43 protein-coding genes (1 of these 43 running past the window's edge) are annotated in these 57,671 nt (G+C 73.0%); 20 read left to right on the forward strand and 23 right to left on the reverse strand.

Going from position 1 to position 57,671, the window contains the following annotated elements; translation table 11 throughout:
- The first annotated feature begins 129 nt into the window (after positions 1–129).
- Genes recC through BUE29_RS14665 form a run of 4 tightly spaced genes read left to right on the forward strand, consistent with a single transcriptional unit; the run spans position 130 to position 9,482 of the window.
- Positions 130–3,417: an exodeoxyribonuclease V subunit gamma gene (gene recC, locus BUE29_RS14650; RefSeq protein ID WP_200800236.1), complete on the forward strand. Its 3,288-nt coding sequence runs from the start codon at positions 130–132 to the stop codon at positions 3,415–3,417.
- Entirely contained in the window at positions 3,414–6,701 is a 3,288-nt protein-coding gene (locus BUE29_RS14655) for a UvrD-helicase domain-containing protein (RefSeq protein ID WP_234971477.1), read from the forward strand. The genes recC and BUE29_RS14655 overlap by 4 nt, the downstream gene beginning before the upstream one ends.
- Before the next feature lie 13 nt (positions 6,702–6,714).
- Positions 6,715–8,634 (forward strand): exodeoxyribonuclease V subunit alpha, encoded by a 1,920-nt coding sequence (gene recD, locus BUE29_RS14660; RefSeq protein ID WP_073391207.1) that lies wholly within the window; start codon positions 6,715–6,717, stop codon positions 8,632–8,634.
- Positions 8,631–9,482: a metallophosphoesterase gene (locus BUE29_RS14665; RefSeq protein ID WP_073391208.1), complete on the forward strand. Its 852-nt coding sequence runs from the start codon at positions 8,631–8,633 to the stop codon at positions 9,480–9,482. Before recD ends, BUE29_RS14665 begins: the two co-directional genes overlap by 4 nt.
- On the opposite strand, the gene BUE29_RS14670 is transcribed toward BUE29_RS14665, so the two are convergent.
- Positions 9,479–11,059: an amino acid permease gene (locus BUE29_RS14670; protein WP_084181162.1), complete on the reverse strand. Its 1,581-nt coding sequence runs from the start codon at positions 11,057–11,059 to the stop codon at positions 9,479–9,481. The genes BUE29_RS14665 and BUE29_RS14670 overlap by 4 nt on opposite strands.
- 131 nt (positions 11,060–11,190) lie before the next feature.
- On the opposite strand from BUE29_RS14670, the gene BUE29_RS14675 reads away from it, so the two are divergent.
- A complete protein-coding gene (locus BUE29_RS14675) occupies positions 11,191–13,038 on the forward strand; it encodes a putative nucleotidyltransferase substrate binding domain-containing protein (protein WP_084181274.1) in 1,848 nt (615 codons plus the stop codon).
- Here the strand turns inward: BUE29_RS14675 and BUE29_RS14680 are convergent.
- Both BUE29_RS14680 and BUE29_RS14685 read right to left on the reverse strand, forming a co-directional pair.
- Positions 13,035–16,301, reverse strand: coding sequence for a GH92 family glycosyl hydrolase (locus tag BUE29_RS14680; protein ID WP_073391209.1), 3,267 nt, complete (start codon positions 16,299–16,301; stop codon positions 13,035–13,037). The two genes, BUE29_RS14675 and BUE29_RS14680, sit on opposite strands and share 4 nt — an antisense overlap.
- Before the next feature lie 69 nt (positions 16,302–16,370).
- Complete coding sequence (locus BUE29_RS14685) at positions 16,371–17,393, reverse strand: LacI family DNA-binding transcriptional regulator (RefSeq protein WP_073391210.1); 1,023 nt, start codon at positions 17,391–17,393, stop codon at positions 16,371–16,373.
- Between the two features lie 91 nt (positions 17,394–17,484).
- Here BUE29_RS14685 and BUE29_RS14690 point away from each other — a divergent pair, with 91 nt between their 5' ends.
- Positions 17,485–23,145 (forward strand): GH92 family glycosyl hydrolase, encoded by a 5,661-nt coding sequence (locus BUE29_RS14690; protein WP_073391211.1) that lies wholly within the window; start codon positions 17,485–17,487, stop codon positions 23,143–23,145.
- 67 nt (positions 23,146–23,212) lie between these two features.
- Here BUE29_RS14690 and BUE29_RS14695 read toward each other — a convergent pair whose 3' ends face one another.
- From BUE29_RS14695 to BUE29_RS14705, 3 genes are read right to left on the reverse strand one after another with little or no spacing between them, the layout of a single operon-like run.
- The gene (locus BUE29_RS14695) at positions 23,213–23,605 is read right to left on the reverse strand and encodes a PPOX class F420-dependent oxidoreductase (protein ID WP_073391212.1); all 393 of its coding nucleotides are present in this window, start codon (positions 23,603–23,605) and stop codon (positions 23,213–23,215) included.
- Positions 23,606–23,640: 35 nt separating this feature from the next.
- Positions 23,641–24,222 (reverse strand): TerD family protein, encoded by a 582-nt coding sequence (locus BUE29_RS14700; RefSeq protein ID WP_073391213.1) that lies wholly within the window; start codon positions 24,220–24,222, stop codon positions 23,641–23,643.
- 40 nt (positions 24,223–24,262) lie between these two features.
- On the reverse strand, positions 24,263–25,135 hold the full coding sequence (locus BUE29_RS14705; RefSeq protein ID WP_073391214.1) for an oxygenase MpaB family protein: 873 nt from the start codon (positions 25,133–25,135) through the stop codon (positions 24,263–24,265).
- Positions 25,136–25,196: 61 nt separating this feature from the next.
- On the opposite strand from BUE29_RS14705, the gene BUE29_RS14710 reads away from it, so the two are divergent.
- Positions 25,197–25,727, forward strand: a complete 531-nt coding sequence (locus BUE29_RS14710; RefSeq protein WP_073391215.1) for an NUDIX hydrolase family protein — start codon at positions 25,197–25,199, stop codon at positions 25,725–25,727.
- 6 nt (positions 25,728–25,733) lie between these two features.
- On the opposite strand, the gene BUE29_RS14715 is transcribed toward BUE29_RS14710, so the two are convergent.
- Together BUE29_RS14715 and BUE29_RS14720 are read right to left on the reverse strand one after the other, a co-directional pair.
- Positions 25,734–28,292, reverse strand: a complete 2,559-nt coding sequence (locus BUE29_RS14715; RefSeq protein ID WP_073391216.1) for an IPT/TIG domain-containing protein — start codon at positions 28,290–28,292, stop codon at positions 25,734–25,736.
- A 120-nt stretch (positions 28,293–28,412) separates the two neighbouring features.
- A complete protein-coding gene (locus tag BUE29_RS14720) occupies positions 28,413–29,117 on the reverse strand; it encodes an SIR2 family NAD-dependent protein deacylase (RefSeq protein ID WP_073391217.1) in 705 nt (234 codons plus the stop codon).
- Between the two features lie 37 nt (positions 29,118–29,154).
- On the opposite strand from BUE29_RS14720, the gene BUE29_RS14725 reads away from it, so the two are divergent.
- Positions 29,155–29,448, forward strand: a complete 294-nt coding sequence (locus tag BUE29_RS14725; protein ID WP_073391218.1) for an antibiotic biosynthesis monooxygenase family protein — start codon at positions 29,155–29,157, stop codon at positions 29,446–29,448.
- Between the two features lie 28 nt (positions 29,449–29,476).
- Here the strand turns inward: BUE29_RS14725 and BUE29_RS14730 are convergent, their stop codons facing one another.
- The 4 genes from BUE29_RS14730 to BUE29_RS14745 form a co-directional block, all read right to left on the reverse strand.
- Complete coding sequence (locus BUE29_RS14730; protein ID WP_073391219.1) at positions 29,477–29,941, reverse strand: T3SS (YopN, CesT) and YbjN peptide-binding chaperone 1; 465 nt, start codon at positions 29,939–29,941, stop codon at positions 29,477–29,479.
- 95 nt (positions 29,942–30,036) lie between these two features.
- Positions 30,037–30,948 carry a TauD/TfdA dioxygenase family protein gene (locus BUE29_RS14735; protein ID WP_073391534.1) on the reverse strand — a complete coding sequence of 304 codons (912 nt, stop codon included), beginning with the start codon at positions 30,946–30,948 and terminating at the stop codon, positions 30,037–30,039.
- 445 nt (positions 30,949–31,393) lie between these two features.
- Complete coding sequence (locus BUE29_RS14740; RefSeq protein WP_073391220.1) at positions 31,394–32,332, reverse strand: S66 peptidase family protein; 939 nt, start codon at positions 32,330–32,332, stop codon at positions 31,394–31,396.
- On the reverse strand, positions 32,329–32,988 hold the full coding sequence (locus BUE29_RS14745; protein ID WP_073391221.1) for a helix-turn-helix domain-containing protein: 660 nt from the start codon (positions 32,986–32,988) through the stop codon (positions 32,329–32,331). The genes BUE29_RS14740 and BUE29_RS14745 overlap by 4 nt, the downstream gene beginning before the upstream one ends.
- 168 nt (positions 32,989–33,156) lie before the next feature.
- Here BUE29_RS14745 and BUE29_RS14750 point away from each other — a divergent pair, with 168 nt between their 5' ends.
- From BUE29_RS14750 to BUE29_RS14790, 9 genes are read left to right on the forward strand one after another with little or no spacing between them, the layout of a single operon-like run.
- Positions 33,157–34,017, forward strand: coding sequence for a MurR/RpiR family transcriptional regulator (locus BUE29_RS14750; protein WP_073391222.1), 861 nt, complete (start codon positions 33,157–33,159; stop codon positions 34,015–34,017).
- On the forward strand, positions 34,014–35,333 hold the full coding sequence (locus tag BUE29_RS14755; protein ID WP_084181168.1) for a M20/M25/M40 family metallo-hydrolase: 1,320 nt from the start codon (positions 34,014–34,016) through the stop codon (positions 35,331–35,333). The genes BUE29_RS14750 and BUE29_RS14755 overlap by 4 nt, the downstream gene beginning before the upstream one ends.
- Positions 35,330–37,144 carry an ABC transporter substrate-binding protein gene (locus BUE29_RS14760; RefSeq protein ID WP_073391223.1) on the forward strand — a complete coding sequence of 605 codons (1,815 nt, stop codon included), beginning with the start codon at positions 35,330–35,332 and terminating at the stop codon, positions 37,142–37,144. The genes BUE29_RS14755 and BUE29_RS14760 overlap by 4 nt, the downstream gene beginning before the upstream one ends.
- Before the next feature lie 2 nt (positions 37,145–37,146).
- Positions 37,147–38,208 (forward strand): ABC transporter permease, encoded by a 1,062-nt coding sequence (locus tag BUE29_RS14765; RefSeq protein ID WP_073391224.1) that lies wholly within the window; start codon positions 37,147–37,149, stop codon positions 38,206–38,208.
- Complete coding sequence (locus tag BUE29_RS14770; protein WP_200800238.1) at positions 38,205–39,095, forward strand: ABC transporter permease; 891 nt, start codon at positions 38,205–38,207, stop codon at positions 39,093–39,095. The genes BUE29_RS14765 and BUE29_RS14770 overlap by 4 nt, the downstream gene beginning before the upstream one ends.
- Positions 39,095–40,063, forward strand: coding sequence for an ABC transporter ATP-binding protein (locus tag BUE29_RS14775; RefSeq protein WP_073391225.1), 969 nt, complete (start codon positions 39,095–39,097; stop codon positions 40,061–40,063). The genes BUE29_RS14770 and BUE29_RS14775 overlap by 1 nt, the downstream gene beginning before the upstream one ends.
- Positions 40,060–41,067, forward strand: coding sequence for an ABC transporter ATP-binding protein (locus BUE29_RS14780; protein ID WP_073391226.1), 1,008 nt, complete (start codon positions 40,060–40,062; stop codon positions 41,065–41,067). The genes BUE29_RS14775 and BUE29_RS14780 overlap by 4 nt, the downstream gene beginning before the upstream one ends.
- Positions 41,045–41,872, forward strand: a complete 828-nt coding sequence (locus BUE29_RS14785) for a M55 family metallopeptidase (RefSeq protein ID WP_073391227.1) — start codon at positions 41,045–41,047, stop codon at positions 41,870–41,872. Before BUE29_RS14780 ends, BUE29_RS14785 begins: the two co-directional genes overlap by 23 nt.
- Positions 41,869–42,888: a serine hydrolase domain-containing protein gene (locus BUE29_RS14790; RefSeq protein WP_073391228.1), complete on the forward strand. Its 1,020-nt coding sequence runs from the start codon at positions 41,869–41,871 to the stop codon at positions 42,886–42,888. Before BUE29_RS14785 ends, BUE29_RS14790 begins: the two co-directional genes overlap by 4 nt.
- A 14-nt stretch (positions 42,889–42,902) precedes the next feature.
- Here the strand turns inward: BUE29_RS14790 and dacB are convergent, their stop codons facing one another.
- The 5 genes from dacB to BUE29_RS23435 all read right to left on the reverse strand — a co-directional run bounded on the left by dacB (position 42,903) and on the right by BUE29_RS23435 (position 48,295).
- On the reverse strand, positions 42,903–44,483 hold the full coding sequence (dacB, locus tag BUE29_RS14795; RefSeq protein WP_073391229.1) for a D-alanyl-D-alanine carboxypeptidase/D-alanyl-D-alanine endopeptidase: 1,581 nt from the start codon (positions 44,481–44,483) through the stop codon (positions 42,903–42,905).
- A gap of 82 nt (positions 44,484–44,565) precedes the next feature.
- Positions 44,566–45,423 (reverse strand): P1 family peptidase, encoded by an 858-nt coding sequence (locus BUE29_RS14800; RefSeq protein WP_073391230.1) that lies wholly within the window; start codon positions 45,421–45,423, stop codon positions 44,566–44,568.
- Positions 45,420–46,373, reverse strand: a complete 954-nt coding sequence (locus BUE29_RS14805; protein ID WP_073391231.1) for a Gfo/Idh/MocA family protein — start codon at positions 46,371–46,373, stop codon at positions 45,420–45,422. The genes BUE29_RS14800 and BUE29_RS14805 overlap by 4 nt, the downstream gene beginning before the upstream one ends.
- An 18-nt stretch (positions 46,374–46,391) precedes the next feature.
- Positions 46,392–47,081 carry a hypothetical protein gene (locus BUE29_RS14810; protein WP_143168200.1) on the reverse strand — a complete coding sequence of 230 codons (690 nt, stop codon included), beginning with the start codon at positions 47,079–47,081 and terminating at the stop codon, positions 46,392–46,394.
- A gap of 83 nt (positions 47,082–47,164) precedes the next feature.
- Complete coding sequence (locus BUE29_RS23435; protein ID WP_200800239.1) at positions 47,165–48,295, reverse strand: hypothetical protein; 1,131 nt, start codon at positions 48,293–48,295, stop codon at positions 47,165–47,167.
- A gap of 148 nt (positions 48,296–48,443) precedes the next feature.
- Here BUE29_RS23435 and BUE29_RS14820 point away from each other — a divergent pair, with 148 nt between their 5' ends.
- Positions 48,444–48,713, forward strand: a complete 270-nt coding sequence (locus BUE29_RS14820) for a hypothetical protein (RefSeq protein ID WP_073391234.1) — start codon at positions 48,444–48,446, stop codon at positions 48,711–48,713.
- Between the two features lie 139 nt (positions 48,714–48,852).
- Complete coding sequence (locus BUE29_RS14825; protein WP_073391235.1) at positions 48,853–49,104, forward strand: hypothetical protein; 252 nt, start codon at positions 48,853–48,855, stop codon at positions 49,102–49,104.
- 75 nt (positions 49,105–49,179) lie between these two features.
- Here BUE29_RS14825 and BUE29_RS14830 read toward each other — a convergent pair whose 3' ends face one another.
- The 5 genes from BUE29_RS14830 to BUE29_RS14850 form a co-directional block, all read right to left on the reverse strand.
- The gene (locus tag BUE29_RS14830; protein WP_073391236.1) at positions 49,180–50,211 is read right to left on the reverse strand and encodes a TIGR03842 family LLM class F420-dependent oxidoreductase; all 1,032 of its coding nucleotides are present in this window, start codon (positions 50,209–50,211) and stop codon (positions 49,180–49,182) included.
- 12 nt (positions 50,212–50,223) lie between these two features.
- Complete coding sequence (gene hydA, locus BUE29_RS14835) at positions 50,224–51,639, reverse strand: dihydropyrimidinase (RefSeq protein WP_073391536.1); 1,416 nt, start codon at positions 51,637–51,639, stop codon at positions 50,224–50,226.
- A 2-nt stretch (positions 51,640–51,641) separates the two neighbouring features.
- The gene (locus tag BUE29_RS14840) at positions 51,642–52,490 is read right to left on the reverse strand and encodes a nitrilase-related carbon-nitrogen hydrolase (RefSeq protein WP_073391237.1); all 849 of its coding nucleotides are present in this window, start codon (positions 52,488–52,490) and stop codon (positions 51,642–51,644) included.
- Between the two features lies 1 nt (position 52,491).
- Complete coding sequence (locus BUE29_RS14845; protein ID WP_073391238.1) at positions 52,492–53,856, reverse strand: aspartate aminotransferase family protein; 1,365 nt, start codon at positions 53,854–53,856, stop codon at positions 52,492–52,494.
- Between the two features lie 70 nt (positions 53,857–53,926).
- Complete coding sequence (locus BUE29_RS14850; RefSeq protein ID WP_073391239.1) at positions 53,927–55,414, reverse strand: CoA-acylating methylmalonate-semialdehyde dehydrogenase; 1,488 nt, start codon at positions 55,412–55,414, stop codon at positions 53,927–53,929.
- A gap of 90 nt (positions 55,415–55,504) precedes the next feature.
- Here BUE29_RS14850 and BUE29_RS14855 point away from each other — a divergent pair, with 90 nt between their 5' ends.
- Positions 55,505–56,746, forward strand: a complete 1,242-nt coding sequence (locus BUE29_RS14855) for a PucR family transcriptional regulator (RefSeq protein ID WP_073391240.1) — start codon at positions 55,505–55,507, stop codon at positions 56,744–56,746.
- A gap of 12 nt (positions 56,747–56,758) precedes the next feature.
- Here BUE29_RS14855 and BUE29_RS14860 read toward each other — a convergent pair whose 3' ends face one another.
- On the reverse strand, positions 56,759–57,671 hold the 3' portion of the coding sequence (locus tag BUE29_RS14860; protein WP_084181174.1) for a helix-turn-helix domain-containing protein. It continues 566 nt past the right edge of the window; 913 of the gene's 1,479 nt are visible here — the last part of the coding sequence; the start codon falls outside the window, past its right edge; the stop codon is at positions 56,759–56,761.

The following is a 57,671-nucleotide window of genomic DNA, read 5'->3' on the forward strand; positions in this document are numbered from 1 at the left end:
CATCCCCGGCACCATCACCGGACCACCCGCCCACGCCACCATCACCGTCAAACAAGCCCACACCGTCCTCGTCCCCAACCCCCACGGCGGCGACTAGAACTGTCGGCCGCACTTCCTATGATCGCGAGCGTGACGGGGTTGCTGATCCATCGATCCGAGCGGGCCGATCCGCTCGTGTCGGCGCTGGGCGACCTGTTGCGCCAACCGCTGGCCGACCCCTTCGCCGCCGAGGTGGTCGCCGTGCCGAGCCGGGGGGTGGAACGGTGGCTGGCGCAGCGTCTCAGCCACGTGCTGGGGGCGGTCGACGACGACGGCATCTGCGCCAACGTGCAGTTCCCCTCGTCCAACCGCGTGCTCGACGACGCCATCGCCGCGGCCGACGAGAGCTACGCCGAATGCGTCGAGCGGTGGTCGGCCGAACGCGCGGTGTGGCCGCTGCTGACGATCGTCGACACCGCCGTCGACCGCGAGCCCTGGGCGGCGGCGCTGGCCGGGCACCTGGCCGGCGACCCCACCCGCCGCTTCGCCGTCGCCAACAAGGTCGCGCACCACTTCGCCCGGTACGCCCGCAGCCGCCCCGCGATGCTCACGGCATGGCTGGCCGGCCGTGACGACGAGGGCGACGGCACGCCGCTGCCGGCGGACCTCCGCTGGCAACCGCAGCTCTGGCGTCGCCTGCGCGAACAGCTCGGGCCGTCCCCCGCCGAACTCCTCGACGACGCCTGCGCGCGGCTGCGGGAGCACCCCCAGCAGGTGGCGCTGCCACCGCGCTTCTCGATCTTCGGCACGACCCGCATCTCTCCGGCCCGCGTCGCCGTCCTCGACGCGCTGGCCGCCGGGCGCGAGCTCCACCTGTGGCTGCACCATCCCTCGCCCGCGCTGTGGCAGGCGGTGGCGCGGGAACAACCCGGCCCGGGCCTGCGCGCCGCCGACCGCGGCGCGGCCCTCGTCGCCAATCCGCTGCTCGCGTCGCTCTCGCGTGACGTCCGCGAACTGCAGCAGCTGCTGCCGACCGCGTCCGGCGTGCATCACCCCGTGCCGCCCCGGCCGGCCAACCTGCTCGGCCGGCTGCAGGTCGAGCTGGCCGACGACGTCGTGCCCGAGCGGCCGGCGATCCTCGGGCCGGCCGACCGCAGCCTCGCCGTGCACGCCTGCCACGGCCCTGCCCGCCAGGTCGAGGTCCTGCGCGAGATCGTGCTCGGCCTGCTCCGCGACGACCCGACCCTCGAACCCCGCGACATCCTCGTCATGTGCCCCGACGTCGAGACGTTCGCCCCGCTCGTCTCGGCCGCCTTCGGGATGACCGACGAGCCCAGCGGCCACCCCGCCGCGCACCTGCGGGTGCGGCTCGCCGACCGGGCGCTGCGCCAGGTCAACCCCATGCTCGGCCTGCTCGACCAGCTGCTCGACCTCGCGGCCGAGCGGGTCACCGCCACCCAGCTGCTGGACCTCGCCGGCACCCCGCCCGTCCGTCGCCGCTTCGGCTTCACCGACGACGACATCGAACGGCTGCGCGGCTGGACGACCGCCACCAACGCCCGGTGGGGGCTCGACGCCGACCACCGCGCGCCGTACGGCCTGGGCGGTCTCGGCCAGGGCACCTGGCGTGCGGCCGTCGACCGGCTGCTGCTGGGCGTGGCGATGGAGGAGGACGGTCGCTGGATCGGATCGGTCCTGCCGCTCGACGACGTCGACAGCGGCGACATCGACCTCGCCGGCCGCCTCGCCGAGCTCGTCACCCGGGTCGACGCCGCGGTGCGCACCTTCGCGGAGCGGCACACCGTGCCCGAGTGGGCCGCGGTGCTCGGCGCGGCCGTGCTCGACATCGGCGACCCGGTACAGGCGTGGCAGGGGGTGCAACTGCGCAGCGAGCTCGACGACGTCGCCGAGACCGCCACCGACACCGACGTGCGCCTCGGCCGCGCCGACGTCGCCGCCCTGCTGCGTTCGCGGCTCGACGGCCGACCGACCCGGGCGAGCTTTCGGACCGGCACGCTCACGGTGTGCACGCTGGTCCCGATGCGCTCGGTGCCGCACCGGGTCATCTGCCTCATCGGCATGGACGACGGCCGCTTCCCGCGCCACGGCGTCGCCGACGGCGACGACGTGCTGCGCCGCGCCCCGCGCACCGGCGAACGCGACGTCCGTAGCGAGGACCGTCAGCTCTTCCTCGACGCCCTGTGCGCCGCGCAGGAACACCTCGTCGTCACCTACACCGGCGCCGACCCGCGCAGCGGTGCCGAGGTGCCCCCGTGCGTCCCGCTCGGCGAGCTGCTGGACGCCGTCGACGCCACCGCGCAGACCGCGGACGGCCGGCGGGGCCGCGACCAGGTGGTGGTGCGGCATCCGCTGCAACCGTTCGACCCGCGCAACTTCGCCGCCGGCGACCCGTTCTCCTTCGACCCCGCCGCGCTGGACGGCGCCCGCGCCGCGGCCGGCGTGCGTCACCCGCCGCCCCCGCTCGTCACGCAACCGCTCGACCCGGCCCCGCGCGGTGACGTCGAGCTCGACGACCTGGTCCGCTTCGTCCAGCACCCCGCCCGGGCATTCCTGCGGCAACGACTCGGCATCAGCACGTGGGACGACGACGACGATCCGAGCGATGCGCTGCCGGTCGGGCTGGACGGCCTCGAGTCGTGGGCCGTCGGCGACCGCGTGCTGCGACAGTGCCTGCACGGTGCCACCGCCGCCGACTGCGTCGAGATCGAGGGACGTCGCGGCGACCTGCCTCCCGGCCAGCTCGGCCGCGCCCTGCTCCGCGACATCGGCGCCAACGTCGACTGCCTGCTCGCCGCGTGCGCACTGGAACGCGCGACCGCGCCACGGACCGTCGACGTCACGGCCAGGCTCGACGACGGCCGCGCGGTCTCCGGCACGATCGGTGGCGTCCGCGGCGGCACGGTGCTCGACGTCGTCTACTCTCGGCTCGCGCCGCGACACCGCCTCGCCGCCTGGGTGCGCCATCTCGCGCTCGTCGCCGGGACGGGTGACCCCACGTGGCAGTCGGTCACCGTCGGCCGCCGCACCGGCGGGGCCAAGCGCGCCATCCTGGGCGGCGTCGACGTCCACACCGCGCGCGACGTGCTCGCCGAGATCGTGGCGCTGCGCGATGCCGGGTTGCGTGAGCCGCTCCCGATGGCGCTGGTCTCCTCCGCCGAGTACGCCCAACGTCGGCACCGCGGCGACGACGTCGCCGACGCCCGGCAGGCCGCGCAGGACGCCTGGGACAACGCGCGTTGGGGCGATCACGAGAACGCCGAGCCCGAGCACCAGCTCGTGTTCGACGGCCGCCGGTCGTGGACCCGGCTCACCGCCGAGCACGACACCGGCTTCCCCGACGAGACGACCCGCTTCGCCGTCCTCGCCCGGCGATTGTGGACGCCGCTGCTCGCCGCCGAGGTCGAGGTGTCGCCGTGACCGCCACCTTCGACCTGCTCGGTCCGCTCCCCACGGGCACCACCGTGCTCGAGGCCAGCGCCGGAACCGGGAAGACCTACACGATCGCCGGTCTGGTCGCGCGCTACGTCGCGGCGGGCCACGTCCGCCTCGACGAACTGCTCGTGATCACCTTCGGCCGGGCCGCGACCCTGGAGCTGCGCGAGCGGGTCCGCGACCGGCTGGTGTCCGCGCGCGACGGGCTCGGCGACGCGGCCGCCGCCCGCGCATCCGCCGACGAGCTGCTCGCACTGCTCGCGACCGGGTCGGACGTCGAGGTGGCCGCCCGGCGACGCCGGCTAACCGAGGCGCTGGCCTCCTTCGACGCCGCCACCGTCGCGACGACCCACGAGTTCTGTCATCAGGTGCTGCACGGGCTCGGCACGGCCGGCGACGTCGACACCTCGGCCACGCTCGTGGAGAACCTCGACGACCTCACCGTCGAGGTCACCCAGGACCTCTACCTGCGCAAGTGGGCGCGCGACGGCGCCGAGCCGCCGGAGGTCACGTATCGCGAGGCGCTCGAACTCGCCCGCGCGGTGGTGCGCGACGCGCAGGCGCAGCTCGTACCCGTGGCGGCGTCGGCCGACTCCGACGCCGACGTCCGCCGCCGATTCGCCGATGCCGTCCGCACCGAGGTCGAACGACGCAAACGGGCGCGGCAGCTGCTCAGCTTCGACGACATCCTCACCCGGCTGCGCACCACGCTCGCGCACGGCAGCACCGGCGCCGCCGCAGCCCAGCGGCTGCGCGCGCGCTACCGGGTGGTGCTGGTCGACGAGTTCCAGGACACCGACCCCGTGCAGTGGGAGATCCTGCGCCTCGCCTTCCACGGCCACGCCACGCTGGCGCTCATCGGCGACCCGAAACAGGCCATCTACGCCTTCCGCGGCGCCGACGTGCACGCCTACCTCGGCGCGGCGGAGCTGGCCGACCACCGGGCCACCCTCGGCCGCAACTGGCGCAGCGACCCCGAGCTGCTGGCCGGCCTCGACGCGTTGTTCCGCGGCGCCTCGTTGGGCGATCCCCGCATCGTGGTCACGCCGGTGGCCGCCGGGCACCCCGGCCGCTCGCTCGCCGCCGACGGCGCGCCGGTACGGATCCGCGCGCTGCGCGAGCGGCAGAACCTGCCGGCGGCGCAGGCGCGCGACCTGGTCACCGCCGACGTCGTCGCCGAGATCGTCGACCTCCTCGACAGCGGCACGCACCTGACGCCGCGCGACGGGCCGCCCCGCCCCGTCCGGCCGGGCGACATCGCCGTCATCACCCGCACCGGCACGCAACTCGACCTCGTGCATGCCGCGCTGGTCGCCGTGGGGGTGCCGGCGGTCCAGCGCACGACGTCGAGCGTGTTCCGCACGCCGGCCGGGCGCGACTGGATCGTCCTGCTCGAAGCCCTCGAACAGCCGCACCGCGCCGTCCGGGTGCGACGGCTCGCCGTCACCGCGTTCGTCGGGTGGGACGCCGCCGATCTCGAGACCCGCGACGTCGACGCCCTCGGCCTACGCCTGCGGCACTGGTTGCGCGTGCTCACCGACCGGGGCATCGCCGCGCTGCTGGAGACCGTCAGCCGCGACGAACGCGTCCCCGCCCGACTGCTGGCGCAGCAGGACGGCGAGCGGCGGCTCACCGACCTGCGCCACGTGGGCGAGGCCCTGCACGCGGCCGCCACCACCGACGGGCTCGGCCTGACCGCGAGCCTGGAATGGCTGCGCCGCCGGGTGGACGAGTCCGACGAGGACTCGGCGAGCGAGCGCAGCCGCCGCCTCGACTCCGACGCCGCCGCGGTGCAGGTGGTCACCGTGCACGCGAGCAAGGGGCTCGAGTTCCCGATCGTCCACGTGCCCTTCGGGTGGGACCGCTTCGTCTTCGACCCACCCATCCCGCTCTACCACGACCCGGACGGTCGGCGGGTCCGCAGCGTCGGCGGGCGGCGTGGCCCCGGCTTCGGCGACGCGCAGCGGCGCGACAAGAGCGAGCAGTTCGGCGAGGACCTCCGGCTGCTCTACGTCGCTATGACCCGCGCCCAGGCCCAGGTGACCGCCTGGTGGGCGCCCGGTCGCAACGCGCAGTGCTCGCCGCTGCACCGCCTGCTGTTCGCCGACGACCCCGCCCGCGAGATCGCCGAGTTCACCGCGGTCCCCGCCGCCGACGTCGCGCTCGCGCGCCTCGCCGCCCGCGCCGTCGCCGGCTGCCTGTCGGTCACCGAGGTCGAGCCGCGCGAGCCGCGCCGCTGGCACAGCGGCGGTGCGGGGGCGGGTGCGCTCGAGGTGGCCCTGCTCGGCCGTGCCATCGACACCGACTGGCGCCGCACCTCCTACAGCGCGCTGACCCGCGGCGTGCACGAGTCGCCGCCGATCAGCACCGAGGCCGAGATCGAGGAGAAGGACGACGAGCCCGAGACGCCCACACCGGTGGGCCTCGGTGACGCGACGCTGCGCGAGATCCCCTCGCCGATGGACGCGCTGCCGGGCGGGACGGCGTTCGGCACGCTCGTCCACGCCGTGTTCGAGGGCCTCGACACGACGGCCGCCGACCTCCCCGCCGAACTGCGTGCGCAGGTCGCCGACCAGGTGCGCCGGTTCGGACCCGCCGACGTCCCGGTGGCCGAGCTCACCGACGCGCTGCTCCCGTCGCTGCGCACCCCGCTCGGCCGGCTCACCGGCGACCGGACGCTCGCCGACGTCGCCCCGGCCGACCGCCTGGTCGAGCTGGGCTTCGAGCTGCCGCTGCGCGGCGGCGACCGACCCAACGGCCTCGGCCTCCTGCGTGACGTCGCGCAATCACTGCGCAAGCACCTGTCCGACGACGACCCGCTCGCCTCCTACGCCGAGATGCTCACCGATCCGCTCGTGGGCGACGGTGTGCTGCGCGGCTACCTCAACGGCAGCATCGACGCCGTCCTGCGCGTCGACGGTCGCTACGTGATCGTCGACTACAAGACCAACCGGCTGGGCGACCTGGAACGCCCGTTGACGGCGTGGGACTACCGCGGCGACGCGATGGCCGAGGCCATGCTGCACGCGCATTACCCGCTGCAGGCGCTGCTCTACGACGTCGCGCTGCACCGCTACCTGCGCTGGCGACTCCCGGACTACGACCCCGAGCGACACCTCGGCGGCGCGCTGTACCTGTTCCTGCGCGGTATGTGCGGGCCCGGCGTGGTGGCGGCCGATGGCACCGTGCCCGGCGTGTTCGCCTGGCGCCCGCCCGCCGCGCTGGTCGTCGAGCTCTCCGACGTCCTCGCCACCGGGGTGGCGGCATGACCGGGGCGACGGCGTGACCGCGCTGATCCCGGTGCGGGCGGACGGCCTGCTCGCCAGCTTCGCCGAGGCCGGCGTGCTGGCGCCGGCCGACGTCCACGTCGCGCAGCGGCTGGGGGCGCTGGTGGGCGAGACCGACGAGCGGGTGTTGCTGGCGACGGCGCTCACCGTCCGTGGCACCCGGCAGGGGTCGGTGGTGCTCGACCTCGCCGACGCCGCCGAGGCCGTGGCACCCGACTCGGACGACGCGGCCGACCTCGACGTCGAGCTGCCGTGGCCCGCCGCTGCCGACTGGCCCGCCGCGTGCGCCGCCAGCCCGCTCGTCACCGGGTCGGCCGGTGGGCCGCCGCTGCATCTCGTCGGCAGCCGGCTGTGGCTCGACCGCTACTGGCAGCAGGAGGTCCAGGTCGCCGAGGACCTGCTGCGCCGCAGCGCCGACCGTCCCCACGACATCGACCCGTCCGCACTGCGGGGCGACCTCGACGCGCTGTTCCCCGCCTCCGGCACCGGCGACGACCAACGCCTCGCCGTCGCGGTGGCCGCGCTGTCGCGGGTCGCGGTCATCGCCGGCGGCCCGGGCACCGGCAAGACGACGACCGTCGCGCAGCTGATCGCGGTGCTGCGCCGCCGGCTCGGGCCCTCGCTGCGCATCGCGCTCGCCGCGCCCACCGGCAAGGCGGCCGCCCGGCTCGAGGAGGCCGTCCACGCCGCCGCGGCCCGGTTGCCCGCCGATGCCGACACCCTGCGCGCGCTGTCGGCGTCGACCGTCCACCGGCTGCTCGGGTGGCGGCCGGGGGCAGCGAGCCGGTTCCGTCACGATCGCGACAACCACCTGCCCTACGACGTCGTGATCGTCGACGAGAGCTCCATGGTGTCGCTGACGCTGATGGCCCGGCTGCTGGAGGCGCTCGGCCCGGCGACCCGGCTCGTGCTCGTCGGTGACCCCGACCAGCTCGCGTCGGTCGAGGCCGGCGCCGTGCTCGGCGATCTCGTCGACCCGTACGACGAGGCCGCGCTCACCGCGGGGTTCCGCGCGGCACTGGCCGCCGCGACCGACGGCCTGCCCGACGACACCCGCCCGGACGCGCCGGCGGCGCCGCTGCGCGAGTCGGTCGTGCGGCTGCGCACCGTGCACCGCTTCGACGCCGGCGGCCCGATCGCCCAGCTGGCCGCGCTGGTCCGCGCCGGTGCCGCCGACGACGCGCTCGCCCTGCTGCGCTCCGGGCCGCCGGGCGTCGTCTTCCACGAGGTCGCCGACGACGAGCCGGTGACCGGCCCGGCCCTTGCCGCCGTCCAGGTCGCGGTCACCGGACACGAGCGCGCCGCCATCGCCGCCGCCCGAGCCGGCGACGCCGAACGCGCGCTCGACGCCCTGGAACGCCATCGGGTGCTCTGCGCGCACCGGGCCGGCCCCCGCGGCGTGCGGCACTGGAGCGAGCTCGCCGACCGCTGGCTCGCACCCGACCTCGACGCCGCGGCGCGCGGCGACGGCCATTACGCCGGGCAGCCGCTGCTCGTCACCGAGAACGACTACGAGACCGGGCTGTACAACGGCGACACCGGCATCGTGATCGCCCGCGGCGGCGCCGGTGACGACCTCGCCGCCGCGTTCCGGCGGGGCGGCGCGCCGGTGGTGCTGCCGCTGGTCCGCCTCGGCGAGGTCCGCCCGCTGCACGTGATGACGGTGCACCGCGCGCAGGGCAGCCAGTTCGACGACGTCACCGTGCTGCTGCCGTTCGCGGCGTCCCCGCTCGCGACCCGGCAGACGTTCTACACCGCCGTCACCCGGGCCGCGCGCGGCGTGCTGCTCGTGGGGTCGGCCGAGTCGGTGCTCACGTGCGTGCGGCGCCCCATCGCCCGCGCGACGGGGCTGCGCGAGCGGCTCGGCACGCCGCCCGCCCCGACCACGACGGGACGTGCCACCCTCGACGGATGACACGGGGCAGGGTGGCGGTCATCGGCGACCTCGCCGGGCACCGCGGCGAGCTCGAGCGTGAGCTCGCGCGCCTCGGCGCCCGCGACGACCGGCTCCCCGACGACCTGACCGTCGTGCAGGTGGGCGACCTCGTCCACCGGGGTCCGGACAGCGAGGGCGTGGTCGCGCTCGTCGACCACTACCTGGGCACCCAGCCCGGCCGGTGGCACCAGCTCGTCGGCAACCACGAGGCCCAGTACCTGCGCGAGCCCGCGTTCGACTGGCCCGAGCACATCGACGACCAGGCGGCGGAGACGCTCGCCGGGTGGTGGGACGCCCGCGCGATGGTGCCGGCCGTGGCGATTCGTGCCGGCCACGGCGCGGACGCCGAGGACTTCCTCGTCACCCACGCCGGGTTGACCGCCGGGTTCTGGAAGCGCGCCCTCGACCGGCCCGGCGAGGCGCGGCTCGCGGCCGCGGCGCTGAACTCCTTCGCCGGGCGACACGACGACGTCCTGTTCGCCGCCGGGCAGATGCTCGGCGGCGGCAAGGCCGACCACACCGCCGGGCCGGTGTGGGCCGCGGCGGCCAGCGAGCTCGTCGCGAGCTGGCTCGGCGTCGAACTGCCCTTCGGCCAGGTGCACGGCCACTCCACCGTCATGGACTGGAAGCACGATCGGCTGCGCGGCGAGGACGAGGTCACCACGCTCGTCACCGTCGACGGCGAGGCCGCCGTCGAGATCGTCACGATGCCGGGCGGGCGCATCGTCGGTGTCGACCCGGGGCACGGCGCCAAGCCCCGCACCCCGTGGCGCGCCTTCGTGCTCGACGACGCCGAGGTGCTCGACGACGCCGGGGTCCGTAGCTAGGCCTTGGCCGCGGTGTCGTCGGCCTCCTCGGCCGATACCGCCGCCGACCCGCCGCCTTTGTTGCGGGCGGTCGGCCCGTTGGCGTCCCACGACGCCTCGAGGTGACCGTCGGTGTTGGCGAGGACGTTCTTGCGCACGACGAGCCAACCGATGGCCAGCAGGGCCGCGATGATGGGGATGCCGAGCACGACCACGAGGAAGTCGGTCTTGTCCAGGAAGTCAGGCGCCGACTGCCAGCCGGAGATGGCGAGCAGCACGATGACCAGGACGAGGAACGCCAACCCGAAGTAGCTCGTGTACGGCGACCCGGGCATCTGGAACGGGCTCTTCTCGATCACTCCTCGCTTGACGAGGAAGCGCAGCCGCAGCTGGCAGGCGAAGATCGTCGCCCACGTGAACGCGACGCAGATCGACGACGCCTCGAGCGCGGTCTCGAACGCATCCGGGTCGACGGCGTTGAGGATCGCGCCGAAGACGTAGACGACCGAGGTCATCACGATGCCGGCCCACGGCACGCCCGAGTCGCTCATCTTCAGCGTGAACTGCGGCGCCTGCTTGGAGACGCCGAGGCTGCGCAGCACGCGGCCGGTGGAGTACAGCCCCGAGTTCAGCGACGACATCGCGGCGACGATCAGCACGGCGAGGATCACGTTGCCGACCCAGCCGAGGCCCATCTCGTTAAAGACGGTGACGAACGGGCTGTTCTGCGGCTTCTCCGGATCGGCCGCGTAGGAGCTCGTGGGCAGCATGCTGACGAGCAGCAGGATCGAGCCGACGTAGAAGACGCCGATCCGGAACACCACCGCGTTGACGGCCTTCGGCACCTCGGTGCGGGAGTCCTTCATCTCGCCCGCCGCGACGCCGACCATCTCGATGGCGGCGAACGCAAAGATGACGCTGGACATGACGAGCAGCGGGCCGTACCAGTGGAAGTCGCCGTTCGTCGGCCAGAACCCGCCCTTGTTCTCCCAGAGGTTCGAGAAGCCGGCCTTATGCGCACCGAGGTGGATGCCGCCGATGACGTAGACCAGGCCCACGACCAGGAACAGCACGATGGCGGCGACCTTGATGATCGATGCCCAGAACTCGAACTCGCCGAACGCCTTCGCCGACAGCAGGTTGATCACGAGGACGACGGCGAGCGCGATCAGCACCGTCAGCCACTTCGGCATGCTCTCGGCCTTGGACTGCACGTAGAGCGCGACCGCCGACAGCTCGGTGATGCCGGTGAGTGCCCAGTTCAGCCAGTACATCCAGCCCGTGACGTAGGCGCCCCGCTCGCCGTAGAACTCGCGCATGTAGGACACGAACGCGCCCGACGTCGCCCGGTGCAGCACCAGCTCACCGAGCGCGCGCATGAGCAGGTAGGCCACGACGCCGACGATCGCGTAGCTCACCACCAACGCCGGGCCGGTGCTGTTGAGGTTCTTCGCCGACCCGAGGAACAGGCCGGTGCCGATCGCGCCGCCGATCGCGATCATCTGCACCTGCCGGCGGCCCAGCGACTGCTTGTAGCCGACCTGCTCGGCGTCGAGGCTGTTGCCTGATTCGCCGTTGCCTGCTTCGGGCTTCGTCATGGCTTCGCTCTTTCCCAATACCTATCGGTCACTCACAACAGCGTCGTAATGCCGGGTTTCGGTGCGGTGACCGCATCGTGTCAGGTGCGTGCCGTGCCGTACAGCCCCGTCACGCTGGCACCATGGACGGCATGGACGCAGCCGGGCTCGCGAGCTTCCTCGGCGGTCACGCACCCTTCGACGACCTCCCGCCGGAGACCCTCGCCGAGGTGGCCGGTGCCGCCCGCATCGCCGCGTACGGCGACGGCGCAGAGATCGTGGACGCCTTCGAGCATCCGCGCCAGGAGTTGTACGTGGTGCTCGACGGCCACGTGGACCTGTGGAACTCGCGCGACAACGCCCGTCCCGACGAGCGACTGACCGCGGGCGGCGTCTTCGGCTTCTCCGCCCTGCTCACCCGCCGCTCGGTCGGGCCGCGCGCGGTGGCGGTCGGCGCGACGACGGTCGCGGTGCTGCCCTCGTCGGCGGTCGAGCCGGCGTTCTCCTCCAGCGGCGGCGCCCGCTTCCTCGCCGAGAGCATGTCGCGCCGGGCACCGGTGGGCGACCCGTCCTACGGCGTGGTGGACGAGCTCATCACCCGCGTGCCCATCGTCGTCGGGCCCGACGCGCACGTGGACGACGTCGCCCGGGCCATGACCGAGCGAGACACCGGCTATGCGGCGGTCGACGTGGGCGACGGCACCTACGGGCTGATCACCGACACCGTGCTGCGCCGCAACCTCATCGTCCCCGGCCTGCCCGCCGACACCCGCGTCGGCGACGTCATGGCGCACCCGGCCCTGACGACGCAGAGCGGCGACTCGGCCGCGGGTGCGCTGATCATGCTGCTCGACCGGCAGGCCGACTTCGTGCTCGTCGTCGACCGGGACGGCCGGCTGCGCGGCGCCGCCGCGCCGAGCGACTTCGCGGTGTCGTCCACGACCGCCGGGGTGGCGCTGCGCCAACAGCTCACCCGCGCGGCGAACACCGACGACCTCGTCGAGCGCGCCCGCCGCGTGCCGGCGATGGTGGCCGACCTGCTCTCCCGTGGCCTGCCCACGAGCAAGGTGCTGGCGGTCTACAGCGCCACCGTCGACGCGATCGTGCGCCGCGCCCTCGTGCTGAGCTTCGCCGACCACCCGGATCTCGACCTCGACGCCTTCACCTGGCTGTCGCTGGGCAGCAGCGGCCGGCGCGAGGCCGTCCTCAGCTCCGACCTCGACTCCGCGGTCGCGTTCGCCCGCGACGTCGAGGAGGCGGAGCGGCAGCGCTACCGCAAGGTCTTCGTCGAGGTCGAGCGGGTGATCGCCGCCGCCGGGCTCGGCATCGACACCCACGGCGCCACCGCGTCCCGGCCGCCCTTCAGCCGCGACAACGGGGAGTGGCGGCAGGCCGCGCGCGACTGGCTCGCCGATCCGGTCGCCGGCCAGGGCGCGATCATGACGTCGCTGCTCGTCGACGGCCGCGCGATCCACGGCGACCCGGGACTGCCGGCGGTCACCCGCGTCTTCGCCGACCTGCGCTCGCACCCCGGCACCATGCGGCTGCTGCTGACCGAGTCGCTCGCGCAGCGCGCCAAGCTGCGCTCGGTGCGTGACGTGCTCGCGCGCCGCGGCGGCACCTTCGACGTCAAGACGCACGCGCTGGTGCCCATCGTCAACATCGCCCGATGGGCGGCGCTGAGCGTGGGGTCCTCGGAGCTGCAGACCACCGAGCGGCTCCGCGCGGCGGCGGGGTCGCCGATGCTGCCCGACGACTCCGCAGACGTGCTCGTCGAGGTGTTCGAGGTGCTGCAGCGCATCCGGCTGCGCCATCAGCTGTCCCAGCGCGAGCGCGACCACCAGCCGTCCGACATCGTGACCATGCACCGCCTCTCGCCGATCGACCGCAGCGTCATCGGCCAGGCCGTCCGCGAGATCTCGGCCGTGCAGAAGCGCATGGACAACGTCGCGCAGTACGTTCCCACCGACGAGTGGTCGGTGGTGGAGCGCCAGCGCTAGTTGCCGGCGTTGCCGGCCAGCGTGACGGCGTAGATCTCGCCGGTGCCGCCGCCGGGCAGCGTCAGCGACTGCAGCTGCTTGCCCTCGTCGAGGGGGATGCCCACCGCGAAGAGATTGACCGGCGGCCCGTCGACGCCCTGGCCGGTCTTGATGCGGTGCGCCATCGCGACGGCCACGCTGTTGCCCGTCGCCGGTGAGGACGACGCCCAGTCGCTCAACGCGAAGGGGATCTCCTCGCTCGTGCCGTCGGTGTACGTCGCGGTCACCGTCGAGCTGAGCGCGCCGCCGTGCGCCGCGCCGAGCACGCGGGCCGTCGCGTAGGCACCGGCCGGGACGGCGAGCTGCTGGCGGCGAGCCGTGACGAAGTTCTTGGCCGTGCCGGTCGGGTCGGGCAGCAGCCAGGACGTCCCCGCCGCGGTGTGTCGACCGGCCGCCGGCAGCAGCGCCGCGTCGTAACTCCACCCGCCGCCGTCGAAGTTGCCGGAGTCCGGCGCGTCGGTGGTGGCGGTGCCGTCGAGATCGGCCACGGCACCGAGGTCGAGCGCGCAGTCGGCGCCGTCGGCGCAGGTGACGTCCTGCAGTTCCACCGTGACCGTCTTGGTGACGGTGCGGACGCCGTACGCGCGCATCGTCACCGTGACCGGGTAGCTGCCCGCGGCCGTCCCCTTCGGGACGTCGAGCGTGATCGTGCGGTCGAGCGCCGTCGGCAGTCCGTCCGAGGTGAGGAACTTCGTGGAGTGGGCCGGGTTCGCGCGCCACCCTGCCGGCGGCGTGACGGCGGTCGTCACGATCTTCGCCCCGGGCCACTGGCCGACCGTCGACGCGGTGACGGCGACCGTCCGCGCACCCGTGGCCGCCGCTGCGCCCATGGCGGTCCCCGCGAACGTGACCCGCTCGTCGTCGGCCGTCGGGTCGAGTGACGGCGGGGCATCCGCGGTCCGCGTGCCCCAGCGGCCCGGCGTGGCCGAGACGCGGTAGTCGATCGTGCCGCCGTGCGCGATGCTGCCGAAGCGCAGCCACGTCTTCGACGTCGACGCACCGTCCACCGCGACCGACGAGACGTAGCGGTCGGTGTCGCTGACGCCGGGGGCGGTGACGCGCAGGGTGCCGCCCTGTCGCGAGCCGTACCTGCCGATCGTGACCGTGGTGGAGGGGAACTGCGGCGTCGACAGCACGAACGTGCCCGAGCCGCTCATCGTCGGGTAGATGCCGAGCGAGCTCATCACGTACCAGGACGACATCTCGCCGAGGTCGTCGTTGCCGGTCATGCCGTCCGGGCCGGTGGTGAAGAGCCGGTAGGCGGCTCGGACGACGGTCGCCGCCTTCGCCGGCGCGCCGGCCGAGGTGTAGAAGTACGGCGCGATCAGGTCGGGCTCGTTGTTCGGGTTGTAGGTCGACTTCGCGTAGTAGTCGTAGGGCGAGGAGATCCACTCGTCCTCGATCGTGCTGGCCGGGTCGGCGAGCAGCTTGTCGTAGGCGAAGAACCGGTCGAGCCGCCGCTCGGTCGCCTTGCGGCCGCCGAGCAGGTCGACCAGGCCGGCCGGGTCCTGCGGCACGAGCCAGGTGTACTGGTAGGCGCCGCTCTCGTGGAACTGCTCGTTGCCGCTCACCGGGTCGAAGGGCGAGAGGAACGAGCCGTCGGCGTTGCGGGGGTGGAACTGCTGGATCCGCGCATCCCACAGGTTGCGGTACCACCGGCCCCGCTGGGCGAACGTCGTCGCGTCCTTGGCGTGGCCGAGCTTCCTTGCCATGACCGACAGCGCGGCGTCCGCGGCCGAGTACTCGAGGGTGGCCGACGACGGGTTGTTGCAGTCGCTGTCGCCGCCCTGGTAGACGCAGTCGGTGCGTTGGTCGAGGCCGGACGGGATGTAGCCGAGCTTGCGGTAGTACTCGACGCCGGCGCGGCCGTTGTACTGCGAGTCCTTCGGCGGCAGCTGCGTCGCGTACTTGCGCAGCAGCGCGTAGGCCTCGGCCTCGTGTCCGGCGAGGAAGCCCTTGGACCACAGCTCGACGAGCGTCGGCGTGATCGGGTCACCGGTCATGATGTTGGTCTCGCTGTTCTCCAGTGCCCACCGCGGCAGCCAGCCGCCCTCGCGGCCGATGGCCAGCAGCGACAGCGCGTCGTCGCGGGCGACGTCGGGGCGCAGCAGCTCGAGCAGCTGGTTCTGGGTGCGATAGGTGTCCCACAGCGAGAAGTTCGCCCGCGGCGTCCACCCCTTCGCGGCGTGGATCTTGTCGTCGAAGCCGCGGTACTTCCCGTCGACGTCGCCGCTGAGGTTCGGGTGCAGCAGTGCGTGGTACAGCGAGGTGTAGTAGGCGACCTGCCGCTCGTGGGTGCCGCCGCTGATGCGGGCGAGGCCGAGCTGGCGCTCCCACTGCGCGGTGAGCGCGGTGCGGGTGGCGTCGAAGTCGAAGCCGGTGCCGGTCTCGGCCCTCAGGTTCTTGGTGGCGCCGGCGACGCCGGTGTAGGACAGCCCGACCTTGACCGTGACCTGCTTCGCGTCGCCGCCGAAGGTCACCCAGGCGCCGCGGTTGCCGTCGCCGGACGAGGTCTTCGCCCCCTTGTCGAGGGCGTCGCCGTGCCAGGTGCCGTAGGAGGCGAAGGGCGTGGAGAACGTGGCGACGAAGTGGACGGTGTGCTGGTCGTGGCCGGCGCAGAAGCCGCCGTCGGTGACGCTGCCGGTGAGCGTGTGGTCGTCCACCACCTGGATCGAGGACGTCTGCACCGCCATGTTGGCGTGCCCGGTGTTGAGCAGGACGTTGTGCTGGCCGTCGGCGGGGAAGGTGTAGCGCTGCCAGCCGGTGCGTTCGGTGGCGGTCAGCTCGGCGTCGATGTCGTACCGCGACAGCCCGACGCGGTAGTAACCGGGCGTCGCCTGCTCGTCGTCGTGCGAGAACGCCGACGAGTACTGGTCGTAGTCGCCGGTCGTGACGGCACCGGTCGTCGGCATGATCGGCAGCTCGCCGACGACGCCGCAGCCGACGCCCGACAGGTGCGTCTGGCTGAAACCGTGGATCTTGCTGCCCTTGTAGTCGTAACCGCCCTGGCCGCCGGTGTCGGGGCTGACCTGCACCATCCCGAACGGCGCGCTCGCCCCCGGGAAGGTGTTGCCGAAGTTCTCGGTGCCGATGTAGGGGTTGACCAGACCGGTGAGCGGACCGCCGGCCGGCGCGGCGATCGCGCCCGGCGCGGTGGCGGCGAGGACGCCGCCGAGCGTGACGGCGGCGACCGCGGCACCGACGACGCGGCGAACTGTGGACATGTGGCCTCCAGGCGGGACCGGTTTTGGCGGCCTGACGCAGCATGCTGCGTCAGGCCGCCAAAAGTGGGCTTAGGGGGGTGGGGGACGCTCGCCCGAACCTCGGGGGACGAGCCGGACGGGCAGTCGTTCGTCGCGCGGGGCGCCGGGCGTGCCGTGCAGGTGGTCGAGCAGGCGAGCGGCGCCGGACTCGCCCATTTGCTCGGGGGAGTGGCTGACGACGGTGACCCCGAGCAGGTCGGCGAGCTCGAAGTCGTCGAAACCGACGAGCGCGGGTTTTTGCGCGGTGTCGCGCAAAGCGCGCAGCGTGCCGACGGTGATCCGGTTGTTGGTCGTGAACAGCGCGGTCGGCGGCTCGGGCAGGGCCAGCAGGTCGGCGGCGGCACGACCGGCGGACTCGCTGTCGTGTGAGTCGGCGCGCATGTACCGCTGCCAGTCGGCGATGCCGGCCTCGTGCATCGCGGCCTCGAACCCGGCGACGCGTTCCCGGTGGGTCGGCAGCCGGCTCAGGTCGCCGACGAGCCCGATGCGACGGTGCCCCTGCGCGAGCAGGTGTCGGGTGGCCAGGGCGGCACCGCCGGCGTTGTCGAGTGCGACCGTGTCGGCGGTGATGCCGTGTGGCGGGCGGTCCAGGAACGCGACGGGGACGCCGTGGCGGCGCTCGGCCTCGAGGTGGGCGTGATCGGTGAGGCACGTGGTCAGCAGCAGGCCGCAGACGCGGCGCTCGAGCATCTCGACGGTGAGCTGACGTTCCAGGTCGGCGTCCTCGTCGGTGGAGGCGGTGACGAGCTGCAGACCCTCGCGGCGCAGCCGACGCTCCACGCCGCGCGCGACCCGGGCGTAGAAGGGGTTGGCGACGTCGGCGATGAGCAGGCCGACCGACGTCGAGCGGGCACCGCGGCGCAGCTCGCGGGCGATCACGTTGGGCCGGAAGCCCAGTTCGTCGGCCGCGGCGTGGACCTTCGCCGCGGTCCGCTCGGTCACGTGCGGCTCGCCGTTGAAGACGCGCGACGCCGTCTTCAGGCTCACCCCGGCCAGGCGCGCGACCTCGTCCATCGTGGGACGGGAGCGCGCCGAAGTGGTCACGCCGGGCATCCTGCCCAAACCTTGACAACGCTGTCAATCCGCGAAATGGTCCCGGACGTCGTGCAGCGGGGCGCGACCGGAAAATCGGCAAGGGGACGCCATGTTCGGCACCGACGCAGTGCGACGACCCACCTGCGCGAAGCGGGTACTGGCGATCGTCGGGGGCGCGGCGATCCTGCTCCCCGGGCTCGCCGCGGTCACTCCGGCGGCGGCCGCCGCCCCGGCGCCCGGCGCCTTCCGCACCTCGTTCGAGAGCGGTGAGCCCGCGGGGCTGGCCAGCACCGTCGAGGTCGGCCGCAACGGCAAGCCCGTCCGCAAGGGGATCGAGGCGTCGTCGGCCCACCTGCCCGGCAGCGTGGTCGCCGCCGACACCCCGATCACGGCGTCGGCGGAGAACCCGCCCGGCGAGGTCGCGAAGAACCTGGCCGACGCCGACCCGAAGACCAAGTGGCTGGCGTTCGCGACGTCGGCCACGCTGACCTACCACCTGCCCGCGGCGGCCACCGTCGTCACCTACGGCCTCACCTCCGCCAACGACGCGCCCGACCGTGACCCGGCGGCCTGGACGCTGCAGGGCTCGACCGACGGCACCACGTTCACGACGCTCGACACCCGGGACGCGCAGACGTTCGCCGGCCGGGGCGTGCGCAACACGTACTCCGTGACCGGCCCGAAGTCCTACGCCTGGTACCGGCTCGCGATCAGCGCACCGCACGCGGGCTCGCTGCTGCAGCTCGCCGACCTCGATCTCGCCGCCGCCCCCCAGGGCGGCACGACCGCCGAGCCGATGATCACCGCGACGGGCAACGGCCCGACGGCCGGTCTGAACATCAAGCAGAACGCCGGCTTCACCGGCCTGCACGCCTACCGCTATGCCGGCAAGCAGACCGTGGCGGGCCGGGCCTACGAGACGAACGTGGTCAGCAAGGGCCTCGACGTCCGGGTGGGGCCGCGGACGCGGTTGAGCTACGACATCTTGCCCGAGGACACCGGTTCCCACGAGGCCTACCCGTCGACCTACGCCGCCGTGGACCTGCACTTCACCGACGGCACCTACCTCTCCCAGCTGAGCCCCGTCGACCAGCACGGCGTTCCGCTGACCGCGCGCGGGCAGGGCAAGGGCAAGATCCTCTACGTCGACCAGTGGAACCGCGAGAGCAGCGACATCGGGTCGGTGGCGCGTGGGAAGACCGTCGACCGCGTCCTGCTCGCGTACGACGCGACCAACGCCAAGGCCGACACCGACTTCGCAGGCTGGGTCGACGACGTGACGATCGACCCCGAGCCCAAGCAGGTCGACACCTCGACGCTGACCAACGCCGTCGACACGCGTCGCGGCACCAACGCCTCCGGATCGTTCTCCCGCGGCAACAACCTCCCGATCTCGGCGATGCCCAACGGCTTCACGTTCCTGACCCCGGTCACCGACGCGTCGTCCAACAGCTGGGAGTACTACTACGCGCAGGCCAACGACACCGAGAACCGGCCCCGGCTCCAGGGCTTCTCGGTCTCGCACGAGCCGAGCCCGTGGATGGGCGACCGGAATCAGCTGTCGGTGATGCCGTCGGCGTCGGCCACGCCGACGGGCAGCCCCACCGGCCGCTCGCTCGCGTTCACGCACGACCGCGAGATCGCGCGCCCGGACTACTACAAGGTCGCCTTCCTGAACCGGCTGTACACGGAGATGGCGCCCACGGACCACGGCTCGGTGCTGCGGTTCACCTTCCCCGGCGACTCGGGCTCGCTCGTCTTCGACACCGTGGACAAGAACGGCTCGTTCGTGCTCGACCCCGCCACCGGGACCGTGCACGGCTGGGTCGACAACGGCAGCGGCCTCTCGGTGGGCCGTAGCCGGATGTTCTTCACCGGCACGTTCTCCAGCAAGCCGACGGCGACCGGTGCGGCCGCCGGGGGCAACGCCGACTCGCAGTTTGCGCGGTTCGGCGCAAAGACGGTCGAACTGCGGTTGGCGACGTCGTTCATCAGTCTCGCCCAGGCGCGGCGCAACGCGGACCTCGAGCTGACCGGTCGCAGCTTCGACGCGATCCACAAGTCCGCCACGGCGGCGTGGCAGCAGCGGCTCGGCGTCGTGGAGGTCGACGGTGCCAGTGACGACCAGCTGCGCACCCTCTACGGCAGCCTCTACCGGCTCAACCTGTACCCGAACTCGCAGTTCGAGAACACCGGCACGGCGGCCGCGCCGGTCTACAAGTACGCCAGCCCCACCGCGCCGCGCAGCGACGCCAAACCGAGCGACTCGGAGACCTCGGCCGCCGTGCTCGCCGGCAAGGTGTACGTCAACAACGGCTTCTGGGACACGTATCGCACCGTCTGGCCGGCGTACTCGCTGCTTTACCCGGACGTCGCCGCGGATCTCGTCGACGGGTTCGTGCAGCAGTTCCGCGACGGTGGGTGGGTCGCGCGGTGGTCCTCGCCCGGTTACGCCGACCTGATGACGGGCACGAGCAGCGACGTCGCGTTCGCGGGTGCCTACCTGCGCGGCGTGAAGCTGAAGGATCCGCTCGCCACGTACGAGGCGGCGCTGAAGAACGCGACGACCCTGCCGTCGGCCAGCGGCGTCGGGCGCAAGGGCCTCGCGACCTCGCTGTTCCGCAAGTACACCGACACCGGGACGGGCGAGTCGGTCTCCTGGCAGCTCGAGGGTGACATCAACGACGCGGGGCTGGCGCAGATGGCGGCCCAGCTCGCGAAGGACCCACGGGTGCCCGCCGCGCGGCGCGCGCAGCTGCGCGACGAGGCGGCGTACCTCGCCGACCGTGCCGGGCAGTACGTCAACCTCTTCGACAAGTCGGTCGGCTTCTTCCAGGGCCGCAAGGCCGACGGCTCGTTCAACGAGAGCAAGGACGAGTACGACCCCGAGGCGTGGGGCGGCGTCTACACCGAGACCGACGGCTGGAACTTCGCGTTCCACGCGCCGCAGGACGGTCAGGGCCTGGCCGACCTCTACGGCGGTCGCAAGGCGCTCGCGAAGAAGCTCGACGCGTTCTTCTCGACGCCGGAGCTCGCGAACAAGCCGGGCGGGTACGGCGGCGTCATCCACGAGATGGTCGAGGCGCGGGCCGTGCGCATGGGGCAGTACGGCCACAGCAACCAGGTCTCGCACCACATCCCGTACATGTACGACTACGTGCAGCAGCCGTACAAGACGCAGCGGCTCGTCCGCGAGGTCATGCAGCGGCTCTACGTCGGGTCGGAGATCGGCCAGGGCTACACCGGCGACGAGGACAACGGCGAGATGTCGGCGTGGTACGTGCTGTCGTCGCTGGGCCTCTACCCGCTGCAGTCCGGCTCGCCGAACTGGGCGGTCGGCAGCCCGCTGTTCGACCGGGTGGTCGTGCACCGCAGCACCGGCGACCTGACGATCAACGCCCGTCACAACAGCACGAGCAACGTCTACGTGCAGTCGCTGAAGATCGACGGCCGCAAGCACGCCTCGACCTCGGTGTCGACGGCCGAGCTCGCCGGCGTCACCGACGTCGACTTCACGATGGGGTCGTCGCCGTCGACGTGGGGTACGGGCAAGAACGCCGTCCCGGATTCGCCGACGAGCGGCACGAAGGCGCCGCAGCCGGACGAGGACGCGACCAGCGGTGGTGTCGGCACGCTGACCGCCGCCAACGGCCAGGACATCGATGCCCTCACCGACGACGACTCGACGACGCAGACGACCTTCCGCGACGGGATACCGACGCTGTCGTGGACGGCCAACGGGTCGTCGCAGCGGGTGTCGAGATACACGCTGACGTCCGGCTCGGCCAAGGGTGACCCGTCGTCGTGGACGCTCGAGGGCTCGACGAACGGTCGCCGGTGGACGACGGTGGACTCGCGCTCGGGGCAGACGTTCCCGTGGCGCGGCGAGACCCGACCGTTCTCGGTCGCGCACCCGCGCGCCTACACGCAGTACCGGCTGCTGTTCACCGGTGGCGGGACGACGTCGCTGGCCGAGGTCGAGCTGCTCGTGAAGCCCGGCTCGTCGGGCAGCGGCACGCTCGCGGTGACGCCGACGAAGAAGGCGTTGACCACGCGCACCGGCTCGTCGCTGACCGCGACGCTGGGCACGTTCGTCGCGGCCAAGGGCAGCACGGCCGACGACTACAGCGCGACCCTGGACTGGGGTGACGGCACGACGTCGGCGGGCACGCTCAATGCCGGCCAGCTCAACTCCTACTCGGTGCGCGGTACCCACGAGTACGCGAAGCCGGGGTTCTACCGGGTGGCGGTCACCGTCACGAACGGCGGCCGGACGGCCACCGGGTTCGCCGGGATCACGGTCGCGAAGGCGGCCACCGGTGGGATCGTGCCGGGCTTCGACGGCGTCTGCATCGCCGACGACGGTGTGAAGGTCGACTGCGACGGCGGCGGCTACTCCTACTCCCGGCAGGCGTTGGCGGCGGCCGGTGCGGCCCAGGGTGACTCGGTGGCCGTGCCCGGGACCTCGCTGCACTTCACGCTCCCGGCGGTCGCCGCCGGCACGCCGGACAACGCCAAGGGCAGCGGGCAGACCATCCCGGTCGACCTGCCGAAGGACGCCACCAAGATCGCCTTCATCGGTGCCGGCACGGAGGGCGACCAGAAGGCGACCGCGACCCTGACCTACAGCGACGGGTCGAGCGAGTCCGTCCCGATGAACTTCCCGGACTGGACGCTCGGCGGTGGCGGCGCGGTGCCGAGCGGGTACACGGCCGTCGCGGCGACGCAGTACCGGCTCGACGAGGGCGGGCGGGACGGTGCGAAGCCGTACCTGTTCGCCGCGCCGACCATCACGCTGACGGCGGGTAAGACGCTGACCGGTGTCGTCATGCCCCAGCAACCGGGCACCGAGAAGGACCAGGGTCGCGTGCACGTCTTCGCGATCGCCGACGACGGCACGCCGGCGCCGGCGCTGCGCACGACGGCGGCCGACGACGCGAACGCCACCACCGGCAGCGCCGCGTCGCTGACGCTGGGCAAGGCGACCGGTGGTTCGGGCGATCGCAGTGCCCGGGTGCAGTGGGGTGACGCGTCGCCGACCGCGGACGCCACGATCGGCGCCGACGGCACGGTGACCGGCTCGCACACGTGGACCGCGCCGGGCAGCTACACCGTCCATGTCACGGTCTCCGACGGGCAGAGCAGCGACACCACCGCGCTGACCGTCACCGTGGCCGACCGGACGACGCAGACCGTGTCGGTGCGCGACTCGGCCCGCCCGGGCACGTCGCTCGCGGTCACCGGCCGGGGCTTCCGGCCGGGGGAGACGGTGGCGGTCGCGCTGGCGACACCGCGGGCGGCGACCACGACCGTCACCGCGGACGGCTCGGGGCGTATCGCGGCCACCGTGCCGGTCGCGTCCGCCGCGGCCGCCGGCGTCTACGCGGTGACGGCCACCGGATCGTCGACCAGGACGCCGGCCACGGCGACCACCTCGGTGACCGACCCGGTGCTCACCGCCGACGCCCCGCAGGTGCGCTCGACGCTCGTGCTGTCGTCCACCACGGCCACGCCGGGGGAGCGGGTGACGGCCAGCGGCACCGGCTACCGTCCGAACCGGGTCGTCACGGTGTCGGCAACCACGGCCGACGGGGCCACGGTCACGCTGGGGCAGGCCCGGGCGAATCCGGACGGCGTCGTCACGACGTCGTTCGTGATCCCGAACCGGCGGCTGGTCAGCGTGGGCACCGACAACGCGGCGGCGCAGTCGACGCCGCGGGCCCGGACCCCGTTCGCGATCGTGGCGACGCCGCACGGCACCGACCGGTAGAGCGTTGATCAAGAGGGCGTCGTGGTGGCCAGGGCGACCACGACGCCCTCTTGATCACGGAGCAGGGTCAGGCGTTCCAGCCGTGCCAGCTGTCGATGCGCAGGTGGGTGTAGACGCGCGGGCTCTCCCGGTTGGGGTAGGGCTTGCCGTTGTAGTGCTGCGAGAGCCGGTCGATCTGGCGCAGCCCCTCGTCGTCGACGATCTCGCCGACCCGCCCCTGGACGCTGACGTGGGTGTACCAGTTCCCCTCGGCCAGGGCGGTCAGCGAGACGCGCGGGTCACGGCGCAGGTGGTTCAGCCGCGCGCGGGTCGCGTCGAGGCCGAGCAGGATGCTGCCGTCGTCCTCGAGCAGGTACCAGGTGGCGACGGTGACGGGCCGGCCGTCCTTCGCGATCGTCGCCATCACGGCGGGGTTGGGCTCGGCGAGCAGGTCGCGGACGTGGTCGGGCAGGTCGGGCATCGTGGGCTCCTCCCGGTCGGGTGGTCGAGGGACGGTCAGGCGACGTCGACGCCGAAGTCGCGCGCGATGCCGGCCAGCCCGGCGTCGTAACCCTGACCGACGGCGCGGAACTTCCACTCGCCGCGCATCCGGTACAGCTCGCCGAAGATCATCGCGGTCTCGGTGGAGGCGTCCTCGGACAGGTCGTAGCGCGTGATCTCCTGACCGTCGGCGGAGTTCACGACACGGATGAACGCTCGGCGCACCTGCCCGAAGTTCTGGCCCCGCGCGTGCGCGTCGTGGATCGAGACGGCCACCACGATGCGCTCCACGCTCTGCGGCACGGTCGCGAGGTCGACCGCGATCTGCTCGTCGTCCTCGAAGCCGGAGCCGCCGGTCAGGTTGTCGCCCTGGTGCTCGACCGAGCCGTCGGGCGAGGTCAGGTTGTTGTAGAAGACGAAGTGCTCGTCGGAGGGCACCTTGTCGTCGGCCCCGAGCAGCAGGGCCGACGCGTCGAGGTCGAAGTCGGCACCGGTCGACGAACGGGCCTGCCACCCGAGCCCGACGATGACGGCGGTGAGGCCCGGCGCCTCCTTGCTGAGCGAGACGTTCCCGCCCTTGCCCAGGGTCACGCTCATGCCGCGTCCTCGTCTCGGCAGTCAGCTCGACACGCGTCGCTCATCCGGCGGCCTCCTCGATCGTCGGGGACGGGGGCGCGGTGGTGACCCAGCGCAGCCCGCGCACCAGGGCGCCGCCGGCGGCGCGGACGACCGTCGCCTCGGCGACGGGCAGGTAGGGCAGCCGCAGCGGCCAGCGGGTCCAGGCCGGCAACGAGGCGACGGCGGCCGAGCCCAGCACGGCGTAGGGCGGCCGCGCGACCACCGGCAGCGGCGGGCGGACCAGCAGGAAGCGGGCGGCGGCGCGGGCCTCGGGCGTCCCGGCGAGCTCGGGGCGGTAGGCGGCGAGCTGTTCGGCGAGCTCGGCCACGGTCTCGGGCGGGTCGAGCACGCCCAGCTTGCGAGCGACGACCGCGGTGTCGGCGACGTAACCGTCCTGGCCGGCCGCGTCCAGGGGGTGCGAGCCGTAACGCTGGTGGGTGCGCAGGAAGCTGTCGACCTCGGCCAGGTGCACCCAGCTCAGCAGGTGCGGGTCGGCCGCGCGGTAGCGCCGACCGTCGGGCGCGACGCCCTGCACCCGTCGGTGGATGCCGCGCACGCGGGCCACCGCGTGCTCGGCGTCCTCGGCCAGCCCGAAGGTCGTCACGGCGAGGAAGTAGCTGGTGCGCTGTAGCCGACCCCACGGGTCGCCGCGGTAGTCCGAGTGCCCGGCCACGCCGGCCATGGCCAGCGGGTGCAGCGACTGCAGCAGCAGGGCGCGCAGGCCGCCGACGAACATCGAGGAGTCGGCGTGCACCTGCCGGATCGGCCGGTCGGGCGGGAACCAGCGCTCGCCGGGTGTCAGGTGGATGCGGTCGCGGTGCTGCGGGCCCTCGCTGCCGGCGACCCGCTCGAACACCACGCGGCCGAGACGCTCTCGCAGGTTCGGGGGCATCGTCCCATCATGCCTGCGGGGCTCCGTCGTTCGCGAGACGGTCGCTGGCAGGATCGTGAGCATGACGCTCGACAGCGATGTGTCCGGGGCCTGGCTGACCCGCGAGGAGATGGAGTCCGCGCGGCAGCGGCTGCCGATCCTCTACGTGGACGCCGTGCCCGTGCGGGTGGACGAGGCCGGCGAGGTCACCGAGGTCGGCCTGCTGCTGCGCGCCGACGAGGAGGGCAACATCAGCCGGGCGCTGGTCTCGGGCCGCGTGCTCTACGGCGAACGGGTGCGGCAGGCCCTGCTGCGGCACCTGGAGAAGGACCTCGGCCCGCTCGCCCTGCCCCGCGTGCCGACCTCGCCGCAGCCGTTCACGGTCGCCGAGTACTTCCCGGTGCCGGGCATCACGCCGTTCCACGACTCGCGCCAGCACGCGGTGTCGCTCGCGTTCGTCATCCCGGTGGAGGGCGACTGCCAGCCCCGCCAGGACGCCCTCGAGATCACCTGGATGGCGCCGCACGAGGCGCGTGACCACCGCGTGCTCGCCGACATGGTCGGTGGCCAGGGCACGCTGCTGCAGCACGCCCTGGCCCACGTCGGGGTCTGAGCCGCGTCAGCCCGTCGCGCGATAGGTGTAGTCGTCGCCGACGGCGACACAGCGCTGAGGGCTGCCGCACGCGAGATCGTGCAGGTTCCACGCTGTCGGCGGCACGGCCGACGGATCGAGCATCCTGGCGTCGGACCAGGTCCGGCCGTCGAAGCCGCGGACCCAGTCGTTCAGGGCGAGGGTGCACGATGTCGGGGTCGCGCACGACAAGGCGGTCGGCCCGTCGTAGTCGTGGCCGACCGGGGCCGGCGCGCTCCACCGCGTGCCCGACAGCACGAAGGCCTGGCTGCCGTCGGTGGGGTGTATGCCACTGGCCGAGACGAACACGCAATGGCGGACCTTCGGGCACGAGATCTGGGCCTCGCCGCCGTAGCCGGCACTCGGGTCGAGCAGCTGTCGTGGCGACCACGACCGGCCGTCGAAGGTCCACACACTGCCGCCGGCCGCGCCGAGGCAGAAGGTGGCCGACGCGCAGGAGAGCTGCGTCGGGTGGACCTGTGTCGCGACCTCGTGCCATGTGCCGTCCCAGGTGACGGTGCGGCTGCGACCAAGGCCGACGCACGAACCGTCCGGGGCGCAGGAGAGCGTCTGCACGGCCTCCGGCGGAGCCGGGGTCAGGCGCCAGGTGCTGCCGTCGAAGCGCGCCGCCCGACCGTCCCGGGTGACGGCGAGGCAGGAGGACGCGGACGAGCACGCGATGTCGCCGTCGACGTTGCGGACCGGGAACACCCGGGTGGGCTCGGCCCAGTCGGCGCCGGCCGCCGAGGTGCGGACGTTGCCGTCGGTGTCGAGCCGGGCGCAGAACGAGCCGGCGCACGAGACCGCCGTCGCCCAGCCGTCGCTCGGGAGCGCCGACGCGGGTGCCGACCAGGTGGCTCCGTCGTAGTCCGAGGCGAGGCCCGAGCTGTCGCCGGCGACGCAGTCGGTCACGGTGGCGCAGTCGAAGGCCTCGTCGTAGAAGACCGGGTCACTGTTCGTCGGCGCGGCGGGCGAGTCGCTCCACGTGGTCCCGTCGAACGTCACGGACCGGCCCCAGTAGTCGATCGCCACGCACCGGGTGTCGGGGCAGGCGACCCGGTGACCGTTCCGATGCGCGAAGACCATGCTCCGGGTCCACGCCGCGTCGCTGAGCATCGTGACGCCGCCCATGCGGTCGACGGCCGCGCAGTGCTCGTCGGAGCTGCAGTCGAGGTCGGCGATGTAGTCGGCGTCCGGCTCGGTGTGCGTGCTCCAGGCACCATCGGCCCAGACGGCCACCGTCTCGCGGCGGGCGGCGGCACACCAGTTCGTCCTCGGGCACGACACGTGGTCGGCGCCGCCGGCGAGCGCCAGCGACGTCCAGGAACCGTTCGCCAGCTGCCAGGCGCCGGCGTCACCGACGGCGACGCAGCTCTCCGGCTCGGCGCAGCTGACGTCGAGGACCGAAGAGCCGACGTCGGGCAGGCTCGACCAGGTCGTGCCGTCCCACTGCCATCCCAGCCCGCTGGCGGCGAGGGCCACGCACGACGTCGTGGTGGGGCAGGACAGCGCGTGCAATGTCTGGCCGGCGACGACCTGGGTGGCCGGCCCCCACGTCGTGCCGGTGCGCACCGCGAAGTCGTGCCCGTCGATGCCGAAGCAGGTACCGGCAACGGGACAGGAGATGCCTTCGAACCAGCCGCGGTTGTGGTCGGTGACCCGACCCACGTGCCAGCTCTGCCGGTTCGGCTGCCGGTAGTAGAAGTTCGAATGCGCCGAGCCGCCGGGCGTGACGACGGTGAGACGAACCGTGCCCGGCGCGTGCTTGGGAGTGGTGACGTGGACGGTCCGCTCCCCCGCGACGGAGAACCTGGCGTTCGTAGCGCCGAAGGTCACGGCGGTGACGCCGCCGCGGAACCGGCCGGAGACGGTCACGTCGGTGCCGCCTGCCGCGGGGCCGTCGCCGGCGTCCAGTCCGGTGATGCTCGGCGACGCCAGGTAACGGATGTCGTCGGCGACGGTGTTGGCGGACGTGCCGAAGTCGGTCCGGATTCGGACGCTGGCGGTGCCGGCGGCGTGCGCGGGAAGGATGGCGGCGATCCTGGTGCTCGAATAACGGTGGACGGACCTCGCCGCCCGGCCGCCGACGGTGACCGATCGGATGCGCATGAGGTGGGCGCCTCGGATGGTGACCCGAGCGCCGCGGAGGGGCGATGTCGTGCGCGAGAGGGCGGTGACGTCCGGGCCCTGGCCGAAGGTGAATCTCGCCCGGGACGTGGCCTTCGACGTGCCGGAGCGGGTCTCGACGCGAACCGCGTACGTCCCCGGCTCCAGCGGGGGGACCTGGACGCGCAGCCGGGTCGGCGACAGCACCCGGACATGCGGCGAGATGTCGTACCCGAACGTCACCCGAGGGTGGCGCCCGGCGAAGTGACGACCGCGGACGAGCAAGACCTGCCGGCCGGCACCGGTGTTGTGATGAGCCGACAGCGCGGTGACGACGGGCTTGGCCCGCGACGCGGCGGCGGCCGAGCCGGGGGCGGCGGCCAGGCCGATCACGGCGGCCAAGGCGGCGCAGACGGCGAACAGGCGCCGATGTGAGTTCATTGTTACGTACCCTCCCGGCGGGAGTGTAGAGGCGCGGGGGGCGTTTCGCGGAGGGTCTTTGGTCATGTCCGCCTATGACCGGACATGGGTCGCCAGGAGCGCCCGGAACGGACCAAGAAGTCAGAGCCGGGACAGCAGGGCCGGCACGGCCTCGCCGATCGGCTCGCGGATGACCTCGTCGGCGAGGTCGTCGTACGGCGTCGGCTCGGCGTTGACGATGACGATCCGCGCGCCGGCGCGCGCGGCGAGGTCGACCAGGCCGGCCGCCGGGTGGACCTGCAGCGACGTGCCGATCGCGACGAACACCTCGGCCGCCCGCGCCGCCGCGGACGCCTGGACCAGCACGCTCTCGTCGAGCAGCTGCCCGAACATCACGGTCGCGGTCTTGAGGATGCCGCCGCAGCCGACGCAGCGCGGGTCCGGGTCGCCGGCGGCGAGTCGGTCCAGCGCCTGCTGCGTCGTGGAGCCCGCCCCGCACTCGATGCACACGGCCTCGACCATGTTGCCGTGCAGCTCGAGCACCCGGTTCGACGGTGAGCCCGCCCGCTGATGCAGCCGGTCGACGTTCTGCGTGACGATCCACGTGTCGGGGCGGGCGGCGAGTGCCCGGTGGGCGACGTTGGGCTCGGCGTTCCAGGCCGGGTTGGCCTGCCGGGCCAGCCAGGACCGGCGCCGGATCTCGGGGTCGGCGACGTAGTAGTCGTAGGTCACGAGCAACTCGTTGTCGGGGTCTTCCCGCCACAGTCCTTGCGGCCCGCGGTAGTCGGGGATGCCGGAGTCGGTCGAGATACCGGCACCCGTGAGCACGGTCAGCGAAACGGCCACGCAGCCAGCCTACGAAGCGGTGGTGTAGGCAGGACCGATGATTCGCAACGTGGTGCTGGGCCGGGTACGCGACGACCTCGACGACGCGGGCCGACAGGCGCTGGACGAGGGGCTCGCCGGCATCGGCGGGCTCGTGCTGCCCGGCTTGATCGCCACCCGCCTCGGCTACGACCTCGCCCTGCGTGAGGGTGGCTGGAGCTTCGCCATCACCAACGACTGGGCCGACGCCGAGGCCTACCGCGCCTACGACGCCGACGCCGAGCACAACCGCTACCGGGCCGCGGTGGTTGCGGCCTGCGAGCAGGTGGCGCGCGTGCAGTTCGAGATCTGACCCGGACGCCGGCGGCGACCCCACGGGATCACGCCTCCTCGTCGACGCAGCGCGACGGCCGCGTGTCGTCGTGATCGACCGCCCGGTGCGGCGTGACGCCGTCGAACATCGCCGCGAGCAGCCCGCCGACGCCGTCGGCGATGCCGGCGACCGACACGACGGCCTGCGCCAGCACCGGGCCGGTGAGCGCGACCGGCGAGACCGTCTGCTGCACCACGACGATGTCGTCGATGAGCTGCACCGACGCGCTGAGCGCCCGGACGTTGATGTCGTTGAGCTCGGCGAGCAGGCCCGGTGACGGGGTGAGCTCGTAGGCCGCGTGCGCGAGCACCCGCACCATCGTCGGCGGCCCGTCGATCACCGACACCCAGCACGCGGCCGTGCCGTGCCGGAACGGGATGTCGCCGTCTCGGTCGACCTCGACCCGGCACACGCCCCACTCGCGCCGCAGCAGTTGCTCGACGTGCGATCGCACCCACATCAGCTCGGTCATGCCGTCTCCCCTCGACGACGACACCGTGCCAGCAGGGTCCGACAGTTTTCGATCGCAGGTGCGAGCCGGGCTCGAGGGGTGCCCGGCCCGGCGGGTCAGCCCGCCGACGAGTAGTGCGACGCGTCGCCCTTGCGCACGACCGACCGGGTGCCGTCGACCGCCACCGGCACCGGGCCGGCGAGCGTGATGCGGTGCAGCCGGCGGGGGCGGTCGTCGTAGTCGTCGACGGCGTAGTGCTGGGTGGCCATGTTGTCCCAGATGGCGACGTCGCCGTCGCTCCACGACCAGCGCACGGTGTTGTCCAGCCGCGTGACGTGCCGCTGCAGCAGGGCGAACAGGTCCTGCGAGTCCTGCGTCGACAGCCCGACGAAGCGGCGGATGAAGTGACCGAGCAGCAGCGTCCGATCGCCGGTCACGGGGTGCACGCGCACGGCGGGGTGCTCGGTCTCGAACTCGAGGTGCTCGAACTCCGCGCGGTAAGCCTGCTCCTGGACGTCGATGCCACCGATGCGCGTCTCATCGACCTCGGCGGCGTAGTCGTAGCGGTTCGAGTGGACCGCCCACAGCCGCTCGACGAGTGCCTGCAGCCCGGGGTGCAGCTGCTCGTAGGCGCGGGTGGTGTTCGCCCAGACGGTCGTGCCGCCGTACGGCGGCAGGGTGATCGCGCGGAGGATGCTCGCCGCCGGGATGCGGTCGACGAACGTGACGTCGGTGTGCCAGCTGTTGGCCTTGCTCTGGTCGGAGTCGATGGGCAGCACGGCGTCGCCGTCGCCGGCGACCGTCGGGTGCGGCTTGGTGACCTCGCCGAGCTGTACGGCGAAGGCGCGCTGGTCGGCGTCGGTGGCGTGGTGCTGGCCGGGCAGGAAGACCACCTTGTGGGCGGCGATCGCGGCCTTGATCTCGACGACCTGGCGTGGCTCGAGCGCGGCGCCCACGCGGACGCCCTCGATCGTGGCGCCCAGGTGGGCGCCCACCTTGCGCACGGTGATCGTGTCGTAGCCGGGCAGGTCGGCGGTGCGGAGGCCGTCGGTGCGGAGATCGTCGGTGGGGAGGTCGTCGGTGGGGAGGTCGTCGGTGGAGCGGTCGTCGGTGCGGTCGAGCTGTGTGGTCACGGGTCGTCCTTGTCGTCGGTGCGTCGCAGCACGTGAGGGAGCGGGGGCCGGTGTCGCGGCGAACGGCCTGCCTCGACGGGTCGCCCGGGGCGTCCGTCTCAGCGGCTGAACGCGTCCGAACATCGGTTGGCCTCGGCGTCGCCGTCGCGCACCGTGCCGATCTCGCGAGTGCGGGCGAACCGCCGGCGTCCGGTGAGCAGGGGTGCCGCGTCGCGCACGTGACCACCCCTTCCGACGCAGCCACGGGGCCGCATCCCACCTTGTCTATAGAACCGACAGTAAAAAAGTGTACGCGGCATGGGCCGATGCCGCCCCCCGCCCGCCGGCTCGGCCGTGGGAGTCAGTCGCGGGGGATCAGTGGCGGATCGAGGAAGCGCACGACACCGGCGTCGGCGTCGAGCTCGGCCGCGACGCCCAGCGGGAAGGCGCGGTTCGCGCCGCCGTGCCCGATGTCGGCGCCGGTGATCATGGGGACGCCGAGGGTGCCGAGCCGCTCGGCGAGCACGTCGGCCACGAGGTCGTCGGGGCCGCAGCCGTGGAAGCGGCCGCACACGACGCCCGCGACGTCGTCGAGATACCCCGTGCGCTGCAGGTGGGTCAGCATGCGGTCGAGGCGGTACGGGTCCTCGGACTCCTCCTCGACGAGCAGCAGCCCGCCCGCCGCGGGGCGGGACGTCGGCGTGCCCAGTGACGCCGTCAGCACGCAGACGTTGCCGCCCAGCGTGACCCCGCGTGCCCGGCCGCCGACGATCACCGTCGGGTCGGGGAAGCGGCACTCGCTCGCGCGCTCGGGCGTCAGCAGCACCTCGAGCAGCGTGCTCATGGACCACGCGGCGGTCCCGTTGTCCGAGGCGACCACCGTGGAGTGGACCGACGCCCAGCCCAGGCATCGGGCCACGGCCTCGTGCACGGCGGTGACGTCGGAGTAGCCGGCCAGCACCTTCGGGGCGAGACCGTCGAATCGCGACCACTCCAGCGCCGCGAGGGTGCGGGCCGCGCCGCTGCCGCCGCGGGCGAACACGATGCCGGCGATCGACGGGTCGAGCAGGGCATCGGTGAGGTCGGCGGCCCGCAGGGCGTCGGTGCCGGCGAGGTAGGGCCGTAGCGTGCCGGGTTCGCGCGCGGAGCGGTGGACGACCGGCTCGAGACCCGCGTCGCGCAGCAGGCGCAGCCCGAATTCCAGCGGCCCGGCCGGGACGGGGCTGCTCGCGGTGAGGACCGCGACGCGGTCGCCGGGCCGGAGGGCGGGCGGGCGCCGCAGGGACGTCGGTGCCGTCACGGCGCGGTGCTCAGGACGACGGACAGCGTGAGATCGGCCGAGACCTCGTCGAGCCGGTGGACGCGGCCGGCGGGGAAGTGGCAGGCGTCGCCGGGGCCGAGGACGAAGCTCGCATCGCCCACGTGCAGGCGGCACCGACCGTGCAGCACGAGGACGTACTCCTCGCCGGCGTGGCTCGTGGGGGCGGCGTGATCGGCCGCGTCACCGTGGACGATGCGGGTGACCAGCCGGGTGCTGCCCGCCGCCGAGGTGTCCCAGACGCCGGGCGAACCGGCGACGGAGTGCGCGAGCGCCGCCAGCGACGGGCGCGGGTCGAAGTCGGGGTTCGGCGCGTCGCGCACGCCGAGCAGAGCGGGCACGCCGACGGCGGCCGCCACCTGGCTGAGCGCGCGCACGGTCGGGTTGGCCGCGCCGGACTCGATCTGGCTGACGTACGCGGGGGAGATGCCGCTGCGCGCGGCCACCACGGCCAGCGTGAGGCCCCGTTCCCGACGGGCGGCGGCGAGGCGGCCGCCGGTGCGAGCGAGCAGCTCGTCGGCGGCGCCGACCTCGGGCTCGGCGGGCCGCGGGTGCCCGGGGGCGTCCGGCGGGGTGCCCGGGCCGGCGTTCGACGCGCCGGGAGCCGCGGGCGCGACGGGGGTTGTTGGCGACCGCATGCGGTGAGAGTATGCGCAAACGGCAATCTACGTAAACGGAACCGATACGACATCTTCACTGGTGTCGAATCAGGTCTAGACCTCGAAGGCGAGATCGGCATCGTTGCACCGGACCGCACCATCGCCACGGCCCCGGCCGGGCCGGGCACCGCAGCGCCCGCGGTGCCGGTGTACGAGCCGTCGCCCGCGCTGACCCTGCTGCGGGGTGCGGCCGCGCTGCTCGGCGACCCGGCCGACCGGCTCGTCGACGAGATCGCCCGCGACTACCCGCGGTCACTCGCCCGCCGCCCCGCCCAGCTGGTGCGGGCCGCGAAGGTCGCGCCGGACACGCTGGCCGAGCTCGTGCGGGCCGCCGGCTTCGTCGATCTCGACGCCGTCCGCGCGCACGCCGGGCGGGAACGGTCCGTCCCCCGCCCACGCCGCGCGGTGGCCGGCCCGCGCCGCGACGCCCCTGCCGACCGCACCGATCTCGGCCTCGCGATGCGCCGGGAGCAGGCCGCGGTCGCGGCCTCGTTCGACGCCGTCCGCTCGTCCGGCAGCCTCGAACTCGCGGCCGGAGCCATCCTGGGCAGCCGCCGCCGGTGGGTCTTCGGCGACCTGCGTTCGCGCGGTTTCGCGCAATTGTTCGCCGGCGAGGTGATGGCGGCGCTGGGGCAGGTGGTGCTCGTGGACCCGACCGCGGCCGGCGTGCTCGCCGCGGTCGGCGACGCCCAGCGCCGCGACTCGCTGACGGTGTTCACGTTCCGCCGGCACAGCCGGCTCTCGGTGCGGCTCGTCGCGCAGTTCGCCGCGCGCGGGACGCCGGTCGTCGCCGTCACCGACGACGAGCACGGCGCGGTGGCCGACGACGCCACGCACGTCCTGCGCGTCGCCGACCACGACGGCGGGCACTCGCCCACCGCCGCGGTCGCGGTCGCGCACGCGCTGGCCACTCTCGTCGCCGCCGGCGCGAAGGGCGCCGCGCGCCGGGCCGAGCAGGAGCGCGCCGTGGCCGCCGACCTGCGGTGGTACGAGGAGGACCCGGCGTGAGCCCGGCGACCGGCACGCTGGAACAGGACGCGGTGCGCGACTGCGCCGACCTCGTCCGCTTCGACACCTCGAACTTCGGCGGCGGCGACTCCCGCGGCGAGCGCGAGGCGGCGGAATGGGTCGCCGAGCAGCTGACCGACTGCGGGTACCGCCCCGAGGTCTACGAGTCGGCCCCGCGCCGGGCGAGCACGGTCGTGCGCATCCCCGGCCGCGACCGCAGCGCCCCCGGGCTCGTCGTGCACGGCCACCTCGACGTCGTGCCGGCGGAGGCGTCGGACTGGAGCTTCGACCCGTTCTGCGGCGAGATCCGCGACGGCGTGCTGCTCGGCCGCGGCACGCTCGACATGAAGAACATGGACGCGATGATGCTCGCGGTCGCCCGCGATCTCGCGCGGACCGGGTCGCAGCCGGCCCGCGACGTCGTCCTCGCCTTCGTGGCCGACGAGGAGGACACCGGCGCGTACGGCGCGGGCTACCTCGTCCGCGAGCATCCCGACCTGTTCGAGGGCGTGACGACCGGCATCGGCGAGTCCGGCGGCGGTCTCACCGTGCTTCCCGACGGCAGCCGGCTCTACGCGGTCGGCACCGGCGAGCGTGGCACGGCCTGGATGACGCTGCGGGCGCGCGGCACGGCCGGGCACGGCTCGCGTCCGAACGCCGACAACGCGGTCACCACGCTCGCCCGCACCGTCACCGCGCTGGCCGACGTCGACTGGCCGGTGCGGTTGATCCCGACCGTGCGTGCGTTCCTGGCCGGTGTCGGCGCGCGGCTCGGCATCGACATCGACCCCGCCGACCCGGACAGCCTGCGTCGGCTCGGCGACGCCTACCCGCTCGTCGAGCGCACGCTCGCCAACTCGCTCAACCCGACCATGCTCGGCGCGGGCTACAAGGTGAACGTCATCCCCACCGAGGCCGTGGCCCACGTCGACGGCCGCATCCTGCCGGGACTCACCGACGAGTTCTTCGCCGCCGTCGACGCGGTGCTGCCAGCCGGCGTCACGCGCGAGTTCGACAGCTACACCGCGCCGGTCGGGGCCAGCCACGAGAGCGCGGCCTTCGCCGCCATGGCCGCCGCGATCACCGAGCACGACCCGCAGGCGCTGGTGCTGCCCTTCGTGCTCGGCGGCGGCACCGACGCCAAGTCCTTCACACGGCTCGGCATCGACTGCTACGGCTTCATGCCCGGCCGGACCCCTTCCGACTTCCCGGCCGAGCGCTACGTGCACGGCGTCGACGAGCAGATCCCGGTCGACAGCCTCGAGTTCGGCGTGCGCGTGCTGTCCACCTTCCTGCTGGCAGAGGAGATCCGATGACAACCGTCCAGCGCACCTTCCGACGGTCGCTCGCGGCCGCCGCCGCGCTCGCCCTCTCGGCCGTCGTCGCGGCCGTGCCGGCGACACCGGCCCGGGGCGACGCCACCGACACCTTCACGGTCGGCTCGCTGGGCCAGGTGGTCACCTTCAACCCCTTCCTGGCTTTCAAGCAGGGCGAGCTCGACCCCATCAGCCAGCTGTACCCGACGTTGGTGTGGGGCAACGCCCAGCGCCTGCCCGAGCACTACCTCGCCGACAAGTGGACGACCTCGGCCGACCGCAGGACGTGGACGTTCTCGCTGCACCCCGGACTGAAGTGGTCCGACGGCAAGCCGATCACCGCCGACGACGCCGCCTGGACCCTGAACCTCGTCCACACCAACGCGACGGCCGGGACCGCGAACGGTCAGTTGCTCGACAACGTGGCGTCGGTCAAGGCGTCCGGCGACTCGACGGTCGTCATCACGACCAAGGACCCGCAGGTGAACCTGCTCGACTCGGTGGGCCAGGTGCCGATCGTGCCGCGCCACGTGTGGGAGTCGCGGGTGAAGACGCTGGGCGACCAGACGAACACCAAGACCCCGCTGGTGGGCTACGGGCCGTTCACGCTCAAGTCCTACAAGACCGAGCAGTCGACGGTGCTGACCGCCAACAAGGACTTCTTCCTCGGCGCGCCGAAGTACGACACGCTCGTGCTGCAGTACTTCAAGAACAACGACGCGGCGGTCTCGGCCCTGCGCAGCGGTGAGATCGATCAGGTCGACCGCATCACTCCCACCGAGTACAAGGCCCTGAAGAGCGTCGACGGCGTCACCAGCTACCCGCAGGTCGGCGCCCGCTGGACCGGCATCGAGATCAACCCCGGGGCCAGGACGAAGTCGGGCAAGAAGATGGGCACCGGGCACCCCGCCCTCGCCGATGCGAAGGTGCGGAAGGCGATCGCGCTGGGCATCGACAAGCAGACGCTCGTGAAGAAGGTGCTCGACGGCCTCGGTCAGGTGGGGCAGGGCTATCTGCCGCCGGCGTTCCCGGCCTTCTCCTGGAAGCCGCCGCAGGTCACGCCGTACGACCCCGCCGCCGCCAACGCGCTGCTCGACTCCGCGGGCTACACCAAGGGCAGCGACGGCGTCCGCAAGGATCCGAAGAGCGGCCGCGCGTTGACGTTCCGCCTCGGTACGCACTCCGACACCACCACCGACGCGCAGATCGCCGCGTACGTCGTGGGCTGGCTCAAGAAGATCGGCATCGGCGTCACCATCGAGCCGCTCAGCTCGACCAATCTCAACGACCGGCTGGCCAAGGGCGACTTCGACATGTTCATGGACGGGTGGGGCACCGGCCCCGACCCGACCTACCTGCTCGGCATCCAGACCTGCCGGACGCTGCCCGACAACGCCGAGGGCGAGAACGGCAACACCGACGCGTTCTTCTGCGACAAGCGTTACGACGCGCTCTACGCGCAGCAGCTGCGCACGTTCGACACGACCCAGCGCAGCGCGGTGGTGGGGCAGATGCAGCAGATCCTCTACGACGCCAACGTCGACCTGATCCTCTTCTACCAGAACAACCTGTCGGCGGTCCGCACGAACGCGAAGAACGGGTTCGTCACCGGCAAGGCCGACGGCCAGGGCTTCTACCCGTACCAGAACTACACCCGCTCCTGGCGGTACGCGCAGCCGCCGTCGTCGTCCTCGGACGGCGGTTCGAGCGGCAGCGCGATCATCTGGATCCTCGTCGCGGTGGTCGTCGTGGTGGGCATCGGCGCCGTGGTCGTGCTGCGCCGGCGGGCCGGCGCCGCGGATCGGGAGTAGCCGTGACCGGCTCCGCTCCGCCCGCCCTCGAGGCCGAGGCCACCCGGGAACCGGCCGCAGCGCCCGGCGGCGACGGCCGGGGGCAGTTCCTGCGCTATCTCGGCGGGAAGCTGCTCGGCGCCGTCGTCAGCCTCTTCGTCACACTGAACATCGGCTTCCTGCTCTTCAACGTCATCCCGTCCGACCCGGTCGGGACCATCACCCGCGGTCGGCAGGTCAGCGCCGAGCAGAAGCAGGTGCTGCGCGAGCAGCTGGGCACGGACCGCTCGCTGTGGGAGAAGTACGGCCACTACCTGGACAACCTGGTCCACCTGCGGCTGGGCTACTCGTTCCAGTTCCAGGAGTCGGTGTCGTCGCTGATCGTCGACCGGCTCGGGCCCACGCTGCTGCTGCTCGGCATCTCGACCCTGCTCTCGGTGGTGCTCGGGCTCTGGCTCGGCGCGCGCGCGGGCTGGCGTAGCGGCAGTGCCTTCGACCGTTTCGTCTCCGGCGCGGCCATCACCCTGTGGTCGGTGCCGACGTTCTGGCTCGGCCTCATCCTGCTCGTCGTGTTCGCCATCGGCATCGGTCCGCTGTCCGGCCTGCTGCCGTCGGGCGGCATGTCCTCGCCCGACGTGTCCGGCGGCGTGCTCGCCGAGGTGCTCGACACCGCCGAGCACCTGGTGCTGCCCGTCCTGACCCTGGTGCTGGTCGTCTTCGCCCAGTACCTGACGATCATGCGGTCGTCGATCATCGACGAGCTGGGCAGTCCCTACCTGCTGACGGCGCGTGCCAAGGGGCTGCGCGACGACATCGTGCGGCGCCGGCACGCCGTCCCGAACGCGTTGCTGCCCTCGGTGACGGTCATCTTCCTGCACCTCGGCGGCATCATCGGCGGCGCCATCACCGTCGAAACCGTCTTCTCCTGGCCCGGCCTCGGCTACCTGACCTACCAGGCGCTGCAGGGCCCCGACGTCCAGGTGCTCGAGGGCACGTTCCTGTTCTTCAGCGCCGCGGTGATCGCGATGAACCTGGTCGCCGACCTGCTCTACCGCGCGCTCGACCCACGGGTGCGGGCCCAGTGACCGCGCTCGACACCGCCACCGTCGCCCCCGCCCCGCCGCGGCGGCGCGGCTTCCTGACGCGGCTGCTGCACATGCCGACCGCGGTCGCCGGCGCGGGCATCCTCGCGCTGTTCGTCGTGCTGGCCCTGACCGCACCGCTGTGGATCTCCGACGCCGACCTCGACGTCACCGAGGCCGACGGCCCGCAGCTCGGTGCGCCCGGTGGGCACTACCCGCTCGGCACCGACCAGGCCGGCCGCTCCGTGCTGCAACTGCTGGTCTGGGGGTCGCGCTCGTCGCTGCTCGTCGGCGTGATCGCCACCGTGCTGACGATCGTGCTGGGCAGCGTCGTGGGTCTCGTCGCCGGCCACTACCAGGGCCTGGTGGGCCGGGCGCTGATGACGGTCACCGACTGGTTCATCGCGCTGCCGGCCCTGCCCCTCGCCATCTCGCTGGCTGCGGCCATCGGGCCGGGGGAGGGCTCGATCACCGTCGCGATCGCGGTGACGTCGTGGACCAGCACCGCCCGGCTGGTGCGGGCACAGACCCTCGCCGTCGAGGCGAGGCCCTACATCGAGCGGGCGCGGGCGCTGGGCGCCGGCGACCTGCAGGTCGTGTCGCGGCACGTCGTACCCAACGTCGCCCCGCTCATCCTGGTGTCGGCCACGCTCACCGTCGCGAGCGCGATCCTCGCCGAGACCACGCTGACGTTCCTCGGCCTCGGCGACCCCAGCCAGGTCTCGTGGGGCGGCATGCTGCACGACGCCTTCGCGCTCGGCGCGGTCAGCAGCGGCGCGTGGTGGTACGTGCTGCCGCCCGGCCTCGCGATCCTCGTCGTCGTGCTCGGCTTCACCCTCGTCGGCCGCGCGGTCGAGACCGTGCTCAACCCGAGGGCGGGGCGGTCCTGATGCTGCTGCGCGTCCGCGACCTCGCGGTCACCTATCGCACCGGGACCCTCGACGTCCCCGCCGTCCGCGGCGTCGGCTTCGACCTCGACGCCGGGCAGACGCTGGGCGTGGCGGGGGAGTCCGGGTCGGGCAAGTCGACGATGGCGCTGTCGCTGCTGCGGCTGCTGCCGGAGTCGGCGCGGGTGAGCGGGTCGGTCGAGTTCCGGGGCACGGAGCTCACGACCGCCCGCTGGGGCGAGCTGCGCGCGGTGCGCTGGGCGCAGGCGTCGGTCGTGTTCCAGGGGGCGATGAGCGCGCTCAACCCCGTTCGGGCCATCGGCGAGCAGATCGCCGAGCCGATCGAGCTGCACGAGCGCATCCGCGGTCGGGCGGTCACGACCCGGGTCGACGAGCTGCTCGACAGCGTGGGCGTGCCACCGCGCCGCCGCGGTGCCTACCCGCACGAGCTGTCCGGCGGGCAGCGGCAGCGGGTCATGATCGCGATGGCGTTGGCGTGCCGACCGCAGCTCGTCATCGCCGACGAGCCGACGACGGCGCTGGACGTCATCGTGCAGGCCCAGATCCTGACACTGCTCACCGACCTGGTCCGTGACGCGGGCATCGGGATGCTGATGATCAGTCACGACCTCTCGGTGCTCGCCGAGACCTGCGACCGCATGGCGGTCATGTACGCCGGGCAGCTCGTCGAGACCGGGCCGTCGCGCGATCTCGTGACCGACCCCAAGCATCCGTACACCCGGGCGCTGTCGGCCGCCTTCCCGACGATCGGCGACCCGGCGTCCCGGCGTGCGCCGGCCGGGCTCCCCGGTGACCCACCCGACCCGACCACCCTGGGGACGGGATGTCCGTTCGCGCCACGCTGCCCCGACGTGTTCGACGCCTGCACGGTGGAGGACGTCGAGCTGTGGGACGCCGGTCCGCAGCGCGAGTCGGCCTGCCTGCTCGTCCGGGATGCGGTGCGGTCGTGACGGCCATCGACATCGCCGACCTCGCCGTCGTCTACCCGGGTCGGCGGGGCCGCCCGCCCGCCCGCGCGGTCGACGGCATCGACCTGCGCGTCGGCGACGGCGAGATCGTCGCGCTGATCGGCGAGTCCGGCTGCGGCAAGTCCACGCTCGCCCGCGCCGTCGTGGGTCTCGTCCGGCCCACCGCGGGCTCGATCGGGTGCGCCGGGACGCCGCTGCCCCGGCGGGCGCGGGAGCTGCGGTCCTACCGGCGACTCGTCCAGCTGGTGCTGCAGGACCCGGGCGGTGCGCTCAACCCGCGGCAGACCGTGTACGACGCGGTGGCCGAGGGGCCGCGGCTGCACGGCCTGCGCGACGGTCTGGACGAGCGGGTGCACGACGCGCTGTCCCGGGCCGGGCTGCGGCCGCCGGGGAGCTTCGTCGACCGCTACCCGCACGAGCTGTCCGGCGGTCAGCAGCAGCGGGTCGTCATCGCAGGCGCGCTGGCGCTCGACCCGCAGGTGATCGTCGCCGACGAGCCGGTCGCGTCGCTCGACGCGTCCGTGCGCGGCGAAATTCTCGCATTGTTGCTCAAACTCCGCGACGAGCTGGGGCTCTCCGCCCTCGTCGTCAGCCACGATCTCGGGTTGGCCTGGAACATCGCCGACCGGGTCGCGGTCATGTACCTCGGCCGCATCGTCGAACAGGGCACGGTCGAGGACGTGCTGCTGCGTCCCCGGCACCCGTACACGCAGGCATTGCTCAGCGTCGTCCCCGACGCCACGCGGGAGCAGCTGCCGTCGCTCATCCCGGGCGAGCCGCCCGACCCGACCGCGATCCCCGTCGGCTGCCGCTTCCACCCGCGCTGTCCGCGGCGGCGCGACCTGGCCGCCGACGGCGTCGACGTCGGCGTCTGCGAGACGGCCGACCCGGCCGTCCTGGCCGCGGACGGCGACGGCGTGGCGTGCCACTTCGCCACCGAGCGACCGAAGGGGGAGCCCGTCGATGCGGGTGCTCATCTCGGCTGACATGGAGGGCGTCACCGGCGTCACCTGGCCCGACGACGTCGAGCCGGGCAACCCGCGCTGGGAGTACCACCGCCGCTTCTTCACCGACGACGTCAACGCCGCGATCGAGGGGTTCGTCGCGGCCGGCGCGTCCGACGTCCTGGTGAACGAGGCGCATGCGACGCAGCGCAACCTGTTGCGCGACCGGCTCGACCCGCGGGCGGCGCTGCTCACCGGACGCCACAAGCCGCTGGCGATGATGGAGGGCGTCGACCGCGGCGTCGACGCGGTCGCCTTCGTCGGCTACCACGCGGCGGCAGGGGAGCAGGGCGTGCTCGCCCACATCTACCTGCCGAACACGATCACCGGGGTGTGGCTGAACGGTGCGACGTGCAGCGAGGGGTACATGAACGCCGCGCTTGCGGCCGAGTACGGCGTCCCCGTCGTCCTGGTCACCGGCGACGACCGGGCGTGCGAGGACGCGTTGACCTACGCACCCGATGCCGAGCTGGTCGCGGTGAAGGAGTGCGTCGACCGCTACAGCGCGATCTGCTTGCCCCCGGAGCGGACCTACGCCGCGATCCGCGAGGCGGCGACCGCCGCGCTCGACCCGCTGCCCGACCTGCGCCCGCTGGTCGCGCCCTACCGCTACGAGGTCGAGTTCGACACCACCAACCCGGTGGTGATGACCACCGGCATCCCCGACGTCGAGCAGGTCGGCACGCGACGGGTCTCCTGGGAGCTCCCCACGATGAAGCAGGCGATCCGCTGCTTCCGGGCCGTCACCGCGCTCGCGTCCGGCAGCACCGAGCACACGTACGGGTGAGGCTCGACGCGGCGTCCGACGTCCTCGCGCGCGGTGTCGCCGACGGGCTGTGGCCCGGTGTGGTCGCGGCAGCCGGCGTCGGCGGACGCACCGAGCGGACGTGGGTGCTGGGACGCGCCGACACCCGTCCCGAGCGCCCGATGACCGTCGACACCGTCTTCGACCTGGCGTCGCTGACCAAGGTGCTGGCCACCCTGCCGGTGCTGCTGCGGCTCGTGTCCGGTGCCGTCGCACGGCGCGTCGTACGGCTCGACACGGCGGTCAGCGAGCTGGTGCCCGGCGTCGACGAGCGGGTGACGATCGAGCACCTGCTCACCCACACCGCCGGCCTGCCCGCCCACGTGCGCTTCGCGGCGACGGACCCCGACGCGCTCGTGGCCGCCGCCGCGGCCGTGCCGCTCGAGGCCGAGCCGGGGACGCGGGTGGCGTACTCCGACGTCGGCTTCGTCCTGCTCGGCGGCGTGGTGCACGCCGTGACCGGCGAGCGGCTCGACGCGGTCGCCGAGCGCGACGTGTTCGGACCGCTCGGCATCGCGCCGCGATTCCGGCCGCCGGCGTCGTGGCGCCCCCGCATCGCGGCGACCGAGGTCTACGACGACGTCCCGACCGTCGGGGTCGTGCACGACGAGAACGCACAGCTGGCGGGCGGCCTCGCCGGCCACGCGGGGCTGTTCGGGACGCTCGCCGACGTCGTCGGGTCGTTGCCGATGTGGCGGCGCGGCGGACCGCTGCTCGACGACGCCGTGCGCGCCGAGGCGATGCGCGACCGCACCGCCGCGCTCGACGGGCACCGCGGGCTCGGCTGGACGTGCCGCGGCGATCGCTACGACATCCTCTCCGCCGGCTGGGGTGACGCCGCGGTGAGCCACACCGGCTTCACCGGCACCAGCGTGGCCTTCGACCCGGTGACCGAACGCTGGGCGGTGCTGCTCACCAACCACGTCCACTTCGGTCGGGGACGTCCCGAGGTGTTCGCCGCACGCCGCCGCTGGCACGCCGTGCTGGTCGGCGACTGAGTGCGCTCACCGGGTCAGCACGAGCGCGTCCAGGTGCACTCGAGCTGCGCGCGGGGGCCGGTGGGTGCGTGGGACGCCGGGGCGACGCGCACCCGCGGCGTGCTCCGCGCCGCCGCGCCGTGCTCGGCGAGGGTCACCGCCACTGCGTCCTCGAGCGACGACACCCCGCCCGCGACGGCGTTGTTGGTGATCATGGCGAAGCCGAGGTGGTGGCCGGCGGCGTCGGTGACGTACCCGGACAGCGCGCTGACGCCGGTCATGGACCCGGTCTTGGCGTGCACGTTGCCGGCGGCTGCGGTGCCGACCATCCGGTTGCGCAGCGTGCCGCCGACGAGCCGGTCGGGATCGCCGGCGACGGGCAGGGCCGCGTACCACGTGGCGAACCACGGCTTGTCGCGGGCGGCATCGAGCAGGACCGCGAGCTGGTCGGTCGTCGCGTAGTCGGCGCGCCCGAGTCCGGAGCCGTCGAAGAGCTGCAGCGTGGACGTGTCGAGGCCGAGTCGCTTCAGCTCGGCCAGGACGGCGGCGGTGCCGGCCGACCAGCTGCCCTCGCCCGAGACCGTGCGGCCCATGGTCTTGACCAGCGCCTCGGCCATCATGTTGTTCGACAGCTTGAGGAACGGCGTCAGCAGCGCCGCGAGCGTGATCGAACGGTGCGACGCCACCGGCCGTGCGGCCGAGGGGGTCACGGCATGCCGCGCGCCGGCCCGGATCCGCACCCCGTGGTGGGCCAGCGCCCGGGCGAACAGCTGCGCGGCGAGGCCGGTCGGCCGGTCGACCGTCGGCTGGTCCTCGTACGTCTCGCCGCCGGCCGGGATCGACCCGGTGACGTCGACGACGTTGCGGCCGTGTTCACGCACCAGCGAGACGGTGGTGTCGGACCCGGCGGTGCCGGTCGTCGCCCGGTTGCGGATGTGCAGGTAGTGGTTGGCCGGGGTCATCGTGACGCGCGGCGCGGCGCCGGGCCGGCGGCCGGGGTGCACGTCGACGAGCACGGTCCCGGCGTCGCCGTCGGTGTTGGGCGCGACGGTCAGCGCGGACGTCTGCGCGGAGTAGTGGTAGGGCTCGTCGTCCCACGACCAGAACGGGGCGAGCGGGGTCGCGTCGAACCACGAGTCGTCGGCGACGAGCCGGCCCGTCACCGAGCGGACGCCGGAGCGCGCGACGTCGGCGGCCAGCCTGTCGTAGTCGGCGGCCATGATCGTCGGGTCGCCGGTGCCGCGCAGGTAGAGGTCGCCGCGCAGCGTGCCGCCGCGCCGGGCCCCCGTCGCCAGGACGTCGGTGACGAAGCGGTGGTCCGGGCCGAGGACGTCGAGCGCCGCCGCCGAGGTGAGCAGCTTCGTGTTCGACGCGGGCAGCAGGCGGGTCGAGCCGAACGAACGGAAGAGGGTCTCGTCGCTGTCCAGGTCGCGCACGGTCAGCGCGGCGGAGGCGCCGTCGAGCCGACTGTCGCCCAGGATCGCGGTGAGCCGTGCACGCAACGGATCGGCGGCGGGATCGGTGGACGGGGCGGCCTGCGTCCCCGGTCCGGTGAGACCTGCCACCACCGCCAGCGCGGCGAGCGCCGCCCCGACCGTCCGTCTGCGCGCGTGCATGGTGCCTCCTGGGGAGCGGGTGTGCTCGCAGGCTAGAAGAGGCGGACGAAACCGGACAAGGGGTCCGCACCCGACACGGTGCTCAGGCCACGGACCGGATCGCCGCCGTCACCGCGGCCAGCGCGAGGAGGCGCACGACGTCGACGTGGGCCTCGACCTCGCCCGTCGCCGCGGCGACGAAACCGTCGCCGTCGACGCGGGTGTGGGGCGGGGTGATCGCGCGGGCCAGGCCGTCGTGCGCCCCTTGGGCGACGGTGCGACAGGCGGTCTTGTCGAGCCGCGCGTTCGTCACCACCACGCCGATCGTGGTGTTCGTGCGCTCGAAGTCGAACGGGCGTGGCAGGGCGCGGAGAGCGTCGAGCACGACCTCGTCGTGCCCGTCGTCGATGTCGCCGAACGCGTTCACCGCGCAGAGCGCCGCGACGACCACGTCGTCCAGCCGGCGCACGGCGTGGCCCAGACCGCCCGGCCGACGACCGTCGACCCCGCGCCAGTTGCCCACGTGCGCGCCGGTGCCGGCGCCGATGCGGCCGTGCAGCGCGACGTCGGTCCCGACGTCGCGCGCCGCGGCGTAACCCTCGGCCGGCCCGGGCCGCACGCTCGCGTCCCCCGCCGCGAGGTCGTAGAGCGCCATCGCCGCGACGATGGGCACGACCCCTGCCGGGGTGGTGACACCGCGTCCGGCCTCCTCCAGGCGACGCATCACGCCGTCGGCGGCGGCGAGGCCGAAGGCGGACCCGCCGGTGAGCAGCACCGCGTCGACGGCGGTCACGGACTTGTCCGGCTCGAGCGCGATCAGCTCGCGCGACGCCGGGGCGCCGCCGCGCACCTCGTAGGACGCGACCGTGCCCGGCGGCAGCTCCACGACGGTGCAGCCGGTCGCGGCGTCGGGATCGCTCCAGTGCCCGACGCGGACGCCGTCGACGCCGAACGCCGTCACGCGTCGACCGCGGCCCGAACGAGGTCGAGCGCCCGCGCCTGCGCGAGGCCGTCGTCGAGCACGGTGTGCCGTGGCGCCTCGGTGCCGGCGACGACGGCCTGGACGTGCGCGACGCCGTGCGCGAACGCGAGCCGCTCGTCGGCGGTCCACGTGTCGACGACCTCGCCGTCGCGGACGAGCGTCACCGTGTCGCCCGGCTTGGGATGGAACGGGTTGTCGACGTGCAGTTCGGCGCGCGTCCCCACGACGCGGGTGCGGGTCGAGAACGGTCGCTGGATGCTCGCCGAGAGCAGCAGCCGGCGCTCGTCGGGAAAGTCCAGGACGGCGGTGCTCGACGTGTCGACGCCGTCGGCGTTGCGCACCGCGCTGCCGTGCGCGGCATCAGGCTCAGTGCCGAAGAGCAGGCGGGCCAGCCGGATCGAGTAGCAGCCCACGTCGTAGAGCGCACCCCCGCCGGTCGCGTCCCAGCGGATGTTGCCGCCGGCCGGCAGCGAGAAGTGGAACTCGGAGAACAGCTGCAGCGGGTCACCGAGCTCGGGCAGCAGCGACGCGATGTGCTGCGTCTGCGGGTGGAACGGGAAGACGAACGCCTCCCATACCCGCGCGCCGGCGTCGAGACCGTCGACCAGCGTGTGCACCTCGGCCGCGTCGAGGGCGAGCGGCTTCTCGCACAGCACCGCCTTGCCCGTCGCCGCCGCCCGCGCGGCCCACTCGACGTGGCGGTCGTTGGGCAGCGCGACGTAGATCGCGTCGACGTCGTCGGCGGTGAGCACGCCCTCGTAGTCGGTGCCGCGGGCCACGCCGTGCTCGGCCGCCCACGCCGCCGCCCGGTCGGTCGAGCGGCTGCCCACCACCTGCGCCACCCCGCCCGCCGCCGCCACGGCGGGCAGCAGCGACTTGCGGGCGATGTTGGCGGTGCCGAGGATCCCCCAGCGGACGGGCGCGGTCATGCCCCCGAACCTAGCGGGCTACTTGCGGACCGACCGCGACGTCGCCGCGAAGGCTGTCGCGGTCTCGGCCGAGACGACGCGGTACCGGGCCGCGGCGCGGGCCCTGAGACGGTACGTGTAATGGCCACCCTTGGCCGTCGTACGGCGGATCGTCTTCCACTTCTTGCCTGTGAGGCGCTGGATGCTGATCTTCGCCGTCATCGCCTTGGAGCCTTCGTACTCGGCGTAGCGGGCGGTGCGGGCAGTGAGTGTGAGCGTCGTCTTCGAACGCTTCGCGGACAGCGTCGGACGCCCGGCGAATTTGATGACGGTCGCGGTGCGGGTGACCGTGCAGCTCAGTTCGTTGTAGTCCGCGTCGTAGGAGTCGCAGTCCTCGGCCGTCGTGCGGTATGTGCCGGGGGAGACGCTGGACGCGTACACGCTCTCCACCTCGGCCTTGGTGCTCGTCCACCAGAGGAAGTACGAGTCGGAGCCGTGCACCAGCTGCGCGGTGACGGAGATGTCCTGGCAATCGGCTGGTCCGCTCACTGCTAGTGGCGCACGCAGCTCGGTCACGCTCTGGCCGACGGAGATGCGTTTCGGCATCACGGGGCGATAGGTGCAGGTCGCGGCAGCGGTTGCCGGGTCGGCGACTGTTGCCTGCAGACCGGCAGCGGCGAGGACGGCGGAGAGCAGAATGGTCGAGGATCGGCGCACGGCGTCGATCATGGCGGCACGGCCGATCCAGCCCAAGCCGAGATCGAATTAACGGGACGACCGGTCGGACATTCGGGGCGAAGGTCCCCGTTCGGTCAGCCGGTCGCCTTCTTGGTCGGTGCCTTCTTCGCAGCTGCCTTCTTGGTCGCCGCCTTCTTCACCGGCGCCTTCCTGGCCGTGGTCGTCGCCTGCTTCGCGGGTGCCGTCGCGGCCGGATCGGCGAGGATCGCGCGGACGGCGTCGCCGGCGAAGAACGGCGCGAGGCGGGAGCGGACGATGCCGTCGAGCTGCCCGTGCTCGTGCAGGGTGGTCAGCAGCCGTGGCGCGACCTGCTGCACGGCGAACAGCAGCTCGGGTCGACCGAGGCCGAGGTCGCCGAGCAGCGTGGTGACGTCGGTGTCGCCGTAGGCGTCGAAGATCGCGTCGACGCAGGCGTCGAGCAGCGCGGCCGCGTACTCGGTGTCGCGGGCGTCGGCGATGATGGCGCGCACGAGCTGCGCGATCTCACGCACGTCGGCGGCACTGGCGTACTCCCGCAGCGCACCGATGGTCTCGGCCGCCTGCAGGTCCCACACTTCGAGGGCAGCCTCGCGCAGCGGCGCGTCGCGCAGCAGGTCACGGGTGACGGCGTTCGTGCGCTTCACCGCGAACTGCGCGCCCCGGCCCGCCGCCTCGCCGATGAACGTGTCCGCGGTCGCCGCCCGGACCCGCTTGGCGGCGCCGAGGCCGAGCGACATCATCGACTTCGCGCCGGGCAGCCGTTCGACCTTCTCGCGGTTCTGCGTGACGATGTCGTTGACCAACTGCCCGACGAAGCGCTGCGCGATGTCGGCCACGGCGGGGCTCTGCGCCATGCGGTCCATCGCCTGGTCGTGCAGCTGCCGCATGGCCAGCAGCTTGGTGATCAGCGCATCGACGTGCTCGCGGGGGATCACGGTGCCGAGGCCGTGCTCGTCGGCGGCGGGGAGCGCGTAGACCGCGTCGGCGATGGCGTCGACCATCGCCGTGACGAGCGCGCTGTCGCCCGACGCCGACACCGACCGGCGCACGACCCGCTTGAGCGACTCGCGTTCGACGAGTGCGCCGAAGGGCACGCTCGTCCCGATCCGCAGCAGGTCGTCGACGTCGTGGGCGAGCAGGTCGGCCAGCTGCGGGCCGGTCAGCTCCCCGACGATCCAGTCGACCTGGGCGTCGAGCAGGCGGGCGGCGACGTCCTCGACGGTCATGGCGCCCAGCATGGCATCCGGGGACGCGACAGCTCCGGCAGGGCTGCGGGCGCGACACCGGCCACCCGGGCGTCGGCCCCGCCGGTCCGCCGCCCGCCTCCACGGCGCTGCGTCGCAGTAGGTGACGGCGAGGCGGTTAGGCTCAATCGTGGTTCTGGCCGACGCGTACGCGCCGACCCGTGCGATCGTCGGGTCGATCGTCTTCGCCGGTCTGCTCGGCATTCTGGGAATCGCGCTCTACCGCCGTCCTGGCATCGGCTGGGCACTGGCGCGAGTGCGCGCGTCGAAGGACACCATCGACGAGATCAAGCGCCGACACCGCGCCGGCACCGAGCGGGGCTTTCGCGTCATGGGGGTGTGCCTCGTCCTCGCCGCGCTCGTCATCACAGGGATCTCCGTCGGCTACGCCGTCGCCTGACCCGTCCCCGCGCCGAGCACCGCATTCCGGTCCGCTCGCGGCAGCGCCGTGAGCGGACCGGCGTGGGGTGGCGACGGGCGCGGCGTACGGCGCGCCCACGTGCCCCTAGGCTGTCACCCTCGACCCGGGGAGGGTTGCCATGCGCAGAGCCTGGCGCAGCATCGCGCGGCTGCCGGTGTTCCCGCGGTGCGTACTGATCTTCTCCGGCGGGTTCTTCGTTGCGGGGCTCGTCGTGGGTCTCGTCGTCGGGCTGACCGCGTACCCGCCCACCGCGTGGTTCGCGGCCGCGGAGATCGGCATACCGGCCCTGATCGTGGGTGCCCTGATCGGCCTGGTGGTCGGTGGCGCCGCCGAACTGGTGAGCATCCGCAAGGCCGATCGACACCGATGACCGGTCCCTGCGTGTGGCGCACCGATCGTTCGCGTCGCCCACCACGGCGCCGCAGGGCGTCGACGGAGGGGACGCCTAGCTGCGGGCCGCGCGACGGACGTTCACCGCGGGCATGACCTTGTCGCCGTAGGCCGCGAGCGTCTCGTTCTTGGCGTCGTGCTGCAGGTAGAGCGCGAACTGGTCGACCCCCAGTGCGCGCAGCTCCTCGAGCCGGGCGACCTGTGCCTCGACCGGGCCGACGAGGCAGAACCGGTCGATGATCTCGTCGGGCACGAAGTCGGTGTGCGAGTTGCCGGACTTGCCGTGCGAGTTGTAGTCGTACCCCTCGCGGTTGCGGATGTAGTCGCTCAGTGCCTGCGGCACGGCGGCGCCGTCGGCGCCGTAGCGGGCGACGATGTCGGCCACGTGGTTGCCGACCATGCCGCCGAACCAGCGGCACTGGTCGCGGCCGTGGGCCAGACCGGCGTCGGTCCCGTCGGTGACGTAGGCCGGTGCCGCGACGCAGATCGTCACCGACTCGGGGTCGCGGCCGGCGTCGGCGGCCGCCTTGCGCACGGCGTTCACCGACCACTCGGTGATCGCCGGGTCGGCCAGCTGCAGGATGAAGCCGTCGGCGACCTCGCCGGTGAGCGCGAGTGCCTTCGGCCCGTACGCGGCGACCCACACCGGCAGCCGCGAGCCGTCCGACCACGGGAACTGCAGCCGGTTGCCCTTGTAGTCGACCTGCTCGCCGTTGGCGAGACCGCGGATCACGCCGATCGACTCGCGCAGCGTCTTCAACGTGACCGGCGCGCCGTTGATGACGCGCACCGCGGAGTCGCCGCGACCGATGCCGCAGATCGTCCGGTTGCCGAACATCTCGTTGAGCGTCGCGAACAGCGACGCCGTCACCGTCCAGTCGCGGGTCGCGGGGTTGGTGACCATCGGTCCGACGGTCACTTTGCGCGTACTCGCGAGAATCTGGCTGTAGACGACGTAGGGCTCCTGCCACAGCAGGTGCGAGTCGAAGGTCCAGACGTGGCTGAAGCCGTACGTCTCGGCCTGCCGGGCCAGCTCGACCACCCGCGCGGCGGGCGGGTCGTTCTGCAGGACGACACCGAAGTCCATGAGCAGCCGCCCTCAGATCAGATTCTGCGACAGGTCGCGCTTGACGAAGCGGCCGTGGGACTTGGTCCCCACGTATCCGGAGCCGTCGACGATGACGCTCCCGCGGGACAGGACGGTGTCGACGTGGCCGTCGATCTCCCAGCCCTCCCAGGCCGAGTAGTCCATGTTCATGTGGTGGGTGTCGACCGAGATCGAGGTGTGCCCGTTCGGGTCGTACACGACCACGTCGGCGTCGGCGCCCGGCGCGATGACGCCCTTCTTGCCGTACAGCCCGAACATGCGCGCCGGGGTGGTGCAGCAGACGTCCACCCAGCGCTCCTTGCTGATGCGGCCGTCCTTGACGCCCTGGAAGAGGAGGTCCATACGGTGCTCGACCGAGCCGATCCCGTTGGGGATCTTGGCGAAGCTGCTCGTCCCCAGCTCCTTCTGGTCCTTCATGCAGAACGGGCAGTGGTCGGTGCTGACGGTCGTGACGTCACCCGTGCGCAGGTACTTCCACAGCTCGTCCTGGTGGCCCTCGGCACGTGATCGCAACGGGGTCGAGCAGACCCACTTCGCGCCCTCGAAGTCACCCCACTGCTCGCTGCGGGCGCCCAGCTGCTCCTCCAGCGAGAGATAGAGGTACTGGGGGCACGTCTCGCCGAACACGTTCTGACCGGCGTCGCGAGCCTCGGCGATGCGGGCGAGCGCCTGCTTGGCGCTGACGTGCACGACGTACAGCGGCGCGCCGGTCATGTCGGCCAGCATGATCGCGCGGTGCGTGGCCTCCTGCTCGGTCTGCCACGGACGGGTGACGCCGTGGTGGTACGGCGCGGTCTCGCCGCGCTCCAGCGCCTGCTGCACCAGCACGTCGATGGCCGAGCCGTTCTCGGCGTGCATCATGATCAGCCCGCCGTTGCCGGCGGCCGCCTGCATGGCCTGGACGATCTGCCCGTCGCTGGACAGGAACACCCCGGGGTAAGCCATGAACAGCTTGAAGCTGGTGATGCCCTCGCCGATCAGCTCGTCCATCGCCTTGAGCGACTCGGCGTTGACCTCGCCGATGATCTGGTGGAACGCGTAGTCGACGGCGCAGTTGCCGCCGGCCTTGTCGTGCCAGAGCGCGACCTGGTCCTGCACGCGCTGGCCGTGCGCCTGGACGACGAAGTCGACGATCGTCGTGGTGCCGCCCCACGCCGCGGCCCGCGTGCCGGTCTCGAAGGTGTCGCTGGCGTTGGTGCCACCGAACGGCATCTCCATGTGCGTGTGCGCGTCTATGCCGCCCGGGATCACGTACTTGCCGGTGGCGTCGATGGTGGTCTCGGGTTGCAGGTCGGGCAGCGCGCCCGGCGCGAGCACGGCGGCGATGGTCTCGCCGTCGACGAGGACGTCGGCCGTCGTCGAGCCGGTGGCCGAGACGACCGTCCCGCCCTTGATGAGAGTCGTCACGGTCACGGCTTCGCGATCTGGGTGTAGGAGTCGGGGCGGCGGTCCCGGTAGAACTGCCAGTCGTCACGCATCTGCTGGACGAGGTCGAGGTCGAGGTCGCGCACCAGCAGCTCCTCCTTCTCGGCCGAGCCGCGCTCGCCGACGAAGTTGCCCCGCGGGTCGATGACCTGGCTGGTGCCGTAGAAGTCGACGGCCAGCTCGCCGTACTCGTTGTCCTCGCGGCCGACGCGGTTGGGCTGCAGCACGAAGTAGCCGTTGGCGACGGCCGCGCACGGCCCCTCGACCTCCCACAGCCGGTTGGACAGCCCCGGCTTGGTGGCGTTGGGGTTGAAGACGATGTGCGCGCCGGCGAGGCCCAGCTCGCGCCACCCCTCGGGGAAGTGGCGGTCGTAGCAGATGTAGGTGCCGACCTTGCCGACCGCGGTGTCGAAGACCGGGTAGCCCAGGTTGCCGGGGCGGAAGTAGAACTTCTCCCAGAAGCGATCGAGGTGCGGCAGGTGGTGCTTGCGGTACTTGCCCAGGATCGTCCCGTCGGCGTCGACGACCACGGTGGTGTTGTAGTAGACGCCGGTCTGGTCCTCCTCGTAGATCGGGAGCACCATCACCTGGCCGAGTTCCTTCGCCAGGGCTGCGAAACGCTGCACGATCGGGCCGTCGGCGGCCTCGGCGTAGCGGTAGTACTTCTGGTCCTGCGTGATGCCGAAGTACGGGCCGTAGAACAGCTCCTGGAAGCACATGACCTGCGCGCCCTGCTCACCGGCCTCGCGGGCGAACTGCTCGTGGCGGTCGAGCATGGACTCCTTGTCGCCGGTCCACGTGGTCTGCGAGATCGCTGCCTTGATCACGGTCATGTCAGTTCCCCTCGTAGTAGCGGTCGGCGACGTCGAGCGCCTCGTCCAGGATGCCGAGACCCTCTCGCACTTCTGTTTCGGTGATGATGCACGGCGGTACGACGTGCGTGCGGTTGAAGTGGGTCATGGGCCACAGCCCCCGTTCCTTGCACGCGGCCGCCAGCTCGTTCATCGGCTTCGCGTCGGCGCCGCTCGCGTTGTAGGGGACGAGCGGCGCGTGGGTGGCGGCGTCGCGGACGAGCTCGACGGCCCAGAACACCCCCAGCCCACGCACCTCGCCGACCGACGGGTGGCGCTCGGCGATCTTCGCGAGCTCCGGGCCGATGACCTCGGTGCCGAGCCGGCGGGCGTTCTCGACGATGCCCTCGTCCTTGAAGATGGTGATCGAGGCGACCGCGCTCGCGCAGGCCAGCGGGTGACCGGAGTAGGTGAGGCCGCCCGGGAAGATCCGTTCGTCGAAGGTGCGCGCGATGCGCTCGCTGATGACGACGCCGCCGAGCGGGACGTACCCGGAGTTGACGCCCTTGGCGAACGCGATGAGGTCCGGCGTCACGTCCCAGTGGTCGACGGCGAACCACTCGCCGCAGCGGCCGAAGCCGGCCATGACCTCGTCGGCGATGTAGACGATGCCGAACTCGTCGCAGATCTGCCGCACGCCCGCGAGGTAGCCGTCCGGCGGGACGAGGATGCCGTTCGTCCCCACGACGGTCTCGAGGATGATCGCGGCGACGGTGTGCGCGCCCTCGACCATGAGCGTGTCGCGCAGGTGCTGCAGCGCGCGCTCGCACTCCTGCTCCGGCGTCTCGCTGTGGAAGGCCGAGCGGTAGGGGTACGGCCCCCAGAAGTGGACGATGCCCGGCATCGCCGGCTCGGCGCCCCAGCGGCGCGGGTCGCCGGTGGCGGTGATCGCGCCGGCGGTGGCGCCGTGATAGCTGCGGTAGGCCGCGAGCACCTTCTGCCGCCCGGTGTGCAGCTTCGCCATGCGCATGGCGTTCTCGACCGCCTCGGCGCCGCCGTTGGTGAAGAACACCCGATTCAGGTCGCCGGGGGCGAGCTCGGCGATTAGCCGGGCGGCCTCGCTGCGGGCGTCGTTGGCGAACGTCGGGGCGATCGTCGTCAGCCGCCCCACGTAGTCCTGGATCGCCGCCACCAGCTTGGGGTGGTTGTAGCCGATGTTGGCGTTGATCAGCTGGCTGGAGAAGTCCAGGTAGCGCGTGCCGTCGTAGTCGGTGAAGTGGCTGCCCTCGGCGCTCGCGATGGGCAGCGGGTCGATCAGCTTCTGCGCCGACCACGAGTGGAAGACGTGCGCGCGGTCGAGCTCGCGGATGCGCGCGTCGGTGTCGGGCAGGCCGTCCAGCGGGTTCATACGGTTCCTCTCCTGTCCGCTTTTGGCGGCTGAGCGCAGCATGCTGCGCTCAGCCGCCAAGAGTGGGGGGTCAGCGGGTGCGGGGGAAGCCCAGGTCGACGACGGACGTCGCCGGGTCGGGCCAGCGGGACGTGACCACCTTCCCCCGCGTGTAGAAGTTGACGCCCTCCGGGCCGTACATGTGCGTGTCGCCGAACAGCGAGCCCTTCCAGCCGCCGAAGGAGTAGTACGCCACCGGCACCGGGATGGGGACGTTGACGCCCACCATGCCGACCTCGACGTCGAACTGGAACTGCCGCGCCGCGCCGCCGTCGCGGGTGAAGATCGCGGTGCCGTTGGCGAACTCGTGCGAGTTGACGAGCTCGAGCGCCTCGGCGTAGGTCTCGGCCCGGACGACCGAGAGCACCGGCCCGAAGATCTCGTCGGTGTAGACGCTCATCTGCGGGGTCACGTGGTCGAGCAGCGTGGTGCCGAGGAAGAAGCCGTCGGCGGGGACGTCGGTCTCGCGACCGTCCACCACCACCGCGGCGCCCGATTCGGCGCCGGCGGCGATGTAGCCCGCGACCTTGTCGCGGTGCTCGGCGGTGATGAGCGGGCCCATGTCGGTGTCGGCGTCGGCGCCGTCGCCGATGCGCAGCTTGGGCAGCCGGGCGGCCACGGCGTCGACGAGGCGGTCGCCCGCGTCCCCGACGGCGACCGCGACCGAGATCGCCATGCACCGCTCGCCGGCCGCGCCGTACGCGGCGGACACCGCGGCGTCGGCGGCGAGGTCGATGTCGGCGTCGGGCAGCACGACCATGTGGTTCTTCGCGCCCCCGAGGGCCTGGACGCGCTTGCCGTGTGCCGTCCCGGTCTCGTAGATGTAGCGGGCGATCGGCGTCGAGCCGACGAAGCTCACCGCGGCGACGTCGGGATGAGCGAGGAGCCCGTCGACGGCCTCCTTGTCGCCCTGGACGACGGTGAAGACGCCGTCGGGGAGGCCGGCGCGCTGCCACGTCTCGGCCAGCCACAGCGCCGCGGACGGGTCCTTCTCCGACGGCTTGAGCACGAAGGCGTTGCCGCAGGCGATGGCGTTGGCCGCCATCCACAGCGGCACCATGGCCGGGAAGTTGAACGGCGTGATGCCGGCGACGACGCCCAGGGGCTGCCGGATCGAGTAGACGTCGACGCCGGTGGCCGCCTGCTCGCTGTACCCGCCCTTGAGCAGCTCGGGCACGCCGCAGGCGAACTCGACGTTCTCCAGCGCCCGCGCGATCTCGCCGTGGGCGTCGGAGAGCACCTTGCCGTGCTCGGCGGTGACGATCTTGGCGAGCTCGTCGGCGTTGGCGTGCAGCAGCTCGCGGAAGGCGAAGAGCACCGCGGCGCGACGCGACAGCGAGGCCGAGCGCCACTCGCGGCCGGCGGCCTTGGCGCTCGCGACGGCGCGGTCCAGCTCGGCGGCGGACGCGAGGTCGACCTCGGCGGTCTGCAGCCCCGTCGCCGGGTTGAACACCGGGCCGGTGCGCCCGGACGTGCCCGCGACGCGGGCGCCGTCGATCCAGTGCGTGATGCGATCCATGACACAACGCTAGGCGCGTGGCTGGACGATAGGTACCCGACAGAGTGTCGGATCCATGCGCAGCATCCGGACGGTTTGTAGGGTTGTCGGATGCTGCCGACGCTGCGAGAGGTGCTCGACCTCCGTCCCCTGCGCGACGGCGAGCCGATCGTGCGCGCGGGCCGGTCGCGCCTGGACGCGCCGGTGCGCTGGGTGCACGTCAGCGAGATCGGCGACATCGGGAACCTGCTCGAGGGCGGCGAGCTCATCCTCTCGACCGGGGTCGCGCTCCCCGAGTCCGCGGCCGCGCTGGCCCGGTTCGTCACCGACCTGGCCGGCGCCGGCGTGTGTGGAATCGTCGTCGAGCTGGGCCGCCGCTTCCACCGCTCGCTGCCGGCCGCGCTCGTCGACGCGGCCCACCGCGCCGAGCTGCCGCTCGTCGAGCTGCACCGCGAGACGCCCTTCGTCGCGGTCACGCAGGCCGTGCACACGCTCATCCTCGCCGCGCGGATGCGCGAGCTGGAGGCGTCGGACGAGCGGCAGCGCCATCGCACCCTGCTCACGACGCTGGCGCTCGCGGCCGACGTGCCCCCGGACCTCGCGGAGCGGGCCGGGGCGCTCGGCGTCCCCCTGCACGGCCGCGCGCTCACCGGCGTCGCCGTCCGTACCGGCGACGGCGGCGCCGACGGTGCTGACCCCGCCCTGCTGCGCGACATCGCCAACCGGGCCGCGGACACCCTGCGCGCGCTGCGGGTGCCCGCGCTCGTGGGGCTGCTCGACGACCAGCACGTCGCCGCGGTGGTGTCGCTGGAGGACGCCGGGCGCACCGACGCCGCCCTGCGTCGGCTGTGCGAGCAGGTGCACGCCGTCGCGGAGGTCCGGGGAGTCGGGCCGCTCGTCGTCGGCGTGGGCACGACGACGAGCGGTGCGCCGTCCGCGGCCGCCACGCTGCGCGAGGCCGTCCGCGTCGCCGACACGGCCGCCACGCTCCCGCCCCGCGCCGGCTGGTTCCGCTCGCCGGACCTGCGGCTGCAGGGCCTCGTGCACCAGTTGCGCGATCACCCCTCGCTGCGCGACTACGTGGAGCGCGAGCTGCGCCCCCTGCTCGACCGGGCCGACGCCGACCGGCTGCTCGACGTCCTCACGGCGTACTGCCGCACCGGCGCCAGCAAGACCGACACGGCGGCCGCGCTGTTCGTCTCCCGCGCCTCGCTCTACGACCGGCTGCGCAAGCTCGAGCGCATCCTCGGCGTCGACCTCGCCGACCCCGACGTGGTGCTCGGCCTGCACTTCGCGCTGCTCGCGCGCGAGACGCTGGCCCGCCCCGACCTCGCCGCGCCCCACGCCGGTTGAGCGGCGCGTCGATCATCCGCCGTCGGAGCGGTCGTCGTCGAGGCGGTGCAGCTCGAGCGCGGCGTAGACCGCGAGCTGTCGGTCGGGCTGGTCCAGGAACGGGCCGATGGCCGACTCGAGTTTCGTCAGCCGCTGCCGCAGCGTGTTGCGGTGCACGAACAGCCGCCGGGCCGCATCAGCGAGATTGCCCTGAGCAGCCCGGAGCGCGCGCAGCAACCGGCGTGACTCCGCGGCCTCGGCATCGTCACCGGCGACCGGGCCGAGCGTCTCCGCGACGAATGCACGGCGTTCGTGCTCGGGCAGCTGGTAGAGCAGCCGCAGCATGCCGAGCTGCTCGTAGCGGGTGACGTCGTTCGCGGCGCCGAGCCGCCGACCGATCGTTGCGGCGCGGGCGGCCTCGCGGTGCGCGCCGGGCAGGCTGCGCGCATCGGACACCACGCGACTGACTCCTGTCGACAGCGGCAGCGAGGCGGCGCGGCGGAAGCCCCGGACGAGCGCGTCGAGGTCGGTGACGGCGTCGAGCAGCAGGACGACGCCGCCGTCCCAGACGAGCATGGTCGACCGCGGGTCCGCCCGCGTCGCGGCTGGCTCGAGCTGCGCGGCGAGACGGCGCAGGCCGGTGGGGCCCACCGACTGCGCGAACGGCTCGATCACGGCGACGACCATCCGGCGCCGTGGGAACAGCTGCAGCCGCCGGCTACGGCGCAGCGCGGCCTCCCGTGCCTGCAGGTCGTCGCCCAGGATGAGCGCGAGCTGGGCGCGGGCCGGTTCGGCGGCCTCGCGGTCCGCCCGGTGGACGCGCCACGACAACGACACGATGCGCGCCACCGGCACGAGGGCGTCGCGGACGCAGTCGTCGATCGGCTCGCGGCGGTCGACCGCCAGCTCCGTGCCACGCGCGGTCGCGTGGTCGAGCTCGTAACGG

It is taken from the genome of Jatrophihabitans endophyticus, assembly GCF_900129455.1.
Lineage (GTDB): Bacteria > Actinomycetota > Actinomycetes > Mycobacteriales > Jatrophihabitantaceae > Jatrophihabitans > Jatrophihabitans endophyticus.

Excerpts from the sequence above, each read along its gene's own strand:
- BUE29_RS14730 (WP_073391219.1), bottom strand. The coding sequence starts at position 29,941 with ATGACCGAGCTGATGTGGGTGCGATCGCACGTCGAGCAACTGCTGCGG.
- BUE29_RS14855 (WP_073391240.1), top strand. The coding sequence starts at position 55,505 with ATGCTGCCGACGCTGCGAGAGGTGCTCGACCTCCGTCCCCTGCGCGAC.
- BUE29_RS14670 (WP_084181162.1), bottom strand. The coding sequence starts at position 11,059 with ATGACGAAGCCCGAAGCAGGCAACGGCGAATCAGGCAACAGCCTCGAC.
- BUE29_RS14680 (WP_073391209.1), bottom strand. The coding sequence starts at position 16,301 with ATGTCCACAGTTCGCCGCGTCGTCGGTGCCGCGGTCGCCGCCGTCACG.
- BUE29_RS14700 (WP_073391213.1), bottom strand. The coding sequence starts at position 24,222 with ATGAGCGTGACCCTGGGCAAGGGCGGGAACGTCTCGCTCAGCAAGGAG.
- BUE29_RS14840 (WP_073391237.1), bottom strand. The coding sequence starts at position 52,490 with ATGACCGTGATCAAGGCAGCGATCTCGCAGACCACGTGGACCGGCGAC.
- BUE29_RS14775 (WP_073391225.1), top strand. The coding sequence starts at position 39,095 with ATGCTGCTGCGCGTCCGCGACCTCGCGGTCACCTATCGCACCGGGACC.
- BUE29_RS14845 (WP_073391238.1), bottom strand. The coding sequence starts at position 53,856 with ATGAACCCGCTGGACGGCCTGCCCGACACCGACGCGCGCATCCGCGAG.
- BUE29_RS14715 (WP_073391216.1), bottom strand. The coding sequence starts at position 28,292 with ATGAACTCACATCGGCGCCTGTTCGCCGTCTGCGCCGCCTTGGCCGCC.
- BUE29_RS14760 (WP_073391223.1), top strand. The coding sequence starts at position 35,330 with ATGACAACCGTCCAGCGCACCTTCCGACGGTCGCTCGCGGCCGCCGCC.
- BUE29_RS23435 (WP_200800239.1), bottom strand. The coding sequence starts at position 48,295 with ATGACCGTCGAGGACGTCGCCGCCCGCCTGCTCGACGCCCAGGTCGAC.
- BUE29_RS14810 (WP_143168200.1), bottom strand. The coding sequence starts at position 47,081 with ATGATCGACGCCGTGCGCCGATCCTCGACCATTCTGCTCTCCGCCGTC.
- BUE29_RS14785 (WP_073391227.1), top strand. The coding sequence starts at position 41,045 with ATGCGGGTGCTCATCTCGGCTGACATGGAGGGCGTCACCGGCGTCACC.
- BUE29_RS14685 (WP_073391210.1), bottom strand. The coding sequence starts at position 17,393 with ATGCCCGGCGTGACCACTTCGGCGCGCTCCCGTCCCACGATGGACGAG.
- BUE29_RS14745 (WP_073391221.1), bottom strand. The coding sequence starts at position 32,988 with ATGCGGTCGCCAACAACCCCCGTCGCGCCCGCGGCTCCCGGCGCGTCG.
- BUE29_RS14690 (WP_073391211.1), top strand. The coding sequence starts at position 17,485 with ATGTTCGGCACCGACGCAGTGCGACGACCCACCTGCGCGAAGCGGGTA.
- BUE29_RS14825 (WP_073391235.1), top strand. The coding sequence starts at position 48,853 with ATGCGCAGAGCCTGGCGCAGCATCGCGCGGCTGCCGGTGTTCCCGCGG.
- BUE29_RS14705 (WP_073391214.1), bottom strand. The coding sequence starts at position 25,135 with ATGCCCCCGAACCTGCGAGAGCGTCTCGGCCGCGTGGTGTTCGAGCGG.
- BUE29_RS14850 (WP_073391239.1), bottom strand. The coding sequence starts at position 55,414 with ATGGATCGCATCACGCACTGGATCGACGGCGCCCGCGTCGCGGGCACG.
- BUE29_RS14710 (WP_073391215.1), top strand. The coding sequence starts at position 25,197 with ATGACGCTCGACAGCGATGTGTCCGGGGCCTGGCTGACCCGCGAGGAG.
- BUE29_RS14725 (WP_073391218.1), top strand. The coding sequence starts at position 29,155 with ATGATTCGCAACGTGGTGCTGGGCCGGGTACGCGACGACCTCGACGAC.
- BUE29_RS14805 (WP_073391231.1), bottom strand. The coding sequence starts at position 46,373 with ATGACCGCGCCCGTCCGCTGGGGGATCCTCGGCACCGCCAACATCGCC.
- BUE29_RS14665 (WP_073391208.1), top strand. The coding sequence starts at position 8,631 with ATGACACGGGGCAGGGTGGCGGTCATCGGCGACCTCGCCGGGCACCGC.
- BUE29_RS14675 (WP_084181274.1), top strand. The coding sequence starts at position 11,191 with ATGGACGCAGCCGGGCTCGCGAGCTTCCTCGGCGGTCACGCACCCTTC.
- dacB (WP_073391229.1), bottom strand. The coding sequence starts at position 44,483 with ATGCACGCGCGCAGACGGACGGTCGGGGCGGCGCTCGCCGCGCTGGCG.
- BUE29_RS14830 (WP_073391236.1), bottom strand. The coding sequence starts at position 50,211 with ATGGACTTCGGTGTCGTCCTGCAGAACGACCCGCCCGCCGCGCGGGTG.
- BUE29_RS14695 (WP_073391212.1), bottom strand. The coding sequence starts at position 23,605 with ATGCCCGACCTGCCCGACCACGTCCGCGACCTGCTCGCCGAGCCCAAC.